Source organism: Cryobacterium sp. TMT2-10 (genome assembly GCF_004403075.1).
Taxonomy (GTDB): Bacteria; Actinomycetota; Actinomycetes; order Actinomycetales; family Microbacteriaceae; genus Cryobacterium; species Cryobacterium shii.
Genome location: NZ_SOGW01000003.1, coordinates 1 through 41,244 on the forward strand (window position 1 = coordinate 1; position 41,244 = coordinate 41,244).

General features: G+C 65.2%; 37 protein-coding genes and 1 pseudogene. 23 read left to right on the forward strand and 15 right to left on the reverse strand.

Annotation, left to right across the window (positions count from 1 at the left end; all coding sequences use genetic code 11):
• Window positions 1–55: 55 nt before the first annotated feature.
• Window positions 56–1,807 carry a phospho-sugar mutase gene (locus E3T37_RS00075; protein WP_134364857.1) on the reverse strand — a complete coding sequence of 584 codons (1,752 nt, stop codon included), beginning with the start codon at window positions 1,805–1,807 and terminating at the stop codon, window positions 56–58.
• Between the two features lie 212 nt (window positions 1,808–2,019).
• Complete coding sequence (locus E3T37_RS00080) at window positions 2,020–2,847, reverse strand: purine-nucleoside phosphorylase (RefSeq protein WP_134364858.1); 828 nt, start codon at window positions 2,845–2,847, stop codon at window positions 2,020–2,022.
• Between the two features lie 188 nt (window positions 2,848–3,035).
• Here E3T37_RS00080 and E3T37_RS00085 point away from each other — a divergent pair, with 188 nt between their 5' ends.
• The gene (locus E3T37_RS00085) at window positions 3,036–4,472 is read left to right on the forward strand and encodes an NAD(P)H-quinone dehydrogenase (RefSeq protein ID WP_134364826.1); all 1,437 of its coding nucleotides are present in this window, start codon (window positions 3,036–3,038) and stop codon (window positions 4,470–4,472) included.
• A 113-nt stretch (window positions 4,473–4,585) separates the two neighbouring features.
• On the opposite strand, the gene E3T37_RS00090 is transcribed toward E3T37_RS00085, so the two are convergent.
• Both E3T37_RS00090 and E3T37_RS00095 read right to left on the reverse strand, forming a co-directional pair.
• Window positions 4,586–6,355, reverse strand: a complete 1,770-nt coding sequence (locus tag E3T37_RS00090; RefSeq protein WP_134364827.1) for a biotin carboxylase N-terminal domain-containing protein — start codon at window positions 6,353–6,355, stop codon at window positions 4,586–4,588.
• 110 nt (window positions 6,356–6,465) lie between these two features.
• A complete protein-coding gene (locus E3T37_RS00095) occupies window positions 6,466–7,119 on the reverse strand; it encodes a nucleoside triphosphate pyrophosphatase (RefSeq protein WP_134364828.1) in 654 nt (217 codons plus the stop codon).
• Between the two features lie 64 nt (window positions 7,120–7,183).
• On the opposite strand from E3T37_RS00095, the gene E3T37_RS00100 reads away from it, so the two are divergent.
• Genes E3T37_RS00100 through E3T37_RS00115 form a run of 4 tightly spaced genes read left to right on the forward strand, consistent with a single transcriptional unit; the run spans window position 7,184 to window position 11,567 of the window.
• Entirely contained in the window at window positions 7,184–8,497 is a 1,314-nt protein-coding gene (locus E3T37_RS00100; RefSeq protein WP_134364829.1) for a class I SAM-dependent RNA methyltransferase, read from the forward strand.
• Window positions 8,498–8,552: 55 nt separating this feature from the next.
• Entirely contained in the window at window positions 8,553–9,278 is a 726-nt protein-coding gene (locus E3T37_RS00105; protein ID WP_134364830.1) for a response regulator transcription factor, read from the forward strand.
• 28 nt (window positions 9,279–9,306) lie between these two features.
• Window positions 9,307–10,560, forward strand: coding sequence for a sensor histidine kinase (locus E3T37_RS00110; RefSeq protein WP_160141093.1), 1,254 nt, complete (start codon window positions 9,307–9,309; stop codon window positions 10,558–10,560).
• A complete protein-coding gene (locus E3T37_RS00115) occupies window positions 10,557–11,567 on the forward strand; it encodes a hypothetical protein (protein ID WP_134364832.1) in 1,011 nt (336 codons plus the stop codon). Before E3T37_RS00110 ends, E3T37_RS00115 begins: the two co-directional genes overlap by 4 nt.
• 266 nt (window positions 11,568–11,833) lie before the next feature.
• Here E3T37_RS00115 and E3T37_RS00120 read toward each other — a convergent pair whose 3' ends face one another.
• Both E3T37_RS00120 and E3T37_RS00125 read right to left on the reverse strand, forming a co-directional pair.
• Window positions 11,834–12,070, reverse strand: coding sequence for an acyl-CoA carboxylase epsilon subunit (locus tag E3T37_RS00120; RefSeq protein ID WP_134364833.1), 237 nt, complete (start codon window positions 12,068–12,070; stop codon window positions 11,834–11,836).
• A gap of 9 nt (window positions 12,071–12,079) precedes the next feature.
• A complete protein-coding gene (locus tag E3T37_RS00125) occupies window positions 12,080–13,693 on the reverse strand; it encodes an acyl-CoA carboxylase subunit beta (RefSeq protein ID WP_370262634.1) in 1,614 nt (537 codons plus the stop codon).
• A 192-nt stretch (window positions 13,694–13,885) separates the two neighbouring features.
• Between E3T37_RS00125 and E3T37_RS00130 the strand changes: the two genes are divergently transcribed.
• A complete protein-coding gene (locus E3T37_RS00130) occupies window positions 13,886–14,728 on the forward strand; it encodes a biotin--[acetyl-CoA-carboxylase] ligase (protein WP_134364835.1) in 843 nt (280 codons plus the stop codon).
• Window positions 14,729–14,734: 6 nt separating this feature from the next.
• Complete coding sequence (locus E3T37_RS00135; RefSeq protein WP_241976233.1) at window positions 14,735–15,292, forward strand: PH domain-containing protein; 558 nt, start codon at window positions 14,735–14,737, stop codon at window positions 15,290–15,292.
• Here the strand turns inward: E3T37_RS00135 and E3T37_RS00140 are convergent.
• A complete protein-coding gene (locus E3T37_RS00140) occupies window positions 15,269–15,850 on the reverse strand; it encodes a GtrA family protein (RefSeq protein ID WP_134364836.1) in 582 nt (193 codons plus the stop codon). The two genes, E3T37_RS00135 and E3T37_RS00140, sit on opposite strands and share 24 nt — an antisense overlap.
• A gap of 123 nt (window positions 15,851–15,973) precedes the next feature.
• Between E3T37_RS00140 and E3T37_RS00145 the strand changes: the two genes are divergently transcribed.
• From E3T37_RS00145 to E3T37_RS00155, 3 genes are all read left to right on the forward strand, one after another.
• Window positions 15,974–17,110, forward strand: coding sequence for a 5-(carboxyamino)imidazole ribonucleotide synthase (locus E3T37_RS00145; protein WP_134364837.1), 1,137 nt, complete (start codon window positions 15,974–15,976; stop codon window positions 17,108–17,110).
• Between the two features lie 86 nt (window positions 17,111–17,196).
• Complete coding sequence (gene purE, locus E3T37_RS00150) at window positions 17,197–17,664, forward strand: 5-(carboxyamino)imidazole ribonucleotide mutase (protein ID WP_134364860.1); 468 nt, start codon at window positions 17,197–17,199, stop codon at window positions 17,662–17,664.
• Window positions 17,661–19,022 carry an LCP family protein gene (locus E3T37_RS00155; RefSeq protein ID WP_134364838.1) on the forward strand — a complete coding sequence of 454 codons (1,362 nt, stop codon included), beginning with the start codon at window positions 17,661–17,663 and terminating at the stop codon, window positions 19,020–19,022. The genes purE and E3T37_RS00155 overlap by 4 nt, the downstream gene beginning before the upstream one ends.
• A 12-nt stretch (window positions 19,023–19,034) precedes the next feature.
• On the opposite strand, the gene E3T37_RS00160 is transcribed toward E3T37_RS00155, so the two are convergent.
• From E3T37_RS00160 to rfbB, 3 genes are read right to left on the reverse strand one after another with little or no spacing between them, the layout of a single operon-like run.
• The gene (locus tag E3T37_RS00160) at window positions 19,035–20,180 is read right to left on the reverse strand and encodes a glycosyltransferase family 1 protein (RefSeq protein ID WP_134364839.1); all 1,146 of its coding nucleotides are present in this window, start codon (window positions 20,178–20,180) and stop codon (window positions 19,035–19,037) included.
• On the reverse strand, window positions 20,177–21,031 hold the full coding sequence (gene rfbD / locus E3T37_RS00165) for a dTDP-4-dehydrorhamnose reductase (RefSeq protein ID WP_134364840.1): 855 nt from the start codon (window positions 21,029–21,031) through the stop codon (window positions 20,177–20,179). The genes E3T37_RS00160 and rfbD overlap by 4 nt, the downstream gene beginning before the upstream one ends.
• Entirely contained in the window at window positions 21,028–22,017 is a 990-nt protein-coding gene (gene rfbB / locus E3T37_RS00170) for a dTDP-glucose 4,6-dehydratase (RefSeq protein ID WP_134364841.1), read from the reverse strand. Before rfbB ends, rfbD begins: the two co-directional genes overlap by 4 nt.
• A gap of 72 nt (window positions 22,018–22,089) precedes the next feature.
• Between rfbB and E3T37_RS00175 the strand changes: the two genes are divergently transcribed.
• Window positions 22,090–22,698, forward strand: coding sequence for a dTDP-4-dehydrorhamnose 3,5-epimerase family protein (locus E3T37_RS00175; protein ID WP_134364842.1), 609 nt, complete (start codon window positions 22,090–22,092; stop codon window positions 22,696–22,698).
• 2 nt (window positions 22,699–22,700) lie between these two features.
• Window positions 22,701–23,570, forward strand: a complete 870-nt coding sequence (rfbA, locus tag E3T37_RS00180; protein ID WP_134364843.1) for a glucose-1-phosphate thymidylyltransferase RfbA — start codon at window positions 22,701–22,703, stop codon at window positions 23,568–23,570.
• A 1-nt stretch (window position 23,571) separates the two neighbouring features.
• Here rfbA and E3T37_RS00185 read toward each other — a convergent pair whose 3' ends face one another.
• Window positions 23,572–24,444, reverse strand: coding sequence for a glycosyltransferase family 2 protein (locus E3T37_RS00185; protein WP_134364844.1), 873 nt, complete (start codon window positions 24,442–24,444; stop codon window positions 23,572–23,574).
• Between the two features lie 148 nt (window positions 24,445–24,592).
• On the opposite strand from E3T37_RS00185, the gene E3T37_RS00190 reads away from it, so the two are divergent.
• The 3 genes from E3T37_RS00190 to E3T37_RS00200 are packed head-to-tail and all read left to right on the forward strand — an operon-like array spanning window position 24,593 to window position 27,774.
• Window positions 24,593–25,882 (forward strand): glycosyltransferase family 1 protein, encoded by a 1,290-nt coding sequence (locus tag E3T37_RS00190; RefSeq protein ID WP_241994512.1) that lies wholly within the window; start codon window positions 24,593–24,595, stop codon window positions 25,880–25,882.
• A complete protein-coding gene (locus E3T37_RS00195; protein WP_134364846.1) occupies window positions 25,875–26,804 on the forward strand; it encodes an NAD-dependent epimerase/dehydratase family protein in 930 nt (309 codons plus the stop codon). Before E3T37_RS00190 ends, E3T37_RS00195 begins: the two co-directional genes overlap by 8 nt.
• Complete coding sequence (locus E3T37_RS00200; protein WP_134364847.1) at window positions 26,797–27,774, forward strand: glycosyltransferase family 2 protein; 978 nt, start codon at window positions 26,797–26,799, stop codon at window positions 27,772–27,774. The genes E3T37_RS00195 and E3T37_RS00200 overlap by 8 nt, the downstream gene beginning before the upstream one ends.
• Here E3T37_RS00200 and E3T37_RS00205 read toward each other — a convergent pair.
• The 3 genes from E3T37_RS00205 to E3T37_RS00215 are packed head-to-tail and all read right to left on the reverse strand — an operon-like array spanning window position 27,739 to window position 31,168.
• Entirely contained in the window at window positions 27,739–29,037 is a 1,299-nt protein-coding gene (locus tag E3T37_RS00205; protein ID WP_134364848.1) for a polysaccharide pyruvyl transferase family protein, read from the reverse strand. The two genes, E3T37_RS00200 and E3T37_RS00205, sit on opposite strands and share 36 nt — an antisense overlap.
• On the reverse strand, window positions 29,034–30,218 hold the full coding sequence (locus E3T37_RS00210; RefSeq protein WP_134364849.1) for an ABC transporter ATP-binding protein: 1,185 nt from the start codon (window positions 30,216–30,218) through the stop codon (window positions 29,034–29,036). The genes E3T37_RS00205 and E3T37_RS00210 overlap by 4 nt, the downstream gene beginning before the upstream one ends.
• 29 nt (window positions 30,219–30,247) lie before the next feature.
• On the reverse strand, window positions 30,248–31,168 hold the full coding sequence (locus tag E3T37_RS00215) for an ABC transporter permease (protein ID WP_134364850.1): 921 nt from the start codon (window positions 31,166–31,168) through the stop codon (window positions 30,248–30,250).
• Window positions 31,169–31,488: 320 nt separating this feature from the next.
• Here E3T37_RS00215 and E3T37_RS00220 point away from each other — a divergent pair, with 320 nt between their 5' ends.
• The 8 genes from E3T37_RS00220 to E3T37_RS00255 all read left to right on the forward strand — a co-directional run bounded on the left by E3T37_RS00220 (window position 31,489) and on the right by E3T37_RS00255 (window position 40,881).
• Complete coding sequence (locus tag E3T37_RS00220) at window positions 31,489–31,959, forward strand: hypothetical protein (protein WP_134364851.1); 471 nt, start codon at window positions 31,489–31,491, stop codon at window positions 31,957–31,959.
• A gap of 20 nt (window positions 31,960–31,979) precedes the next feature.
• Window positions 31,980–34,244, forward strand: coding sequence for a hypothetical protein (locus E3T37_RS00225; protein ID WP_134364852.1), 2,265 nt, complete (start codon window positions 31,980–31,982; stop codon window positions 34,242–34,244).
• Between the two features lie 228 nt (window positions 34,245–34,472).
• The gene (locus tag E3T37_RS00230; RefSeq protein ID WP_134364853.1) at window positions 34,473–36,101 is read left to right on the forward strand and encodes a DUF2142 domain-containing protein; all 1,629 of its coding nucleotides are present in this window, start codon (window positions 34,473–34,475) and stop codon (window positions 36,099–36,101) included.
• Between the two features lie 143 nt (window positions 36,102–36,244).
• Window positions 36,245–37,324, forward strand: coding sequence for a glycosyltransferase family 2 protein (locus E3T37_RS00235; RefSeq protein WP_241994510.1), 1,080 nt, complete (start codon window positions 36,245–36,247; stop codon window positions 37,322–37,324).
• The gene (locus E3T37_RS00240) at window positions 37,321–38,394 is read left to right on the forward strand and encodes a UDP-N-acetylglucosamine 2-epimerase (RefSeq protein ID WP_134364854.1); all 1,074 of its coding nucleotides are present in this window, start codon (window positions 37,321–37,323) and stop codon (window positions 38,392–38,394) included. Before E3T37_RS00235 ends, E3T37_RS00240 begins: the two co-directional genes overlap by 4 nt.
• Before the next feature lie 20 nt (window positions 38,395–38,414).
• Complete coding sequence (locus E3T37_RS00245; protein WP_241994511.1) at window positions 38,415–39,677, forward strand: hypothetical protein; 1,263 nt, start codon at window positions 38,415–38,417, stop codon at window positions 39,675–39,677.
• Between the two features lie 94 nt (window positions 39,678–39,771).
• Window positions 39,772–40,503 carry a glycosyltransferase family 2 protein gene (locus E3T37_RS00250; protein WP_198415921.1) on the forward strand — a complete coding sequence of 244 codons (732 nt, stop codon included), beginning with the start codon at window positions 39,772–39,774 and terminating at the stop codon, window positions 40,501–40,503.
• A 6-nt stretch (window positions 40,504–40,509) separates the two neighbouring features.
• Window positions 40,510–40,881, forward strand: coding sequence for a DUF2304 domain-containing protein (locus tag E3T37_RS00255; RefSeq protein WP_134364856.1), 372 nt, complete (start codon window positions 40,510–40,512; stop codon window positions 40,879–40,881).
• Between the two features lie 168 nt (window positions 40,882–41,049).
• Here E3T37_RS00255 and E3T37_RS16610 read toward each other — a convergent pair.
• Window positions 41,050–41,244, reverse strand: a pseudogene (locus E3T37_RS16610) (hypothetical protein); the annotation flags it as partial.

The window sequence follows — 41,244 nt, forward strand, 5'->3', positions numbered from 1 at the left end:
GTCGAGAGTGCCCGTTCCAACGGGCACTCTCGACCGGAACGGCCACAGTGGCGGGCTACTTGATCAGTTCGCGCATGCCCCGGTCGAGTTCGGCGAGGGTCTCCTCGGCGGCGGCCTTGCGCTCGGCGACGGATCCGTTGGTGCTGCTGGTGTCGAGGTAGACCTTGAGCTTGGGCTCGGTGCCGCTCGGGCGCACCATCACGCGGGAGCCGTCGGCGAGCCGGATCCGCAGCACGTCGCTGGGCGGCAGGCCGTTGAAACCGGCGGCGAGGTCGTCGATGTGGTCCACCGCGATCCGTCCGACGAAGGCCGGGGGGCTCTCCCGCAGCCGGGCCATGACTCGTTCGATCTCGGTCAGGTCGGTGACCCGCACCGAGATCTGACCGGATGCGAAGTGGCCGAACCGTTCGCTGAACCGGTCGAGGTGCTCGGCCAGGGTGACACCCTCGGCCTTGAGGTCGCTGACCAGGGACAGCAGCGCGACTGCCGCGGAGATGCCGTCCTTGTCCCGCACGGTGCGCGGGTTCACGAGGTATCCCAGCGCCTCTTCGAAACCGAAGATGAGGCCGGGGGCGCGGGACACCCATTTGAAGCCGGTGAGGGTGTCGGTGAACCGCAGCCCGTAGGCCTGAGCGACGGCCTGCAGGGCGGGGGTGGAGACGATGGAGCAGGCGAGCGTGCCCGTGGCCCCGCCGTGGCCGGGCGCACCGGACGCGATCTCCGCGGCCCGCCAGCCAAGGAGGGCCCCGACCTCGTTGCCGCTGAGCCGGCGGTAGCCGCTCGCGGTTCCCTCCTGCGGGATGGCGATCGCGAGCCGGTCGGCGTCGGGGTCGTTGGCGATGATCAGTTCCGCGCCGACCTCCCTGGCCGTCTCGTAGGAGAGGTCCATCGCGCCGGGTTCCTCCGGGTTGGGGAATGCGACGGTGGGGAATGCGCCATCCGGAGCGATCTGGGCGTCGACCAGGGTCGGCAGGTCGAAACCGGCCGCCTCGAGCACGCGCCGGGTGGTGTCCCAGCCGACGCCGTGCAGCGCCGTGTAAACCGTGGTCACCTGCGCGCGCGGCGGGTGGGCGATGCTCGCGGTCTCGTCGATGTAGGCCTGCACGACCGACTCGGGGGCCGTCTCGTAAGGGGCCCGGGGCAGCTGCGGAACCTGCTGCTCGGCGGCGACGCGCAGGATCTCGGCCGCGATGGCCGCGTCGTCGGGTGACACGATCTGGGAACCCTGGTTGGCGCCGCCCAGATAGACCTTGTAACCGTTGTCGTTCGGGGGATTGTGCGAGGCGGTGACCATGACGCCGGCGCCGACGTCGAGGTGGCGCACCGCGAAGGCGAGAACGGGCGTAGGGAGCAGGCGGGGGAGCAGGATGGCGCGCACCCCGGCCCCGGCCATCACGGCGGCCGAATCGGTGGCGAACACCTGGGAGTTCTTGCGGCCGTCATAACCGATGACGACCGAGGGGACCCGGTCCGGCGGCGTGGTCTTGATCAGGAAGGCGGCCAGACCGGCGGCGGCCTGGCAGACGAGCACGCGGTTCATCCGATTGGAGCCGGCGGCGATCGCGCCGCGCAGGCCGGCCGTGCCGAAGGCGAGGCGGTCGTCGAAGCGGGAGTGCAGCTCGGCCAGGGCGCCGGCGTCGCCGTCGGCGACCCCGCGGAGGAGGGCGCGCAGTTCGGCCTGGGTCTCCGGGTCGGGGTCCTGGTTCAGCCAGGCGCCGGCCGTGGCGACCAGGGTCGAGGTTGCATCCGTTGCGCCCGTGCCGGCGTTGCCGGACGGGTCAGCCGGCTGAATGGTGTCCAGCACCATCGTGTTCGGCAGGAGCGCGTCGTTCGCCGCGTCGGTGCCGGCGTCTGCGTCTGCGTCTGCGGTGCTCTCCGAGGGGGTGGAGTGCCGGCCCCGGGCCGTCGCGTCGGTCTCGCCGGGGTTGCGGGCATCCGTGTTCAGAGCATCCGTGTTCAGGGCATTCGGGTTGTTGACGCCGTCCGGGTTGATGCCGTCGGCGCTCATGTCGGCGAGGCTCACAGTGCGGCCACGATCCGGGCGAGCAGCGCGCTGATGACCGGTTCGGCAGACTTGCCGGCGTCGAGCACCTCGGCATGGCTGAGCGGCTCCGTCTGGATCCCGGCCGCGAGGTTGGTGATCAGGGAGAGGCCGAGGACCTCCATCCCGGCCTGGCGGGCCGCGATGGCCTCCAGCGCCGTGGACATGCCGACGATATGGCCGCCGATGACCCTGGCCATCTGCACCTCGGCCGGTGTCTCATAGTGCGGCCCGCGGAACTGGCAGTAGACGCCCTCGTCGAGCGTCGGGTCGATGGTGCGGGCCAGGTCGCGCAGCCGGCGGGAGTACAGGTCGGTCAGGTCGACGAACGTCGCACCCTCGAGCGGTGAGTCAGCGGTGAGGTTGATGTGGTCGCTGATCAGCACGGGCGTGCCGGGCGTCCAGGTCTCACGGATGCCGCCGGCCCCGTTGGTGAGGATCATGGTCGTCGCGCCGGTGGCGGCAGCGGTGCGCACACTGTGCACCACCCGGCGCACGCCGTGGCCCTCGTAATAGTGCGTGCGGGCGCCGATCAGGAGCGCGCGCTTGCCGCCGGGCAGCAGCACCGAGCGGAGCTTGCCGGCGTGCCCGGCGAGGGCGGGAGCGCTGAAGCCCGTGATCTCCTCGGCGTCGAGGGTGTGGGTGGTCTCGCCGATCAGGTCGGCGGCGCGGCCCCAGCCGCTGCCCAGGGTCAGGGCGATGTCGTGGCGGGCGATGCCCGTGGCCTCGGCGATCTCCCGCGCGGCGGTCCGTGCGACGTCGAACGGATCGGTTTCGGGAACGTCGAGCGGATTAATGTCGGTCATCAGCATCCCGTCATTCTAATTGCTCCTCGTTTTCGGCGGCGTGCCCGTGACTGATTCGACGGAGATTCTGCGATTTTAGGGCCGAAAACGGGCCTGAGCGTCAGATTCCGTGCATATCTCCGTCGAATTGGTTCGGCCGGGGAGGGGCTCGGTTGGCGGGGGCCGCCGCGAGACGGGAGAATATGAGCATGGCCTACGAGTTCGAACGCAAGCAGCGCATCGCTATCCTCGGCGGAGGGCCTGGCGGGTACGAAGCCGCCCTCGCCGGCGCCCAGCAGGGGGCCGAGGTCACCCTCGTCGAGCGCGTCGGGGTCGGCGGTTCCGCCGTGATCACGGATGTCGTCCCCTCCAAGTCCCTCATCTCCACCGCCGAGGCCACCAACTCCATCGGCGAGGCCACCGACCTCGGCGTGCAGCTGTTCGTGCGCAACGAGCTGGGCAAGCCGGCCCGCCCGGAAGTGGCCATCAACCTCGCCGCGGTCAACAAGCGGCTCCTGGCCCTGGCCCGCCAACAGTCCGAGGACATGAAGGCGACGCTGATGCGCGCCGGCGTGAACCTCGTCAGCGGCCACGGCCGCCTCGACGGCACCAGCGGTCTGATCGTCTCGACGGCCGAGGACGGCTCCGGCATCGACTTCGACCGGATCGAGGCGGACACGATCGTCGTCTCCGTCGGCGCGACCCCGCGCATCCTGCCGACCGCGATCCCCGACGGCGAACGCATCCTCAGCTGGACCGAGCTCTACAACCTGCGCGCGGTGCCCGAGCACCTCATCGTGGTCGGCTCCGGCGTGACCGGCGCCGAGTTCGCGTCCGCCTATCGCGCCCTCGGCGCCCGGGTCACGCTGATCTCCAGCCGCGACCAGGTTCTGCCCGGCGAGGACGCGGACGCGGCCGCCGTGATCGAGAACGTCTTCAAACGCAACGGCATGGTCGTGCTCAGCAAGTCCCGCGCCGCCTCGGTCGTGCGCACGGAGACCGGCGTGCTGGCCACGCTCTCCGACGGTCGCACGGTCGAGGGCAGCCACTGCCTGATCGCGGTGGGGTCCATTCCGAACACGGCCGGGATCGGGCTCGAGGAGGCGGGCGTGCAGCTCACTGAATCCGGGCACATCCGGGTGAACCGGGTCGCGCGCACGTCCATCCCGAACATCTACGCGGCCGGCGATTGCACGACGGAGCTGCCGCTGGCATCCGTCGCCTCGATGATGGGGCGCACCGCCGTGTTCCACGCCATGGGCGACGCGGTCAAGCCGATCGAGATTCGCAACGTCTCGGCCAACATCTTCACCCAGCCGGAGATCGCCACCGTGGGCTGGACCCAGAAGCAGATCGAGGACGGCCTCACCCGCGGCATCATCCACAAGCTGCCGCTCTCGTCCAACCCGCGGGCCAAGATGATGGGCATCAAGGACGGCTTCGTCAAGCTGTTCGCGACCACGACCACCGGCACCGTGATCGGCGGCGTGATCGTGGCGCCCAAGGCGAGCGAACTGATCTTCCCGCTGGCGCTGGCCGTGGAGCACCGGCTCACCGTCGACGAGGTCGCGATGGCGTTCCCGGTCTACCCGTCGCTGACGCACTCGATTTCGGATGCCGCCCGCGCCATGCACATCGTGCAGTAGCCCCGGGCCGCGGCGAGATCTTCGCCGCGTCACACCAAAAAAACCCTCGTTCCCGGAACGAGGGTTTTTTTGGTGCGACTGAGCGGAATGGAGCCGAGACCTGAGGCCGGGCGTCAGGCGTCGAGCACGGCCATCAGCAGGAAACCGGATGCCACGGTGGCGCCGATGACGGCGCCGACGGTGCCGACCACGCCGTCCTTGTGGGCGGTCAGCGGCTGCTCCATCTTCATGGCCTCGAGTACGAGCAGCAGGTCGCCCTTGACGACGCTGTCACCCTCGGCGACGGCCAGCTTCACGATGGTCGCCTGCATCGGGGCGTGCACCGCATCGCCCGTCGCCGTCTGGATCGAGTGGGAGCCTCCACGGCGCCGGGGCGCGGGGCCGGCCGTGTTCTCGGAGCCCGTGCCGGGGAGCAGCCGCACGGGTAGGCTGACCTCGATCCGGCGGCCCTCCACCTCCACGACCACGTTGTGGCGTTTCTGGGGACCGGTGAGTTCTTCCGGGGAACCGTTCCACGGCTCGATGTCGTTCTGGAACTCGGTTTCGATCCAGCGGGTGTAGATCGAGAACGGCGCTCCGTCGGCCGGTGCGAAGGCGGGGTCGCGCACGATGCGGCGATGGAAGGGCAGCACGGTCGGCAGGCCGGCCACTTCGAACTCGTCCAGGGCCCGGCGGGAGCGCTCGAGGGCCTCTTCCCGGGTGGCTCCGGTCACGATCAGCTTCGCCAGCAGGGAGTCGAACGACCCGGAGATGACGTCTCCGGCCTGCACGCCGCTGTCGACGCGCACGCCGGGGCCGCCGGATGGCTTGAACACGTGCACGGGGCCGGGGGCGGGCATGAAGCCGCGGCCGGCATCCTCGCCGTTGATCCGGAATTCGAAGGAGTGCCCGATCGGTTCCGGGTCGCCGTAGGTGAGGTGCCCGCCCTCGGCGAGACGGAACTGCTCGCGCACCAGGTCGATGCCGGTCACTTCCTCCGACACGGGGTGCTCGACCTGCAGCCGGGTGTTGACCTCGAGGAAGGACACCGTCCCGTCCTGGCCGATCAGGAATTCGCAGGTGCCGGCGCCGACGTAGCCGACCTCGGCGAGGATCGCCTTGGAGGCGCGGTACATCTCGTCGCGTTGCGCGTCGGTGAGGAACGGCGCGGGCGCCTCCTCGACCAGCTTCTGGTGGCGGCGCTGCAGTGAGCAGTCGCGGGTGGAGACCACCACGACGGTGCCGTGGGCGTCGGCGAGGCACTGGGTCTCGACGTGGCGGGGCTTGTCCAGGTATTTCTCGACGAAGCATTCGCCGCGGCCGAACGCGGCGACGGCCTCGCGGGTGGCGGAGTCGAAGAGTTCGGGAACCTCTTCCCGGGTGCGGGCGACCTTCAGGCCGCGGCCGCCGCCGCCGAAGGCGGCCTTGATCGCGACCGGCAGGCCGTGCAGGTCAACGAAGTCGAGGACCTCGGAGGCATCCACGACCGGGTTGAGGGTGCCGGGCGCCATCGGTGCGTGCACCCTCTCGGCGACGTGCCGGGCGGACACCTTGTCGCCGAGCTTCTCGATCGCCTCGGGGGAGGGGCCGATCCAGATCAGGCCGGCGCCGATGACGGCGCGGGCGAAGTCGGCGTTCTCGGCGAGGAACCCGTAGCCGGGGTGCACGGCGTCGGCGCCGGACCGCCTGGCCACCGAGAGGAGCTTCTCGATCACGAGGTACGTTTCCGCGCTCGTGGTGCCGTCGAGCCCGTAGGCCTCGTCGGCGAGGTGCGAATGCATCGAGTCGCGATCCTGGTCGGCATAGACGGCGACCGAGAGGATCCCGCTGTCCTTGGCGGCGCGGATCACCCGGACGGCGATTTCGCCCCGGTTTGCGATGAGGACCTTCGTTATTGGGGGCACAGTGCCCTAGCTTATGGCGCTCGGCCCCCTCGGTTTTGGTTCTCTCCCACAAAAAGAGGGGCGATAAAAGTGCGGATGCCTACAATCGGGTGCCAAACGGGTGCCGCAGGTCAGTTCGAGGGGCGGTTCCACAGGCTCGGCCAGGAGTGACCGAGCCGGTTCACGAGCCGCCGCAGCGTCGGGAGGGAAAGCCCCACGACGGTGGAGGGGTCCCCGTCGATGTGGGTGATGAAGGGCGCGCCGAGGCTGTCGATCGTGAACGCGCCGGCCACGAACAGGGGCTCGCCGGTCGCGATGTAGGCGTCGAGCTCGGCATCCCCGATATCGTCGGCGAAGGTGACGTCGGCGACCGCGACGGCCCCGACGGCCTGCCCGGCCACGCCGTTCGTGTGGTCGATCAGCCAGTGGCCGGAAAACAGCTGCCCGGTGCGGCCGCGCTGCAGCTGCCAGCGTTCACGGGCCTTCTCGCTCGTGTGCGGCTTGCCGTAGATGACGTCGTCGATCACGAAAACCGAATCGCCGCCGAGCACGAGGCCGTCCCCGATGTCGCCCGCCCGGGTCAGCGCGAGGGACACGGCCTCCGCCTTCGCCCGGGACAGCAGCTCCACCACCCTGTGCGGGGTGAGGGGCGCGCCGCTGTGCCGGGCGGCTTCGGCCGCCACGGCATCCTCGTCCACGTCGGGGGCCAGGGTTACGGGTTCGACGCCCGCCGAGCGCAGCAGCATGAGCCGTGCCGGAGACGTGGACGCCAGGTAGAGGCGCATGGTTTCCCTTCGTGCGTGGGGGTGAGGCTCGTGCAGGGGATAAGCGGTGTGGGATCATCGATGAATGGGCACCAGCAACGACAACCAGGCAGACCAGAGCGGGCACTCCGCAGAAGTGGGCGCGGAACTCGAACTCGACGTCACAAACGTAGCTCACGGCGGCATCTTCATCGCCCGGCATGAGGGTCGCGTGGTCTTCGTCAGCGACACCATGCCGGGGGAGCGTGTGCGCGCCCGGCTGACCTCGGCCAGCCACAAGAGCTTCTGGCGGGCCGAAACGGTCGAGGTCCTGACCGAGGCGCCCGAGCGCCAGCCGCACATCTGGGCGTCCGCCGCGCTCGAGCGCGACCCGGACGACCGTGCCGGCGGCGCGGAGTTCGGCCACATCGAGCTCGGCCACCAGCGCGAGCTCAAGCGCCAGGTGCTGGCCGACGCCCTCAAACGGATGGCCGGCATCGAGTCCGAGGTCACGGTCGAGCCCGTCCAGGTGGGCCGCAACGCGTCCCCCGGCGACGCCGCCGACGGCACGGGCTGGCGCACGCGCGTGCGCCTGCACGTCGACGAGGACGGCTTCGTCGGCCCCTACGCCGCCCGCTCCCACCGGGTGATCCCGGTCGGGGACCTGCCGCTCGCCGACCGGCTGCTGGAGGCGGCCGCGCCGCTCGACCAGCGTTTCAAGGGCGCCGCAGCCGTCGATGTCGTCGCGCCCAGCCTGGGTTCCGTGCAGGTGCTCGTGGCCGAGCAGGACGCGGCGGGCAAGCGCCGCCCCACCCCGCGCACGCTCATTCGCGAGGTCGTCGGGGAGCGCGAGTTCCGACTCGACGCCGCCGGCTTCTGGCAGGTGCACACCAGCGCGGCCGAGACCCTCTACCGGGCGGTGCAGGACACCATCGACCCCGACGAGTTCGACCCGCGGGCCGCGAACCTCGACCTCTACGGCGGGGTCGGCCTGCTCGCCGCCGCGGTCGGCGACCGGTTCGGCCACGACTTGCGCATCACCTCGGTCGAGAGCGACGCCCAGGCCACCGACTTCGCCGCCGAGAACCTGGCCGAATGGGTCGGCGCCAGTGTGCAGACCTCCCGGGTCGACCGGTTCCTCAGCGGCCTGGTGCGCGATTCCAGCGCCGCCGAACGGGCCAGGCAGAACGCGGCCACGGTCATCCTCGACCCGCCGCGCGCCGGTGCGGGCAAGGAGATCATCGACCAGCTCGGGGCGCTCGGCCCGCGTCAGATCGTCTACGTGGCCTGCGACCCGGTCGCGCTGGCCCGAGACATCGCGCTCCTCGCCGGGCACGGATACACCCTGCGCACCCTGCGCGCCTTCGACCTGTTTCCCAACACCCACCATGTTGAGAGCATCGCGCTGCTGTCCAGATAGCTATCGTTGACCTGTATGACGTTGACCTGTACGACAACGTGAGGATGTAGGACCCATGACCGACCCGACCACACCCGTGACCGCGGCCACCCTGCCCGAGGGCGGCATCGTCCTCGACCACCCCGTGCGGGTCGGGATCGCCGACGACCACGAGTCGGTGCGCCTGGGCATCAAGGCCGCCTGCGAGAACGTCGGCTTCGAGGTCATCTTCACCGCTCCCACCGTGCAGGAACTCATCGACGGGATCAACGGCCGCCCGGTCGACGTCATCGTGCTCGACCTGTCGCTGGGCGACGGCTCGCGCGTCACCGACAATGTGCATCGGGCCCAGAGCACCGGGGCATCCGTGCTGGTGCACAGCATCGCGGACCGGGTCGCACTGGTCAGGGAGGCGCTCGCGGCCGGAGCGGCCGGGGTGATCCCCAAATCCTCGCCCACGACGACCGTGATGGCGGCGGTGGCATCCGTCGCCCGCGGCGACGTGCTCAACAACCTCGAATGGGCCACGGCCATCGACGCAGACCGTGACTTCGCGAAGGCGCAGTTGGGTCGACGGGAGCGCGACGTGCTGCACCTCTACGCCTCCGGCCTGCCGCTGAAGATGGTCGCGATGCAACTCGGCATCGCGCACTCGACCGCCCGCGAATACCTCGACCGCATCCGCGTGAAGTACATCGAGGTCGGCCGGCCGGCGCCCACGAAGGTGGACCTGCTCCGCCGAGCCGTCGAAGACGGAATCCTGCCGGGCCTCGACCCGGACGGCGGGGATGCTCGCGGCTGACACTGCGGGCGGGCTCGGGCACGCTCCCGTGCCTCCCACAGAACTCGACCCCCACGGCTCCGACCTGATCGCCGGCCCCCGTCAGCCGCGCAACCCGATCAGTCGCACCCGGATCGAGGTGGTCGTATCCCGCGCCCTCGCCGGCGTGGGGGTGGTTTTCGCGCTTCAGGCGATGCCCATCATGTTCGCGCAGGCCCCCGAACGGCTGCCGATCATGGGCTTCCTCGCGCCGGTGCTGCTCGGCCTGTCCCTCGCCGCCGTCGTCGTGGCGGCCGTCACGAAGACGGCGGTCCGGGCGGCCACCGGCACCGTCGCGGTGTTCTACCTGGGCGCGCTCATCGCGTGGCCCCTGCTCATGATCAACCCGAACCAGGTGCTCGACGGCAAGCCGTGGCTCTGGTACATGTGCACCATCGCGACCGCCTGTGCGGCGGTCGCGTTCCCACTGGCCTGGGCCGCCGTGTACACCCTCGCGGTGCCGGTCGTCTACGGAGTCATCCGGTCCCAGCCGTCCGGCGGCGGCGCCGACGTGCTCCTGTCCTCCCTCGACGCCGTGTACGCGATCCTCCTTGGCGAGGTCATCCTGATCATCATCTTCATGCTCAGGCAGACGGCGGGCGCCGTGGACGCGGCGCAGACGAACGCATTGCACCAGTACGCGAACGCTGTGCGGCAGCACGCCACCGAAGTCGAACGCGTGCAGGTGGACTCGATCGTGCACGACAGCGTGCTCGCCACGTTCCTCGCCGCCGCGGCGGCGGGCGGCCCGAAGGCGTCGGAACTGGCCTCCGGGATGGCGGCGGATGCCCTGAACCGGCTCAATGAAGCGGCCCTGGTGCCGGCCGGTGACGACAGTCTGGTGCCGTTCGGCGAGCTGGCAGCGCAGATCCGTGCGGCGGCCGAGCGTTTCCCTGTCCCGTTTGCCGTCACCGAGTGCCAGATCGAGTCGCTCCGCCTCCCGGTGCACGCGAGCGAAGCGATCCTCGCAGCGAGCGTGCAGGCCATGGTGAACAGCGTGCAGCACGCGGGGACGGCCGAGTTCACACCCGATCGCACGCTGACCCTGAGCGCGAACGCCCAGGGCGGCTGCACCGTCACAATCGCGGATTCCGGCGTGGGCTTCGACCCGGCCGCGGTGCCGGCCGAACGGCTGGGCCTGCGCATCTCGATCCAGGACCGTGTCGCCAGCGCCGGCGGGTCGGTTGCGGTGTGCTCCGAGATCGGCCGGGGCACCACCATCACCATCGAATGGCCGCCCGCGCCCGCGAGGCACGCGTCATGATCACCGTGCCGCGCGGCCTCGTGCTCTCCCTGGCCGCCCTCTTCTCCACCTACCATGTCCTGCTCGGCATCTATTCTCTGAACCAGCCGCGCACGCCGGGGCCGGCAGTCCTGGCGATCGTCGTCTACTTCGTCGCGACCGTGCTGAGCCTGTGGCCCACGAGCCCCATGCGGATGCCGCTGTGGCTGGCCTTCTTCAACGTCGCGGTCTGCGCCATGATCCCGCTGCTCGTGGTCAGCCAGCTGGACGGGTCCGTGGACAACGGTTACGCCACCTGGTACGTCGCGGCGGTCGGAACCCTGATGACCATCACGGCCACCCGGCGGCAGCCGGCGCTCGCCTGGGTCGGCGCCGGGGCGTTGGTGGTGCACACGGTCGTCTGGGCCGGTCCGGCGGCCCTGGGGTCGATGGGCGTGATCGGAAGCGTCGTCTGGGTCGCGGTCGCCGTCATTCTCGCCCGCGCGCTGGCCAAAGCGGGCCGGGACGCCCGGCAGTACGCCCTGGCCGAACGGGAGGCGACCGAGTGGCAGGCCGCCCAGGAGGCCCACCTCTACGAGCGCCAGGTGCGCCTGGCCCAGACCATCCGCCTGGCCGCGCCGATGCTGCGCCGCATCATCGACCGGGGCGGCGACCTGACCGCCGAGCAGCGCCAGGAATGCCGCTACCTCGAGGCCGCCGTGCGCGACGAGATCCGCGGTCGCAAGCTGCTCAACGACGCCGTGCGCGACCAGGTCATGGCCGCCCGCCGCCGGGGTGCGATCGTCACCCTGCTCGACGAGGGCAACATCGACGACATCCGCGGCCCCGAGCTCGAAACCGTCCTCAACACGCTGGCGGCCGCGATCGGCGGCACCACGGCCGACTCGATCATCGCGCGCACCGCCGGTGACGGATCCGCCACCGCGGTCACCGTCGTCGGACTCAGCAGCGCGGATGCCCGACTCAGCGCGCTCGGACAGGAATCGCCCGAACCCGAGGTCGACCTGTGGCTGGAGATCCCGCGCTGACAGCGAGCGGCCCGCGGGCTCGGTTCAAGCAGGGCCGGTCAAAGCGAAAGGGGACCAACCGTGAGGTTGATCCCCTTTCGACATTCCGTGTCAGGGCGACAACCCGAATGTCACCCTGACTCGCCCCCACAACTCGCCTGCTTACCCTAGTCGGCGAGATCTGGCTGTGAAGTTCTGAGAACCTCACCGGCAAGTTCAATCATGCTTGAACCGGAACCACGAAAAAAGTCGGCATTTAGGGGGACCGGCTGGGCCGGCATCCGTTCTCAGGCGGAGAAGCCGCGCCACCGGCCGTCGCCGGGCACCATCGGCGTGCGGATGCCGCGCTGGCTGCGCTGCCAGGCGCTCTGGCCTCGTGCCGGCGCCTGGCGCAGGCTGTCGTTCTCTTCCCGCATCAGGCCGTGCAGCACCGCCGACAGGGCCGCGGCCTCGTGCGGGGTGACGCCGCGGGTCAGGAAGCGCATCTCGGCGGCCGGGTCGGGGGAATTCGCTGGATCGGTCATGGTGCCCGCCTACAGCGGAATGTTCCCGTGCTTCTTGGGCGGCAGGCTCGCGCGCTTGGTGCGCAGGGCGCGCAAAGCCTTGGTGATCGCGACGCGGGTTGTGGCCGGCTCGATGATGCCGTCCAGCTCGCCGCGTTCGGCGGCCAGGAACGGGCTCGCCACGTTGTAGGTGTACTCGTTGGCCAGGCGGGTGCGCACGGCGGCGACGTCCTCATCGGCTGCCTCGGCCTTCTTGATCTCGGCCCGGTAGAGGATGTTCACCGCACCTTGGCCGCCCATGACGGCGATCTCCGCGGTCGGCCAGGCCAGGTTGATGTCCGCGCCGAGCTGCTTGGAACCCATCACGATGTACGCGCCGCCGTAGGCCTTGCGCAGGATGACCGTGACCAGCGGCACGGTCGCCTCCGCGTAGGCGTAGAGCAGCTTGGCGCCGCGGCGGATGATCCCGGTCCACTCCTGGTCGGTGCCGGGCAGGAAGCCGGGCACGTCGACCAGGGTGAGGATCGGGATCGAGAACGCGTCGCAGAACCGCACGAACCGGGCGGCCTTCTCGCCGGCCGGGATGTTGAGCGTGCCGGCCATGGCGCTGGGCTGGTTGGCGACGATGCCGATCGAGCGTCCCTCGACCCGGGCGAAGCCGACCACGATGTTCGGGGCGAACAGCGGCTGCGTCTCGAGGAAGTCGCCGTGGTCGACGATGTGCTCGATCACGGTCTTCACGTCGTAGGGCTGATTCGGGGAGTCGGGGATGATCGTGTTCAGCTTGAGGTCGGCATCCGTCGTCTCCAGCTCGATGTCGCTGTCGTACACGGGCAGGTCGGCCAGGTTGTTGTCCGGCAGGAAGCTGAGCAGGGTGCGGGCGTAATCGAGGGCGTCGGGTTCGTCGCTGGCCAGGTAGTGCGCCACCCCGGAGACCGTGTTGTGGGTGAGCGCGCCGCCGAGTTCTTCCATGCCGACGTCTTCACCGGTGACGGTCTTGATCACGTCGGGGCCGGTGACGAACATCTGGCTGGTCTTGTCGACCATGATCACGAAGTCGGTCAGGGCGGGGGAGTACACGGCGCCGCCGGCCGCGGGGCCGCAGATGATGGAGATCTGGGGGATGACGCCGGACGCGGCCGTGTTGCGGCGGAAGATCTCGCCGTACTTGCCCAGGGCGACGACGCCCTCCTGGATGCGCGCTCCGCCGGAGTCGAGGATGCCGATGATGGGCACCCCGGTCTTGAGGGCGAGGTCCATCACCTTGATGATCTTCTCGCCGGCGACCTCGCCGAGCGATCCGCCGAAGATGGTGAAGTCCTGCGAGTACACGGCCACCTGGCGGCCGTGGATGGTTCCGGTGCCGGTGACGACGGCGTCGCCGTACGGTCGCTTCTTCTCCATCCCGAACGCGTGCGTGCGGTGGCGCACGAACTCGTCCAGCTCGACGAAAGAACCCTGGTCGAGCAGCATGGCGATGCGCTCCCGGGCGGTCATCTTGCCCTTGGCATGCTGTTTCTCGATCGCGGCCTCACCGCTGGCCGTCACGGCTTCGTGGTAGCGCAGCTTGAGGTCGGCGAGCTTTCCAGCCGTGGTGTACAGGTCGGGGCCCGCAGCGGGCGAGTTCTCAGTCACGCCGTTCACTCTACCGGCCAGCCCCTGCCCCCGATCGTTGACGATTGTCTACAAAAACCGGTCGGTTTGCTGGTCGCTTCCCCTTCTCCCCGTGTTCTCCCCGCGGCCAACTCAGGAGAAACGCCCACTGGGCGGCCAAAAGAGGATGATTAGGCCCGGATTCGGGAGAATAGCCTGAGTTAGCCACGAGAAGAGGGCCGCATGGAGTTTCCGCTCAGCCGCGAGGTCGTACCGCGTTTCGAGTACCTGGCCGAGACCGGGTCGACGAACGACGAGCTCGTCGGCCACGCGGCGGGCACGGATGCCGCCGCCTGGCCCGACCTGTCGACGGTCGTCACCGACAACCAGACTCGCGGTCGCGGCCGATTGGGTCGCACCTGGCTGGCCCCCACCGGCAAATCCCTGGCCGTCTCCGTGCTGCTCCGCCCCCGGGTCGGGGGAGCCCCGCTGCCCGTCGACCACTTCGGCTGGTTCCCGCTGCTGGCGGGGGCGGCGATGACGCGCGCCGTGCGGGCGGCCGTGGAAGCCGGGCTCGCCGCCCGGGCCGCGCCGCCGGACGAGGACAGCCCCCGGCACGAGGTCACCCTGAAGTGGCCCAACGACGTATTGATCAACGGGTACAAAGTGTCCGGCATCCTCTCCGAGCTCCTGCCGGATGCGCGCGGGCTGGTGATCGGGACCGGCCTGAACGTGTCCCTCGACGAACACGACCTCCCCACCCTCACCTCCACCTCGTTGCAGCTGGTCACGGGCACTCCGCCCGACCCGGACGCCGTCCTTGCGCACTACCTGACCGAACTGCGGGTCCTGACGGCCGCGTTCGTCGCCGCGAATGGCGACCCGGTGCGAAGCGGGCTGCTGCAGGCGGTCACCGAGCTGTGCGGCACCCTCGGCTCCGTCGTGCGGGTGCAGCTCCCGGGCGGCACCGACCTGGTCGGCACCGCGATCGCCCTCGACCGCAGCGGCCGCCTGATCGTCGAGGACCAGGCGGATGGCGAGCTGCAGGCCGTCGCCGCCGGAGATGTCACCCACCTGCGGTATTAATGGGTTATGACAAAGTCAGCGGGGACCGGCACAGCCAGCGTGACGCCTCCGGCCGAATCGGTCGTGGCCCGGTTGCGTCCGCACGCCCGCGTGCTGTTCTGGCCGACCCTGTTCCTGCTGGCCGCCTGCGGTGCCACCGGCTACTACTACGGCTCGCTGCCTGAGCCCTGGCAGAACACTGCCCTGCTGGCCGGGGCGGTGGCCGTCGTGCTGCTGTTCTGGCTGCTCCCGCTCGTCTCCTGGCTGAACCATCGGTACACGATCACCACCCGGCGCATCATCTTCCGCCGGGGGGTCTTCGTGCGCACCCGCCAGGAGCTGCTGCACAGCCGCGGCTATGACGTGACCGTGCGCACGACCTGGCTGCAGTCGCTGGTGCGCTCGGGCGACGTGGTGATCAAAACCGGCCCGGAGCATCCGCTCGTGCTCAAGGACGTGCCTAACCCCGTGCTGGTGCAGCAGGTGCTGCACGATCTGATGGAACAGTCCCGCGCCCGGGTCGGCACCGTCGGTCACGACCAGTCGATCACCGCCGACCCATCACCTCTGTGGGGCCGTCGCTAGGCTCCCGGTGTCGGTACGGGCGGTGTCGGTACGGGCGGTGCCGGTTCGTGAGCCGTCGGTTCGTGAGCCGTCGTTCAGGGCCGTCGCGGCGCCCCGGCCCGCCTGGCGGACGGGGGAGAAGACCCAGTAGCGGTAGAGCACGAAGCGGAACACCGAGCCCAGGAACAGCCCCACCACGTTCGAGGAGATGTTGTCGGCGAGCACGCTGGTATACCCGAGCAGGTAGTGACTGACCCAGAGGCAGGCCAGGCCGATCCCCATGCCGGCCAGGCTGACGGCGAAGAACTCGGCCCCCTCGCGCATGGTCTTCGACTGGCGCGACGCGCCGAAGGTCCAGTACCGGTTGCCGATCCAGTTCGCGACGATGGCGAGCATGGTCGACACGATCTTCGCGTAGAGCGGCCCGGCGTGCACCAGGTCGGGGCTGAAAACGCTCGCGCGGAGCAGATTGAACACCGTGATGTCCACGACGAAGCCGACGAGCCCGACCGCGCCGAACTTGGCGACCTGGCCGGCGAAGGCCAGCAGCCGCGATCTTGTCCCCGTTGCTCTGGGCATGCATCCGTCCAGTCGATGGGCAAAGATAGAGGTGCGAAACTCGCAGTCTACGGCGCGGTCCAGTCTGTTGCCTGAGAAAACACTTACCGGGCAGTGAACGGTCGCGGAGGAATTGGGGCACGGATGAATACCACTGTTGGCGTGATCGGCGGCGGTCAGTTGGCCCGGATGATGATTCCGGCCGCGGTGAATCTCGGCATCGAGCTCCGGGTGCTGGCCGAGGGCGAGGGGATGAGCGCCGGCCTGGCCGCCGTGGAGGTCGGCGACTACCGCGACCGCGACGTCGTGCTGGCATTCGCCGAGTCCGTCGACGTGATCACGTTCGACCACGAGCATGTCCCGCAGGAGATCCTGCGCGAACTCGTCTCCCGCGGGGTGGCCGTGCACCCGGGGCCGGACGCGCTCCTCTACGCCCAGGACAAGCTGCTGATGCGGCAGCGACTGACCGAACTCGGCCTGCCGGTGCCCGACTGGGCCCGGGTGGAGACCGCCGCCGAGCTGGGCGAGTTTTTGGCCGGCCACGGTGGCCGCGCGGTGGTCAAGACGGCCCGGGGCGGTTACGACGGCAAGGGCGTGCGGCTGGTCAGCCACGAGCACGAGGCCGATGACTGGTTCGCCGCGCTCGCCGAGGACGGCAACGCGGGCGCCCTCCTGGTCGAGGAACTCGTCGACTTCCGGCGCGAGCTGGCCCAGCTCGTCGCCCGGCGGCCCTCGGGCCAGATCGCGGTCTGGCCGGTCGTGGAGACCGTGCAGAAGGGCGGCGTCTGCGCGGAGGTCATCGCCCCCGCGCCGGGGTCGGAGGGCCGGCTGGAGCAGCTCGCGGCCGACATCGCCGTGCGGGTCGCCGAGGGTGTCGGCGTGACCGGGATGCTGGCCGTCGAGCTCTTCGAGACCTCGGACGGACGGCTCCTGGTCAACGAACTGGCGATGCGCCCCCACAACAGCGGCCACTGGTCCATCGAGGGGTCCACGACGAGTCAGTTCGAGCAGCACCTCCGGGCCGTGCTCGACCTGCCGCTGGGGGCGACGGATGCCCGCGACCCCTGGACGGTCATGGTCAACATCATCGGCGGGCCGGGGGTCGGGGCGCTCTCGGAGCGGTTCCCGGCGGCGTTCGCGGCGCATCCGTCGGTCAAAGTGCACACTTACGGCAAGGCCCCGCGCCCGGGCCGCAAGGTCGGCCACGTCACCGCGGGAGGCTCCGATCTGGACGATGTGGTCTACCAGACGCGTGCCACTGCGGCGATCTTTCAGGACTGAGCCATAAGATCGACTCCGTGCCTGAGACTTCCTTGCCCGAAACCGCTTCGTCGGACGAATCCGTGACGCCCCTTGTCGGCGTGGTCATGGGATCCGATTCCGATTGGCCCGTGATGAGCGACGCCGCGCAGCTGCTGCGCGACTTCGGCGTGCCCTTCGAGGTGCAGGTCGTCTCGGCGCACCGCACCCCGGAGAAGATGATCGACTACGGCAAGACCGCCCACGCGCGCGGTCTCCGGGTGATCATCGCCGGCGCGGGCGGCGCCGCCCACCTGCCCGGAATGCTCGCGGCCGTGACCACCCTCCCGGTCGTCGGCGTGCCCGTGCCGCTCGGCCGCCTCGACGGGCTCGACTCGCTCCTGTCCATCGTTCAGATGCCGGCCGGCGTTCCGGTGGCCACCGTCTCCATCGGCGGCGCCCGCAACGCGGGCCTGATCGCCGTCAAGGTGCTCGCCACCGCAGACGACTCGCTCCGAGTCAAACTGCTCGACTACGCGGAGGCCCTCGCCGCCCAGGTCGAGCAGAAGAACGCGGCCCTCCAAGCGAGACTATGACGAGCGCCAGCAGCCCGATCCGGAGACCGGACCTCGGTTCCCCCCAGGTGATGACCAAGCGGGCCTGGTGGCTCGTGGTACTCAATTTCGTGCTGCCCGGCTCCGTTCAGGTGTTGGCCGGCAGCCGCCGCCTGGGCCGGTTCGGCCTGCGGATGACGTTCACGCTGATCACCCTCGCCGTCATCGCCGGCGTGGTGTACGTGCTCTGGCCGACGGTCGTCCTCACGGTCTTCACGAACTCGATCGGCCTGTGGGCGGCGGCGTTGCTGCTCGCGGTCTACGCCGTGGTCTGGCTGGTCCTCACCCTCGACACCCTCCGGCTGGTTCGGCTGGTGCGGGCCGTCCCCCGTTCCCGCCCGGTGATCGCGGCCCTCACGACCGTGCTGATGGTGGCCGTGGTCGGCACGGCGGGCTACGGCGCCTACCTGGCGACGACGGCCAGCGGGTTCCTGTCGTCGGTCTTCATGGCCGGCCCGACCGAACCCCCCGTCGACGGCCGTTACAACATCCTGCTGCTCGGCGGCGATGCCGGACCCGACCGCGACGGTCTGCGCCCCGACAGCATCTCCGTGGTCAGCATCGACGCCGAGACCGGCCAGGCCAGCATGATCGGCCTGCCCCGCAACCTCGAGGACGTCCCGTTCTCGCCCGGGCCGCTGGCCGACCTGTACCCGGAAGGGTACGGCGCCATCGACGGCTGCGAGGTCGACGCCTGCATGCTGAACTCGATTTTCACCGAGGTCGAACTGAAGAGCCCGGAGATGTACCCCAAAGCGGTCGATCAGGGCAGTGAGCCCGGAATCGAAGGCATGCGCGACGCAGCCCAGGGCGTGACCGGGCTGACGATCCAGTACTACGTTCTGATCGACATGCAGGGCTTCTCCGACCTCGTGGACGCCCTCGGCGGGGTCGACATCACCGTCGACCACCGGGTACCGGTGCACAGCGACGACACCTTCACCAAAGTCGCGTTCTGGTTCGAGCCGGGCAGGCAGCATATGGACGGCTACCACGCACTCTGGTACGCCCGCTCACGCCACGACACGAGCGACTATGACCGGATGGTGCGGCAGCGGCAGGTGCAAGAGGCGATCCTCGCGCAGGCCAACCCGGCCAACGTGCTGTCGAAGTTCCAGGCCGTGGCATCGGCCGGGTCCCAGGTCGTGAAGACCGACATCCCGCAGGGCATGCTTGGCTATTTCACGAACCTCGCGTCCAAGACCAAGAAGCTGCCGATCAAGTCGGTCGAACTGGTTCCCGACAACAACGTCGACCCGGAGAATCCCGACTACGACGTCATCCGCAGCCTGATCCAGGAAGCCCTGGCCCCGCCCGCGACCGACGCCCCGGCCCAGTAAGGGGCCGCCGGCCTACAGGTCGGCGTGCAGCAGCCAGACCCGCTCGGCGGAGTCGCGCCAGCTGAACGCGCGGCCCCGGTCGCTGCCGAAGATACTCAGCCGGTTGGCCAGCGCGGTGTCGGTCAGCACCCGGGTCAGGGCCGCGGCGAGCCGCTCGGGGTAACCGGCGGCATCCTCACGCTCCACGGCCAGTCCGGCGTCGCCGGCGGCCTCGAGCAGGGCGGGCGCGTCGGAGTGGATGACCGGGATGCCCAGGTGGAACGCCTGGATCATCGGTCCGGCGAAGCCTTCCTCCAGGCTCGGGTAGACGAACACGGCGGCCCGGGAGATGACCACGGCGAGTTCCTCGTCGGTCAGGCCGTTCATCGCACGCACCCGGCCCCAGGGCAGGCCGGCCTCGTCCGCGACGGAGGCCAGGTCGAGTTCGCCCCAGGTGTCGGGTCCGAGCACGATCAGGGGAAGATCCGGGGATCCCGGCAGGCCGAGGCCGGCGATCAGGGCCGTGATCGCCTTGCGCGGTTCCAGCGTGCCGACGGTGACGATGTACTCGGCCGGCAGGCCCAGGCGTTCCGCGATGATCTCGGTCGCGGAGGAGTTCGACGGCAGCCGGAGGCCGCTTCCCACCCCGCCGCCGATCACGCGCACCCGGTCGCCGAAGTCAGCGATCTCTGCCAGCTGCTGGGCCACGGCGTGGCTGGGCACCACGACCGCATCCGCGTGCTTGCGGGCGCGCCGCACCATGGCCTTGGTCCAGGCCACGGTGGTGGGGGTGAGGGCTTCCGGATGCGTCCACGCCAGCACATCGTGGATGGTCACCGCGACCTGGCTGCCGTCCTTGACCATGCTGTGGCGGCGCAATGGGGCCAGCAGCGACGGGGCGTGGATCATGCCGGACCCGGACGTGTTGGCGATGCCCAGCTGCCAGGCCGCGGCGAGCTCCCGGCGGGGAAGCGTGGTCTTGTGCAGGCCGGCCAGGCCGGGCAGGGCAGCCTCGATCAGGGCGTAGTGCTCGGCCGGGGAGGACGACACGATTCCCTCGACGTCGCACTCGGCCGGGGCCGCGGCGATCAGGGCCCGGGTCAGTTCTTCGGTGTAGCGTCCGATTCCGCCCGGGACCGGTGCGATCATCTGGTCCAGGACAACACGCAGGGTGGTCATTTGTCTTCGAAGATCCCCTGCTGGGCCGCCGCGGTGAGCGCCTCGCGCCAGTCGCGGATGGGGGCCAGGCCGGCAGAGGCCCAGGCGTCGTGCCCGAGCACCGAGTACGACGGCCGGGGGGCCGGCCGCACGAACTGCGAGCTGTCGGTGGGGGTGACCCGCGCCGGGTCGAGGCCGGCCGAGGCGAAGACCGCCTGGGCGAAGCCGAACCAGCTCGTCACGCCGGAGCTGGTGCCGTGGTAGATGCCGGCGGGCGCGCCGGAGTCGAGCAGGGCAACGATCTGCGCGGCCAGGTCGGCCGTCCAGGTGGGCTGGCCGACCTGGTCGTCGACGACGCTGAGGGTGTCGCGCGCGGCGGCGAGCTTCAGCATGGTCTTGGGGAAGTTCGGGCCGTGCTGGCCGTAGAGCCAGGCGGTGCGCACGATGTAGCTGCCCGTCGGGTGTCCCTGCAGCACGAAGGCTTCGCCGGCGGCCTTGGTGCGGCCGTAGGCGGAGATCGGGTCGATCGAGGTGTCCTCCGGGTATGGGGAGGTGGCCCTGCCGTCGAACACGTAGTCGGTCGACACCTGCACGAGCTTGGCCCCGGTGGCGGCCGCGGCCAGCGCCAGGTTGCGCGGGCCGGTCGCGTTGATGGCGTACGCGGCATCCTCGTTGGTCTCGGCATCGTCCACCTTGGTGTACGCGGCGGCGTTGATGATGACGTCGAAGCCGGTGGCCGCAGCCAGGACCGCGTCCTGGTCGGTGATGTCCAGCTCGGCGCGGTCGAGGGCCGTCACGTCGCGGCCCGCGAGGGCGGCCTGCAGGTCGCGGCCGAGCATTCCGGCCGCGCCGGTGATCAGGTACCGCGTCATCGGCTCAATGCCGCACGGGCCTTGAGCGGCTCCCACCAGGGGCGGTTGTCCCGGTACCACTGCACGACATCCGCGAGGCCCTGCTCGAACGGAACGAGGGGCGCGTAGCCGAGTTCGGCCTGGATCTTCGAGATGTCCACGGAGTAGCGCAGGTCGTGGCCGAGACGGTCGGCGACCCGGTCGACGTAGGACCAGTCCTTGCCGGTCGACTCGAGCAGCATCTCGGTGAGCTCCTTGTTGGTGAGCTCTGTGCCGCCGCCGATGTTGTAGATCTCACCGGCGCGGCCGCCGACGAGCACCATGGCGATGGCGCGGGTGTGGTCGTCCACGTGCAGCCAGTCACGGATGTTGTTGCCCTCGCCGTAGAGAGGAACGTGCTTGTCGTCGATCAGGTTCGTCACGAACAGCGGGATGACCTTCTCCGGGAAGTGGTACGGCCCGTAGTTGTTCGAGCAGCGCGTGATCGAGATGTTCAGGCCGTGGGTGCGGTGGTAGCTGCGGGCGAGCAGGTCGCTGCCGGCCTTGGAAGCGGAGTAGGGGGAGTTCGGCTCGAGCGCGCGCTCTTCGTTCCATGAGCCCTCGGCGATGGAGCCGTAGACCTCGTCGGTGGAGACGTGCACGAAACGCTTCAGGTCGTGGCGCAGGGCCGCGTCGAGCAGCTGCTGCGTGCCGAGCACGTTCGTCTCGACGAAGATCGACGCGTCGCGCACCGAGCGGTCCACGTGCGACTCCGCGGCGAAGTGCACGACGGCATCGAGGGAGGGGAAGAGCTCGTCGAGCAACGCTGCGTCACGGATGTCCCCGTGCACGAACGAGTACCGCGGCGACGCGGCGACCGGGGCCAGGTTCTCCAGGTTGCCCGAGTAGGTGAGGGCGTCGAGCACGACGACCTCCGCGCCTTCCAGGCCGGGGTAGGCGTCTTCGAGGGTGCGCCGAACGAAGTTCGAGCCGATGAAACCGGCTCCGCCGGTGACGAGGATCTTCATATGGAGGTAACCGTTCCGTTTGATGAAAGTGCCCCCGCGATTCTACCGGACAGCGCTTGGTACACTTCCCCGGTGAAGATCCGCGAACTCTCCATCCCCGATTCCTACGAAATCACTCCGAAACAGTTCGGCGACGACCGGGGGGTTTTCCTCGAGTGGTACCGCTTCGACCGCCTCGAAGAGACGATCGGGCACCGCCTCGACATCGCCCAGGCCAACACGTCGGTGTCCAAGCGCGGTTCCGTGCGCGGCATCCACTTCGCCGACATCCCGCCGAGCCAGGCCAAGTACGTCACGGCCACGCACGGCGCGGTCCTCGACTTCGTCATCGACATTCGCGTGGGCTCCCCGACCTTCGGCCAGTGGGACAGCGTGCTGCTCGACGACACCGACCGGCGCGCGATCTACATCGCCGAGGGCCTCGGTCACTGCTTCGTCGCGCTCACCGACAACGCCACGGTCAGCTACCTCGTCACCGCGCCCTTCAACCCGGGCCGCGAGCACGGCATCAACCCGCTCGACGCCGACATCGGCCTCGTCTTCCCGCCCGAAGCCGGCGAACTGCTGCTGTCCCCGAAAGACACGGATGCGCCGAGCCTGGCCGAAGCGGCCGCCAGCGGCCTGCTGCCCACCTGGGCCGACGCGCGTGCGTTCTACGACTCCCTGAACGAAGGAAAGTAACAATGCGCGGAATCATCCTCGCCGGCGGATCCGGCACCCGGCTGTGGCCGATCACCAAGGCCATCTCCAAGCAGCTGATGCCCATCTACGACAAGCCGATGGTCTACTACCCCTTGTCGACGCTGATGATGGCGGACATCAATGAGATCCTCATCATCACCACGCCCGAGTACAACGATCAGTTCCGGGCACTGCTCGGCGACGGATCCCACCTCGGCCTGCGGATCGAGTACGCCTCGCAGCCGTCACCGGACGGGCTCGCCCAGGCCTTCATCATCGGCGAGGAGTTCATCGGGGACGAGAGCGTCGCTCTCGTGCTCGGCGACAACATCTTCCACGGCGCCGGCCTGGGCTCGGCACTGCGCGGCAATGCCGACCTGGTGGGCGCGCGGATCTTCGCGTACCACGTGAGCAACCCCACCGCCTATGGCGTGGTGGAGTTCGACGAGAGCATGACCGCGCTGTCGATCGAGGAGAAGCCGACAAAGCCGAAGAGCAATTACGCGGTGCCCGGCCTCTACTTCTACGACAACTCGGTCGTCGAGATCGCGAAGACCATCGAGCCCAGCGCGCGCGGCGAGCTCGAGATCAGCACCGTCAACGAGCGCTACCTCGCCCAGGGCAACCTGCATGTGCAGGTTCTCGACCGTGGCACCGCGTGGCTGGACACGGGCACGTTCGAATCGATGATGCAGGCGTCGGAATACGTGCGCGTGATCGAGGACCGTCAGGGCTTCAAGGTCGGCTGCATCGAGGAGATCGCCTGGCGCGCCGGCTGGATCTCAAACGCTGAGCTGGAAGCGCTGGCGGAGCCGCTCAAGAAGAGCGGATACGGGCGCTACCTGACCGGGCTCATCGCCACGGACAACTGAACTAGCCGAGCCGGCCGGTGCGGGCTAACACGCGGGCCCGCACCGCCAGGCCGAGCTTGAGTGCCCAGCGCACGGGAGCCAGGTACGGAGCCGAATACTTCTTTTCGAGGTAGCGGTACGCGCTGTCGTGGTGGGCGCGCACCATCTTGCCGGACTCGGTGCTGGTCGAGTGCGCACCGGTGTGCACGACCGACGCCTCGGGGGTATAGACGTTCTTCCACCCGGCCTTGCCCAGTCGGTAGCCCAAGTCGACGTCTTCGAAGTACATGAAGAAACCCTCGTCGAAACCGCTCAGCTCCTCGAACGCGGTGCGGCGAACCAGGAGGCAGGAACCGGACAACCAGCCGACCGTGCGTCGGGTCTCTCCGCCCTCGCCGTCATCGCGATAGGCGCGGGTCCAGGGGTTGTTCGGCCACGTTCGGGCGAAGAGGGCGTGGCCGATACCTGTGCGCAGAGAAGGTAGCTCTCGACCCGAGGGGTAGGTCGATCCGTCCGAATTCAGAACGCGCGGCCCCACGGAGCCCACGCGTGCATCTCCGGCGATTTCTGCCAGCATGGCGCTGATCGCGCCCGGCATCAGTTCAACATCCGGATTCGAGATCAACACGTATTGAAACCGTGGCGGCAGCGATTCCACGGCCGCATTTATCGCCCCGCCGTAGCCGCGATTCTCGGAAAGCGCGAGCAGCCGGGCGCCGTGCAGCCGGGTGATTTCCGCCGTGGAATCCAGATCCGCCGACTGGTTGTCGGCGACGACTACGGTCAGTTTCACGTCTTCGCTCAGGCGTACGGACCTGAGGAAGCCATTCAACTGGGTGCTGGAGTTGTAGCTGACGGTAACCACCGCTGTGGAGTCAAGAGGAGGTTGGGACATGAATGCCAATCATACCGGTGGCCCTTGGGGACGCCGGAGCGGTGTCCACCCCCAGCAATCAGCAATCGCCACTTGATAGGGTTGGGGCGTCACCCGGGTTTTCAGCAACGCCGATTTGTGACTGTGAACTAGGAGAGTCTTTTTGAACGTGTTCGGCAGAATGATTCGCATCCTTCGCGAGCACGGACCACGAGTCTTTGCCATCAGAGCAACCCATGTCGTGCTTCGACCGGTGCGGGTGCTCCAGGCGGAAGGACCGCGGTCATTCGCGGTTCGGACCCTGGCCAAGGCCAGCCAACGGCTCAGCAGGTACAAGCCCATCATCCTGGTCAACAACGATGATGCGGCGAAGGTCGACTGGACGCAGGCAGCCGCTTGGCAGAGCGACCCCATCTCCGTTCAGGACGGACCCGTTGAAATTGCGTGGATCATGTCGCCCCCCGGCTTGGAAAGTGGCGGTCACCAGAACCTGTTCCGCTTCATCGATTTGGCGGAGAAGGCCGGGCATCGGTGCACGATCTACCTGTATACGACCAGTAACCACCCCGTGAGCATTCCTGACATCAGAGGAATGTTGAAGTCCGCTGCTGCCTACCCCGAAGTCACCGCGAACATCCGAATGTACGATCCGAAGGCGGGCGTCAAGGCTGGTACCCAGGCCATCTTCGCGACGGGGTGGGAGACCGCCTATCCCGCGTACCTCGACACGTCGATGGCGCGCCGTTTCTACTTCGTACAGGACTATGAAGCGAGCTTCTACCCGCTCGGATCAGAATCCCTGCTTGCCGAGAACACCTACCACTTCGGCTTCCACGGCATTACCGCAGGCGGCTGGCTTGCGCACAAGCTCTCAACGGAATTCGGAATGGCCACGGACCACTTCGATTTCGCAGTGGACAAGACGCACTACAGCGTGACGAACCTGACTCGCCGATCAGAGGTCTTCTTCTACGCGCGTCCGGTCACACCTCGGCGGGCGTTCGAGTTCGGGCTTCTCGCGCTGGCCGAGTTCGCTCGGCTGAAACCAGATGTCCGAATCAACCTCGCCGGTTGGGATGTGTCGAACTGGGAGATACCGTTCGCGTATACCAATCTTTCTAGTCTCGATATCTCTGAACTCAATTCCGTCTACAACCGCTGCGCAGCAGGCTTGGTGATGTCCCTGTCGAACATGTCCCTGCTCCCCCTGGAGTTGCTGTCGAGCGGAGTCACACCCATCGTCAATGACGGTCCCAACAACAGGATGGTGTCGGAGAACCCCTTCATCGAATACGTCCCGGCATCGCCGTTGGCGATTGCACGGAAAATGGCCGAGGTTTTCGATCACCCGGATGCCGTGGCACGGTCGATCGCGATGTCCGAATCCGTTGCTCAAAACGACTGGGCCGATTCCGGTGTCCAGTTCATGACGGCCTTCGAGAGGGTCATGCGTGGCTAAGACACTGGTGATCGGTGGCAACGGGTTCATCGGCTCGCACCTGGTCGATGCCCTTTCGCTCGCCGGTCACGACGTCACGGCGTTTGATCGCTTCAGCGCACCGAACCCGGTGTTCTCGGCGAGGAACGTGGTTGTGCTTCCTGGTGAGTTCCTGAGTCGGGCCGACCTGGACTCCGCGGTTCGAGGCCAAGACTACGTCCTCCATTTTCTGTCGACGACAACGCCGGCGACGGCAGAGAGCGACCCGACACTCGACATTCGCACGAACATCGCCCAGACCGTTGAGCTGCTCGAGTCGTGCGTGGACGCGGGGGTCAAGCGCTTTTACTACGCGTCGACCGGCGGCGCAATCTATGGGCAGCAGGGCAAGGCCGACTACGCCGAAACCGATCGCGCGCTGCCGATCTCGCCATACGGGATCGGGAAGCTGTCGATCGAGCACTATCTGCACTATTTCAGGATCAAACATGGTCTGAAATCCACGTCGCTGAGGATCTCCAACCCGTACGGGACTCGGCAGAAGGCCAACAAGAAGCAGGGCCTGATCCCGATTGCGCTCCGGCAAATCGTGCTGGGGCGTCCCGTAGTCCGTATGGGCGACGGCTCCATGGTGCGCGACTATGTCTTTGTTGAGGACCTCGTGCAGATGCTGACCCCGATGGTTGGTGTCGAAACAGAGTTCGATCTGTACAACATCGGCAGTGGGATCGGTCATTCGGTCAGTGAGATCATCGACTCTTTGCGCCGGGTGACGCGAGTTGATTTTGAGGTCACGGAACTCCCCATCCCGCCGACGTTCGTCGATCGGGTCGTCCTGAACACCGACCGCTACCGGTCCGAATTCGGCGCGTCGCGGCTCACCGCGCTTGACGAAGGCGTGAGATTCACATTCGAAGAAATAAGAGCTCAGACACATGACTGATCAACCACTCGTCACCGTCGCGATCCTGACCTATAACGGTGAGGTGTACCTCGAGCGCATCCTGCAACAGGTTACGACTCAACAGATCGATGGCGACGTTGAGGTGCTCGTGATCGATTCCGGGTCGACGGATTCGACGCTCGACATCGTTCGCAAGTTCCCGGCAGTGCGTCTGCACGAAATCCCAAACTCAGAATTCGGCCATGGCAAAACTCGAAATCTTGCCGCCCAGCTGGCAAACGGACAATTCATCGCCTTCCTTACTCACGACGCGATTCCGGCGTCTGCGCAGTGGCTCAGAGAGCTGTTGGCGCCATTCGCTCTGGACACCCGAATCGTCGCCGTCATGGGCAAGCAGATACCGCGCGCCGGGTGCTTTCCGCTGCTCAAGTATGAAATTCAGGGAGTCTTTGCCGGATTCGGCCCCGATTTCGGCACGTCGATCTTCTATAAGGATGACTTCGTTCAGAGCGAAGGCGTGCTGAACGCGGTCAGTTTCTATTCCGACGTGAATTCGGCGGCACGCCGCGACTTCCTGGTCCACACGATTCCGTATCGCGACGTCCGGTACGCGGAGGATCAGCTCTTCGGCAAGGACCTGATCGAGGCCGGGTATCGCAAAGCGTACTCCGGGCGGGCTGCGGTTGAACACTCCAACGATCTCACTCTCGCCGAATACCGGCGGCGCATCTTCGACGAGACAGTCGGACTCCGACAAATCGGCTTCGATATTCCGGAATTGACACGCGCAAACCGATCGCGGTTGATCATCCGTGGCGTGGTCGGTGACACCCTAAGAATACTGCGGGACGGTAACTTCGGCTGGAAGCGAAAGCTTTACTGGTTGGTCGTCAACCCGGCCTATCAAATCCAGAAGTGGAACAGCTATCGTGCCTCCACCCTGGTGGATATCTCCGATGAGGAGGCCGTGCGGTCAGGGTCGTTGGAGCATACCCGCAAGACGATGTAGGGCCGTCCGTGCCCTTCGGGCCGGCCTGGTGACCGCGACGGCCAGGCGCCACCACCGGGAACGGGTAATCCTTGCCAACGCGTTCTCGGTCTGGGTTAGTCGGTGCTCCAGGTCGTCGATCCTGGCCTGCTGCACCTCGCTATTCTCGGCCGTCTCCTGCGCCGTCTTCCGCGTCATCGCCGCAGACTCCTGAGCCATCGCCTCAGATTCGGCGATGGCAGCGAGCCGGGCCGACTCGCTGCCGGCGAGTGTCAGGTCCCGATCGCCGATTATCTGCTGGGCTTGCGCGAGAAGGACCTCGTGGCGGATCCGCGACGTCACAGGGTTCTCGACGGCTACCAGTGGCACGGATTCCTGCTCGTTCTGCCCGAGGATGGTTGCGTAGCGGTCAAACGCACGGGCTATGGCCGCAGTATCCCTCTCAATGGGCTCCGAGAAGTCGAAGGCCTCGGTCTCCATCCGGTCGATCATCTCCCGGAGTTGACTTCGGTCGGCCACCACGTGGGCTCCCAGACCACGGTCCTCGAAGTAGTTCTGTGCCTTCTGCTGGAAAACCGAGGCGAAGGGGATGTTCTGGCTGTAGGCAAAAATCGATGCATGCAGGGACGATACGATAACCCGGTCCATCTGACCCACGACCGAATGCAGCTCGAGGGGGGTGAGGGCGTCGAGAAAGATCGAATTCGATTTGTCAAAGGGTAGATGGCGCATGAAGGTGGCGTCGCCGTTGTAGTGCGTGAACGGGATGTAGACCTTCTTGTGCGGAATGGAGTTGAGAAGGGGAACCAGGTTCTCGATTTGGCGCAAGGAGTGGGGAACCATGTGGATTCCCACGAGCAGCTCACCAGGTTCGATCCCCGGGATCTCGTAGTGGTCGCTCCGGAGCAGGGTGGTCGCGCACGGGACGATTTCGGCCTGCGGCACCCACCTGCGTAACACGTCGACCTCACGGGATGACCGGGCCGAGACGTAGGCGTAGTCCTTGAGATAATCCAGCCCGCCAGCAGTGTCCCATACGCCGGCGGCGTTCAGGATGTGGGCACCGGGTTGACGGAAGACGTCGTAGAGCCGATCTCCGGCGGGGCGAATGAGTTCGCCGCCGCCGATGATCATCTGCCCTGGCATCCGCTCGCCGAGCGGATCAACGATTTGGGCCGTGATGCCCCGCTCGGCGAGAATCTGAGCGGCAGCTATTCCGATGGCAATATCCCCAGTGTTGAGACTGATGGAATCGAAAAGAAGGTTGCCGATCTGGGCGGTCACTGAACCTGGGGCGCGAGGGCGAGCGTCGGTTTCAGCCTGATGAGGCCCATGCCGTAGTCGTCGGTGGGAATGTCGAACGAGGCGGCGCTCTCCTTGCGGTCGAAATTCTCGCCGTTGGGCATGCCGAGTCCGACACCGACAAGGTACTTCCCAGATCCGAGCCGAATGTCGGGAAGGGTGAGTTCGATCACGTGCTGGCCTACGGTCGTCGGCAGCGCGACATCCATCCCGAAGCTGTCCATCGCGTAGATTGCCATGCCCAGGGTCGTCTCGATGGATATCCCGACACCCCAACCCGGGATCGATTCGTTTACGTTCACGGAAACCTTGATGATGACGTTATTGTGACCGTCGTCCGTGTTGGTTTCAGCTTCTACGGACGCGATGTTCAAGCGCGTCGTCGATACAGCGGTCGGGAGCGAACGGAGTTTGTTGACCCGATCTGCTTCGTACCCGTCGCGCAGGATGCGAATGCCTTCTGCCGGATCCCCGTCATGAACCATGGAACCGGCGTGCAGAACAACGACCCGATCGCAGAGGCGACCGACCTGATCGGAGGAGTGACTGACGAGGACGATAGTGCGGCCCTCGGACTGGAACTGCGCAATCTTTTCCATGCACTTCCGTTGGAAGGGTTCGTCACCGACTGCGAGCACCTCGTCGACCAGCAGGAGGTCAGGGTCGACGTGCACAGCCACTGAAAAAGCGAGCCGAACGTACATGCCTGAACTATAGAACTTGACTTGGGTGTCGATGAAGTCTGAGATACCGGAGAATTCGACGATGTCGTCGAAGTTTCTGTCCGTCTCGAACTTATTCAGCCCGAGGATGGCGGCATTGAGGTAGACGTTCTCGCGGCCGGTGAGGTCGGGGTGAAACCCCGCGCCCAGCTCGAGCAGGGCCGCCATGCGGCCGCGTCGGACCACGGTGCCGGTGGTCGGCTGGATGATCCCACCAATCACCTTCAGCAGTGTGGACTTGCCTGAGCCGTTGTGTCCCACCAGGCCGACCGTCGATCCGCTGACAATATCGAGGTTCATTTCGCGGAGCGCCCAGAAATCCTGGACATGGCGCCGCGACCGACCAAACGTCGTCAATCGCTCCTTGACCGACTTGTCCTTGTGCAGAATGAAGCGTTTTGACACATCCTGCACCCGCACGATGCTCGGGAGGTGATTCATGCTTGCAACTCTTGGGGGATAACTCATGGTTACAGCTCCTGCGCGAAATTACCCTGCAGCCGCGAGAATACGCGCTGCCCGAACCACAGCAGCACGATGCTGATGGCAAGCGAAATCCATAAGCGAAGTGCCAGATCCGGTGGCCAATTCGTCTGGCCGACCTGTGCCGCCCCGTCGATCCAGAACGCCTTCTGCATTCCGAGCACGCTCAGAGTGACGGGATTGGCCAGGTAGACCTGTTCGAGGAGAGTCCCGCCGATTGCCTTGTGAACAAACGAGAAGGAATAGACGATGGGCGAGGCCCAGAACGCCACAGTGAGCGCTACTTCGACGAGATGCTGAAGATCCCGCAGGTAGACGGTTGACGCGGCCAGAACCACGGCCACCGCCGTCGCAAAAACTATGACGTTGGCGAGGGCCAGGGGGGCGTAGGCCAGATCGGACGTCAGCGGAAACTTGCCCAGCACCAGAGTCGCCACCACAAGGATGACCAGTTGCAGGGCGAAATTGAACAACGCTCCGCCGACGCTGGCCAGGGGAAAGATCTCCCGGGGCAAATAGACCTTTTTGACGAGACCGGAGTTGTTCACAATCGACATGGTGCCACTGGACACAATCTCAGTGAACAGACCCCACACGGTCAGGCCGACGAAAACGAAGATGGCAAAGCTCGGGATATTCCGCGCAACGCCCAAGACCTGACCGATGGCGAAGTAGTAGACGAGGAGTTGAACCAGGGGTCTGACCAGACTCCACAACACACCCAGTGAGCTGTCTTTATAACGTGCCCTGATCTCACGCTTCACAAGCAAGGTGAGAAGTTCTCTGTGTGCCCACACGTCCCGCACGGACGACCAGGTGCCTGTGACGAAGCCAGTTGACTGGCCAACCGGAACGAGGGGCTCCTGCTCGATGCGCAAAGCACGCTCTTGGGCGCTGGCCCTGATCATAGACAACTTTCGTTCATGTAGATAAATGTAAGTTCATCGAGTCTAGGCGATGATGCTGAGAGTCGTGCCGGGAGACATGGCAGCCAACGATTAAGCGGTGGGCGCCCCTGCGTCGCCAGGCGGCGGCGAACATCAAAAATTGGGCCCACGGGGGCGCTGTTCGAGGTGAATAGCCCCGTAGCGCGCTGTGATTGCGTCAGTCAGGCTGGAAACTTAGGGATTTGCGGCAAATATTGGTGCGGAATTGAACCGAAACGGCGGTGCGGCCCACTAATCTGAACCGAGTCGTAAAATCGGCCAGTTCTACGGGGGAAAGCGCAATGGGGGACTTCGGGCGTCGATCAAGCGTGATCGCCGTCGTCGTGCTCGTTTGCGGGGCTCTGTTCGGCTGCACGAACACGACCGGGGGCGCAACGGCCCAGAGCCCGTCCAGCGACGACCGGGCCGTCGGAGGAGGTCCGGCCAAAGGCATCGTGGCATCCGCGACGCCTGCGCCGCCGGAAGCCGTGGTCGTCGTCGCGGGCGTGGACGTCGACGGAGCGCACGTGTCCGCGTCCGGTTATCTGGCCGGCGTCGTCGAGTCTGGTGGAGAGTGCACCTTTGTGTTCGTCCAGGGTGACTCGACCGTCAAATCCTCGAGCGAATCCGCAGTCGACCGAATGAGCACGTCATGCGGGACCGTCCAGGTTCCGATCGGCGGCTTCTCGCGCGGACGCTGGACCGTGAGCCTCGAATACAAGTCAACCAACGTCGCGACAACGTCGCAGCCCATGAATCTGGAGATTCCATGAAACGTACACGCTTCATCGGAATGACAGTTGTCACGACCCTCCTAGCGTCCCTTCTCGGATTCATCGGCACGACGAGCGCTCAGGCAGCCGACGCGCGCCAGTTCGACCCGGGCAACATCATCAGCGATGCCATCTTCTTCGACGGCGGCATCATGAGCGCCAATGATGTCCAGGTTTTCCTGAACTCCAAGGTCTCTTCCTGCAGGGTGGGCTACACCTGTCTGAAGGACTACCGACAGGACACGCCCACAAGGGCGGCTGTTTCCGGTGCCTGCGCTGCCTACATCGGGCGGTCCTCCGAGAGTGCAGCCGATATCATCGCTCGCGTCGGGGCGACCTGTGGAATCAGCCAGAAAGTTCTGATCGTGCTGCTCGAGAAGGAGCAGGGACTTATTACGGACGATTGGCCGGGTGCGCGGCAGTATCGGAGCGCAACGGGCTTCGGCTGCCCCGACACCGCACTCTGCGACACGGCCTACTACGGATTCTTCAATCAGGTCTACGCTGCGGCCCTTCAGTTCAAGTACTACGCCGCAAACCCGACCCGCTGGAACCACATCGCTGGTCGCGTGAACAACATTCGATTCAACCCCGACGTCAACTGCGGAACGAGCCAGGTCTTCATCCAGAACCAGGCGACGGCGGGTCTCTACAACTACACGCCCTACCAGCCCAATGCAGCAGCGATCGGGAATCTCTATGGGTCGGGCGACGCTTGCAGCTCGTACGGCAACCGCAACTTCTGGCGCATGTTCTCCGACTGGTTCGGTTCTCCCATCAACGCGAGCAGCCTGCTTCGAACCAATTCGAATGCATCTGTGTACCTGATCTCCGGTGCAAGTAAGTATCCAATTGCGTCCATGGGCATCCTGAACGCCCTGAGTCCCCTTGGCCAGGTTGGATATGTGTCCCAGTCGTATCTGGATTCGTTTGCAACGAGTCACCTGGTTGGGCGCAGTCTTCGCAGCCCAGCTGGGACAATCTACTTTTACGACGCAGGGATCAAACTTCCGTTCGCTTCCTGCGCACAGGCCGTTGACTACGGTGCCTCGTGTGCGTCGGACGGATATGTCCAGTTGACTCAACCTCAAATAGATGCGTTCCAGGCCGGTCCAGTCTTGGGCCCGGTCCTGGGTACCGTGGAGGGGAGCCGTTACTATATTTCGGCCGGAGTCAAGCGTGAGATCCTCGATGACCGCTCTCAGACTGAGGCCGGCATCCCCCTTGGGATGAATGTCCTCACTGAGAACGCGGTTGCACATCTCCGCCTCGGTCCACCAGTCGTTCGGGATTCTGTATTCGTTCGCACTCGGTCGACATCTGATTACTACCTCGTCGCTTCCGGCTTGAAGTCTCCGGCCAACGGCGTAAGTGGCGCGGTAGGGCTTCCTGCGCGGCTTTCAGGGTCGCTGAACCCGTCGAGTCTCGACTTGGTTCCCTCGGGGGGAGCGCCGTTCAACGGGGTTCTGCACGTCCAGGGCTCGTCTGTGGCCCAGGTCCTCGTAAGCACTGGACGCTACGAACTAGTCCCAGGCGTCGGGGGGTCTTCAGCGTTGCCCGCGACGGGGGCCAGTCAAGAGCTTGTGGACTCCTACCCGCTCATCAGCAAGATCGATGTCGGGTCCCTGATCAAATCACCTGACAATGGGACCGTCTATCTGGTCATGCCGAATGACATTAGACCGGTGGGATCATGGGAAGCCTTGCTGGCTCTCACTCCGGGTCGGTCGAACCCCGTCATTTCTGTTGTACCGAGTGGGTTCATCGCTGCGCTGCCTCAGGGCGTGGTAGCTCTCTACCCCGGAGCCCTCGTGCGTTCCCCGGAAAACGCGACCGTGTACCTCATCAACGGCCTGACCAATCGGATCCCCTTCAGCAACTTCGACATGCCGCTGGAGGCCGGTTTCAAGAACTTCGGTTTCGTTTCCAGCGAGAGGCTGGCAGCGTACCCTCTTGCTACCGAGAACATGGGCTTCGGCATCACGTGCGATTCGCAGAACTATGTTTCGTCGGGCGGTCTCTTGCACCCCCTCGCCCAGGACATCGCTGCTCTGTACCCGTTCAAATTCACGGTGTTGGACAAGTACTCCTGCATGAACACGTCGGTTGGAGTTGCTGCGACTAGGTTTATCCGAACACCGGACGGCTCGATCTTCTTCTTGGACGCTGGAAGAAAGCGGCCCATCGCGTCAATGACGCGGTTGGCAGAATTGGGTGGGGCGGCTGGCTGGCTGAACGTCGTGCCGTTATTCGCGTCCGCGATTCCCACAGGTCCAGCGGTGTAGACCCTCCCTGCATCGGTTTCGACGGGCGAAGTTCGTTGTCAGTGTCGGATCTCGCGACGCAGTGCGCGCTCCCGGGGCGGGTTGACTGCGGATGCGTAGTCCGGTCGCGGTCACGCTCGAGCTCATTGGGCAGGACGACCAAAGTTAGGTATCCCCGAGGCGGCTCCATCCGGCGCAACGAAGTCGGTCGCCACCTGGCAGCGGCCAAAGGAATACTAGGCTGTACGGGTGCTGGACTACCCAGGCGGCGATGGCGGCGGTGCCAACGGTGATGGAGCGGTTCATGAGGGTGAAACCATGTTGAAGAAGATACTGACTGCGGCGCTCGTGCCCATGGCGTTGTTCATAGCGCTGGTGAGTTGGGGGGTATCCTCTCCCGTTGGTTCCAGCCCGGATGATGACTTTCATATGGCGAGCATCTGGTGCGGGCAGGGGCTTCGAGAAGGCCTCTGTGAGGCAGGGAACACCCAAGCAGAAAGGCGCGTACCAGACACTCTGACCGAATACCCGGCGTGCTTTGCGCATTACCCTGAGCGCAATGCCTCTTGCCCTCAAAAACCATCCACGACCATGACAAGCACGAATCGCGGGAATTTTTCCGATGGCGCGTATCCACCTTTTTACTATGCCGTGATGAGCGTGTTCGCGGGAGAAAGCATAGCGACGTCGATTCTCCTAATGAGGGCCTTCAATGCCTTTCTCTTCGTCAGTGTTGTGTCGTCCGTCTATTTCCTCATTCCGAGATCGGATCGCGGTCCTTTGGTTTGGGGGACGCTGGTTTCGATCGTTCCTCTCGGTATGTTCCTGGTGCCAAGCGTTAACCCGAGTAGCTGGGCCGTCATCTCGGCCGCTACCCTGTGGATTTCTCTGCTTGGATATTATCGGGCCCGGGGCGTTCGGCGGCGAGTGGCGCTGGGTGGGATCGCGACTGCGATGACGCTGGCAGGGGCTGGAGCCCGCAGCGATGCAGCGGTCTATGGCGTCTTGGCAATGCTCGTTGTTGCCGTTTTGGGGTTCGAGAAGACTCGCGGCTTTGTCCTTAAATCACTATTGCCGCTTGCGCTCGCGGGACTGTCGGTCGGGCTCTTCTTCAGTGCCGGTCAAGCCGCTGTTCTTGACCCGACTGCTCTTGCCCGGACCACACAGGACGGTATTTGGGCCCTGACGGTGACCAACCTGAGATTGCTCCCCGAGCTCTGGGCAGGCAATCTCGGCACGTGGGGATTGGGGTGGCTGGACACGGCCCTTCCTGGAAGCGTTTGGGTGACAATGCTCGCGATGTATTCGGCGCTTGCATTCTGGGGCCTTCAGAGGCTCCCGTGGAGAAAGGGCATTGCGCTGGCAATGGTGTTTGGAAGTTTGATTGTGGTCCCGATGTACATTCTTGTTCATGACCAGATCATTGTGGGTTCCTACGTCCAGCCGCGTTATGTCTTCCCCCTCATGATTCTTCTGGCGGGCGTGTCACTGGTCGGGCTTGGGCGAGGCGACGTCAGGCTGTCTCGCCAGCAACTCATGGTGCTGGCGACGTTGGTCAGCTTGGCTAATGCCATCGCGCTACACATCAACATTCGGCGCTACGTTACGGGCTTGGATGTGGACAAGCTTGACCTCAACCACAATGCCGAATGGTGGTGGGTATATCCGTTCTCGTCCATTTCGCTCTTCTCGCCCGTGGGGATCTGGGCGGTTGGCACGGTGTCGTTTGCCACAGCTGCAATTGCCATGGTCTTGATCCTTGGAGTAAGAAAAAGGGGTGAGGAAAGCGATTTCTTGACCGGCGTGGACGTCACCGAAACCGGATCCTCAAATGCGATTCGTCAGAGCGCGGTCCAAAACACTGGGGTGCTGCGTTGATTTATCGGCGCGCGCTCCGTCGGCCCAGCCTAGGATTTTGCCGGCTCGCCCAGGTGGTCGGCGGCGTCTGATGGCGCGGTCGCGATGTTTCACCTCGCTAGAGTTGAAGCTGAGAAGGCGAAGTGGCGAAGTTGGAGTGATGCGTGGACAACCCTGAAGATCGATCAAAAACGATGTCGATTTCGGTTGTCATCCCAAGTTACGACTCCGCTTCCTGGTTGCCGTCCACTCTTCGTGCGCTGTCCGACTCAATTTCGCGCTCCCAATGGAGTGCAGAGGTTATCGTCGTGAACGACGGCTCTTCGGATAACACCGTGTCCACTCTGACGGAGTTGCAGGCGGGTTACCCCTATAGATTGCGCATTCTGAACCAAGAGAACAAGGGGCGGTTCCTGGCTCGATGGGCAGGAGTCAACGCAGCGGAGAACGAGTGGATATTCATTCTCGACTCTCGCGTGCTGATGAACGAGGATTCCCTTGACTACCTTCTGAAGACCATGTCATTGCAGAACGACAATCAGTCGTGGAACGGTCATGTCCTGACGGACCCCATGTCGCCTCTCGTTGGTCGATTCTGGGAAGTGCCGACGTTCGTGTTTTGGGGCGATTATCTCGCCCACCCGCGTCCAACGCTGATCACGTCTGAGAATTTTGACAAGGTTCCGAAAGGGACTGGTTGCCTCGTCGTTCGAAAGCAGTTGTATCTGGAAGCGTGCCGTGCAGTGTGGCCGAGTGGGAATGCACATCTCGTGTCCGACGACACGAAACTGCTCCGATTCATCGTTGACCGCGCCCCAATCCGGATTGACCCGGGCTTTTCGGCGACGTACCGCCCGCGCACGACCTTGAAGGGGTTCCTGGCGCATAGCTGGACTCGGGGGACCTTGTTCGTGGACAGCTATGCCGGCACGAGTGTCGCCCGGAATATCGTTCTCGTTTCTCTTGTATTCGCCCCGCCGGTTCTCGTGGGCTTGGGTCTTGTCCTCTCTCTGCTCGGGCGCTGGCAGGCCCTGGCTCTGGAAGGGGTCGCGGGCGCCGCCGGCCTATTGATCCCCTTGGTTATCGCATCCATCCGAGGCTGTCCAGTTCGAGCCGGACTCTCGTACGTGACATTCATCTTCCCCTTTGGTGTCTCATTTTGGGCCGGTCTCACTCGAGGCGTGATTGTCCACCGAAGATCATTCCAAAACCGCAAACAATCCATGAGTGGGGCTCAGCTTTGATCATTTTCATTTACGGCACGACTGCGGAGGCAATCAAGATTGCACCGATTGCTCGCCGACTGGATGAGCAAGGGATTCCGTACCAGCAGTGGCTGACGCTTCAACACACGACGGCCCTTCTTAAGGCGCTGCCAAGTCTCGGCCTTCCTGCGCCGGATCGTCTCATTGCCAATGGGAACCGGGGCGAGCCACTCCGCAGCTCAAGTGACGTCCTCCGATGGCTGTGGCAGATCACGAAGTGGATTCGCACCAATGTCGGACCACTCAGGAAATCACTGCCGTCGAATACCGTCATCGTTGTGCATGGTGACACGCTTACAACAGTCGTGGGAGCCTATATCGCAAGGCGACTCAAGGTTGAATGCGCTCATATCGAGGCTGGATTGAGATCCGGAAACTGGCGACACCCTTTCCCCGAGGAATTGGACCGACGGGTTGTGGGGCGATTGGCCACTATCCACTACACGCCATCTCTCGAAGCAACGAGCAACCTGGGTTCCAGGAAAAACGTCGTTCACACGCATGGGAACACTGTTCTCGATGCGGTGCTCGACCACAAAGAGCAAGCCGGAGAAGATCCTGATCCGTTCGGTGTCGTTCTTCTGCACCGTTTTGAGTTGATCTCCAATCTGCAACTCTTGGAGGAGACGATTTCGACTCTCGCCGCGCAGAGCCCGGTTCCGCTGAAATTGATGGTCGATGCCTATTCGGAACAAGCTCTGCAGGAGGCCGTCGCCAAATTCGGGGCAGGTAAGCTAACGCCTCAATCGAAACTTGAACATGAAGACTTCGTGAATTTGATCAAGAGCGCGCAATTCGTTGTCACGGATTCTGGCGGAATTCAGGCAGAAACAGCCTTGATCGGTGTCCCTACACTCATCCACCGAAAGACAACGGAACAGGCTGAAGGCATAGGCAGCAATATCGTGCTCTCGGAATGGAAGATGGGAAAGCTTGCTTCGTTCCTCATCGATTTCAAATCATACCGACGACCTATCAACAGGCCGGAGCACTCGCCCTCGGACGTGATCGTTGGAGACCTGGTCGCTAGAGGCTTCGCCGCGCATTGACCCGTTGGAGTGGTGACAAGATGATTGAAAAGTCCGGCAGCCGGTTGAGCGGCTTGGTGTCGCAGCATGGCAGAGCAGTCTTCGAGATCGGCGTGGTCAGCGTTGTCGGCATTCTCGCAACCGCAGGATTCCAAATCCTTTCGATTCGCGGCCTCGGCCCGCAGGGGTTTGGCCTGTTGGCATCGTTCCTGGCGCTCATCAACGTCGCCGCAATCGGGAGTTCAGCGCTCAGGAACTCTGTTGCGGTCGTGACAGCGCATGCGGCATTCACGCCGGAACCCGGCGTGGCAGCGGCAAGGAAGCGTCCAGACAGTTCACTGATAGAGGCGCTGGTGCTCGGGGGCCTGTGTACGTTGGCCGTCCTTATCGTTTCGCCCTGGTTGGCGACCTCCCTTGAAGCGAACTTGCCCGCTCTCATCGTTACTGCCGGAGTAGTGCTCCCGTACTTCCTCTTCGCACGAGCCCAAGGTCTCCTTCAAGGGGCAGGGGATTCAAGGGCTGTCGTCTGGTGGTCCAGCGGTGCACAGGTTGCGCAGCTCATCCTGACTCTTGTTGTGTTGGCGCTTGGATATGGGGCAGTGGGCATTCTTGGAGTCCTGCTCGTCACAGCGTTCTTGGGTGCCCTCGGAGCGTCTCTACAGGCTCGCAGACATTCTGTTCGGGCTGGAAGGCGACCATTTTCAACGAGCGGTTCCATTGTGTTGCTCATTACGATCGCCCTCGCCTGGCTGACGAACGCCGACGTCATTCTTGTTCGATCCGGAGCTGCTCCTGAACTGGCAGGCGCGTACGCCGCCGCCGCAGTTCTCGTGAAAACGATCCTGATTGTTCCCGCGACTCTTTCTCTCTACCTGCTTCCGCGTTTTGTCAAGCGAAGAGGGGACGCCTCGATGACGCGTCTTGGAGTGAACGTGACTTTGGGTATTACTGCACTCGGCGGGTTCGCGATGTTTGTCGGGGTTTCCTTGCTGGGGTTTCTGATTGTCCCGATCCTGTTCGGTTCCGGGTACGAGTTCAGCATCAGCGTCCTTCCCTGGCTTGCATTAGCCTGGCTCCCGTGGGCCATGGCTCAGGGAATTCTCATTCGGCTGACGGCGTCGAGCTCGAAGGTTGGTCTTGCAATCCTTCTGGCTGCCGTTCCTATCCAATGGTTGGGTTCACAGGCCGTGTTGCCAGACATCGGGGCGGTCATCCTGGTCAACGGGCTGCTTGGACTCGTTGTCTTTGCGTGTCTATTCGGCATCCACCTCGTACGCAGTCGCGCGGAAAAGGTACCCAGTTAGCCGTTGCCCAAGGGCATCCCGGTAAACGTGTGGTCGACCCCTATGCGCGGCAGCAGTCCAGAGTGCCATCGGCGGGGTTGTTAGGATGGAATCCATGACATCCTCGCCATTGGAACGAACGCTCATCGTCATGCCCGCGTTCAACGAGGCGGAGTCCGTGGGGGACGTGATTCGGGAGATTCAGTCGAAGCTGCCTGGCGCAGACTGTCTGGTGGTCAATGATGGCTCAACCGACGCGACCACAGCGGTGGCTCGTGCGGCCGGCGCAACTGTGGCTGTGCTGCCCTTCAACCTCGGCGTCGGTGGAGCGATGCGGCTCGGCTTTAAATACGCTCTCGAGTATGGCTATGAGAACGTGGTTCAGATCGACTCTGATGGCCAGCATGACCCCGGAAGCGTGCCGGCTCTGCTCAAGCAACTTGAGCATGCTGATCTTGTTATCGGCGCCCGATTTGCGGGGGAGGGTGACTATGCGGTCCGGGGCCTTCGGAAGATGGCCATGCGGCTGCTCGCCACCATACTCAGCCACACCGCGAGAACGTCGCTTACGGACACGACGTCCGGGTTCAAAGCATGCGGTCCCCGGGCGGTCGGACTCTTTGCGGAGCACTATCCGGCAGAGTATCTGGGGGATACGGTCGAGGCTCTTGTCATCGCGTCGCGAGCCGGCTGCACCGTCGTCCAGGTCCCCGTCTCCATGCGTGTGCGTGCAGGGGGGACCCCGTCGCACAATCCTTTTGAGGCGGCAACCTATCTCGGCAGGGCTTTCCTGGCCCTGCTCTTCGCTCTCGTCCGACCAACCGCCAGCCTCACAACGAAAGCCTGACATCAGATGAGTCTGACCTCTTATATTTTTGGTATTCTCGCGGCGTTGGCTACTCTCGGTGTCGTAATCGAGATGTTGCGCCGCAGGCGTCTTCGGGAACGGCATGCCATCTGGTGGTTGATGTCCGGTTTAGCCGCACTCATTATCGGGATCTTTCCGGGTGCTCTGACTTGGGCGGCGGATCTTGTTGGTGTTGAAGTGCCCACCAATCTCGTGTTCTTCGTGAGCATCGCCGTTCTAGTGCTGGTGTGCATTCAACACAGCGCAGAACTGACCGACCTGGAAAACGAGACTCGTACCCTCGCCGAAGTCACCGCGCTTCAGGACGTTCGCATCCGGCGCCTCGAAGCCACCTCTTGGAGTGCTGAGGGGCGCTAGAGCATGCCCCTCCAGGGCCACCTCGATTATCGGTGATAGCAGGCACAAGTTCACGCGGCCCTACCGGCCGCAGACAAACCGGCAGATCGAGCGATTCCACCTCACGCTCGTCCTCCGGATCGATAGGCCGATCCGGAATTTGTCAAGGTGAATGAGGCCAGCGTGAGTTTAGGCGGCTAGTTTTGCTTCCTGTTCCTTCTCTTCTTGCTCGGCTGGTTTGTTGATCCAGGTGGTGCCGGGCAGGGCGAGGATCTTCGGGTCGGTCGTGGTGCCGAATCGTTCCGGGTTCTGGGCGCGTGCGGCGGCCAAGGTCGCTGACCGGTCGATGGCCTTGCCGGCCGCGAGGCCGTAGTGGACGTCCGC

Coding starts and splice junctions, on each gene's coding strand:
- E3T37_RS00105 (WP_134364830.1), top strand. CDS start 8,553: ATGACCGACCCGACCACACCCGTGACCGCGGCCACCCTGCCCGAGGGC.
- E3T37_RS00215 (WP_134364850.1), bottom strand. CDS start 31,168: ATGATCAGGGCCAGCGCCCAAGAGCGTGCTTTGCGCATCGAGCAGGAG.
- E3T37_RS00145 (WP_134364837.1), top strand. CDS start 15,974: ATGAATACCACTGTTGGCGTGATCGGCGGCGGTCAGTTGGCCCGGATG.
- E3T37_RS00075 (WP_134364857.1), bottom strand. CDS start 1,807: ATGGTGCTGGACACCATTCAGCCGGCTGACCCGTCCGGCAACGCCGGC.
- rfbD (WP_134364840.1), bottom strand. CDS start 21,031: ATGACGCGGTACCTGATCACCGGCGCGGCCGGAATGCTCGGCCGCGAC.
- E3T37_RS00220 (WP_134364851.1), top strand. CDS start 31,489: ATGGGGGACTTCGGGCGTCGATCAAGCGTGATCGCCGTCGTCGTGCTC.
- E3T37_RS00135 (WP_241976233.1), top strand. CDS start 14,735: ATGACAAAGTCAGCGGGGACCGGCACAGCCAGCGTGACGCCTCCGGCC.
- E3T37_RS00115 (WP_134364832.1), top strand. CDS start 10,557: ATGATCACCGTGCCGCGCGGCCTCGTGCTCTCCCTGGCCGCCCTCTTC.
- E3T37_RS00130 (WP_134364835.1), top strand. CDS start 13,886: ATGGAGTTTCCGCTCAGCCGCGAGGTCGTACCGCGTTTCGAGTACCTG.
- E3T37_RS00255 (WP_134364856.1), top strand. CDS start 40,510: ATGAGTCTGACCTCTTATATTTTTGGTATTCTCGCGGCGTTGGCTACT.
- E3T37_RS00250 (WP_198415921.1), top strand. CDS start 39,772: ATGACATCCTCGCCATTGGAACGAACGCTCATCGTCATGCCCGCGTTC.
- purE (WP_134364860.1), top strand. CDS start 17,197: ATGGGATCCGATTCCGATTGGCCCGTGATGAGCGACGCCGCGCAGCTG.
- rfbA (WP_134364843.1), top strand. CDS start 22,701: ATGCGCGGAATCATCCTCGCCGGCGGATCCGGCACCCGGCTGTGGCCG.
- E3T37_RS00200 (WP_134364847.1), top strand. CDS start 26,797: ATGACTGATCAACCACTCGTCACCGTCGCGATCCTGACCTATAACGGT.
- rfbB (WP_134364841.1), bottom strand. CDS start 22,017: ATGAAGATCCTCGTCACCGGCGGAGCCGGTTTCATCGGCTCGAACTTC.
- E3T37_RS00210 (WP_134364849.1), bottom strand. CDS start 30,218: ATGAATCACCTCCCGAGCATCGTGCGGGTGCAGGATGTGTCAAAACGC.
- E3T37_RS00155 (WP_134364838.1), top strand. CDS start 17,661: ATGACGAGCGCCAGCAGCCCGATCCGGAGACCGGACCTCGGTTCCCCC.
- E3T37_RS00080 (WP_134364858.1), bottom strand. CDS start 2,847: ATGACCGACATTAATCCGCTCGACGTTCCCGAAACCGATCCGTTCGAC.
- E3T37_RS00160 (WP_134364839.1), bottom strand. CDS start 20,180: ATGACCACCCTGCGTGTTGTCCTGGACCAGATGATCGCACCGGTCCCG.
- E3T37_RS00095 (WP_134364828.1), bottom strand. CDS start 7,119: ATGCGCCTCTACCTGGCGTCCACGTCTCCGGCACGGCTCATGCTGCTG.
- E3T37_RS00140 (WP_134364836.1), bottom strand. CDS start 15,850: ATGCCCAGAGCAACGGGGACAAGATCGCGGCTGCTGGCCTTCGCCGGC.
- E3T37_RS00120 (WP_134364833.1), bottom strand. CDS start 12,070: ATGACCGATCCAGCGAATTCCCCCGACCCGGCCGCCGAGATGCGCTTC.
- E3T37_RS00225 (WP_134364852.1), top strand. CDS start 31,980: ATGACAGTTGTCACGACCCTCCTAGCGTCCCTTCTCGGATTCATCGGC.
- E3T37_RS00085 (WP_134364826.1), top strand. CDS start 3,036: ATGGCCTACGAGTTCGAACGCAAGCAGCGCATCGCTATCCTCGGCGGA.
- E3T37_RS00100 (WP_134364829.1), top strand. CDS start 7,184: ATGGGCACCAGCAACGACAACCAGGCAGACCAGAGCGGGCACTCCGCA.
- E3T37_RS00185 (WP_134364844.1), bottom strand. CDS start 24,444: ATGTCCCAACCTCCTCTTGACTCCACAGCGGTGGTTACCGTCAGCTAC.
- E3T37_RS00245 (WP_241994511.1), top strand. CDS start 38,415: ATGATTGAAAAGTCCGGCAGCCGGTTGAGCGGCTTGGTGTCGCAGCAT.